At 72.5% G+C, this 57,671-nt stretch carries 36 protein-coding genes and 1 pseudogene (1 of these 37 running past the window's edge); 14 read left to right on the top strand and 23 right to left on the bottom strand.

Annotation, left to right across the window (positions count from 1 at the left end; translation table 11 throughout):
* Positions 1–814: the 3' portion of a sodium:solute symporter gene (locus tag ACFXKG_RS16640; protein ID WP_384838596.1), read on the top strand. Its footprint begins 677 nt before the window's first position; only the last 814 of its 1,491 coding nucleotides appear in the window; its start codon lies beyond the left edge, outside the window; it ends in the stop codon at positions 812–814.
* Positions 815–908: 94 nt separating this feature from the next.
* Positions 909–1,295: a hypothetical protein gene (locus ACFXKG_RS16635; RefSeq protein ID WP_384838593.1), complete on the top strand. Its 387-nt coding sequence runs from the start codon at positions 909–911 to the stop codon at positions 1,293–1,295.
* 126 nt (positions 1,296–1,421) lie between these two features.
* On the opposite strand, the gene ACFXKG_RS16630 is transcribed toward ACFXKG_RS16635, so the two are convergent.
* Complete coding sequence (locus tag ACFXKG_RS16630) at positions 1,422–2,132, bottom strand: 1,4-alpha-glucan branching protein (RefSeq protein ID WP_384838591.1); 711 nt, start codon at positions 2,130–2,132, stop codon at positions 1,422–1,424.
* Between the two features lie 190 nt (positions 2,133–2,322).
* Between ACFXKG_RS16630 and ACFXKG_RS16625 the strand changes: the two genes are divergently transcribed.
* The 4 genes from ACFXKG_RS16625 (at position 2,323) to ACFXKG_RS16610 (ending at position 8,507) form a co-directional block, all read left to right on the top strand.
* Positions 2,323–3,003, top strand: a complete 681-nt coding sequence (locus ACFXKG_RS16625) for a lytic polysaccharide monooxygenase (RefSeq protein WP_384838588.1) — start codon at positions 2,323–2,325, stop codon at positions 3,001–3,003.
* A gap of 550 nt (positions 3,004–3,553) precedes the next feature.
* On the top strand, positions 3,554–5,095 hold the full coding sequence (locus ACFXKG_RS16620; RefSeq protein WP_384838585.1) for a DUF4331 domain-containing protein: 1,542 nt from the start codon (positions 3,554–3,556) through the stop codon (positions 5,093–5,095).
* 125 nt (positions 5,096–5,220) lie between these two features.
* Positions 5,221–6,657: a tetratricopeptide repeat protein gene (locus ACFXKG_RS16615; protein WP_384838582.1), complete on the top strand. Its 1,437-nt coding sequence runs from the start codon at positions 5,221–5,223 to the stop codon at positions 6,655–6,657.
* On the top strand, positions 6,654–8,507 hold the full coding sequence (locus tag ACFXKG_RS16610; protein ID WP_384838579.1) for a nickel transporter: 1,854 nt from the start codon (positions 6,654–6,656) through the stop codon (positions 8,505–8,507). The genes ACFXKG_RS16615 and ACFXKG_RS16610 overlap by 4 nt, the downstream gene beginning before the upstream one ends.
* 18 nt (positions 8,508–8,525) lie before the next feature.
* Here ACFXKG_RS16610 and rbsD read toward each other — a convergent pair whose 3' ends face one another.
* The 6 genes from rbsD to ACFXKG_RS16580 form a co-directional block, all read right to left on the bottom strand.
* Positions 8,526–8,912: a D-ribose pyranase gene (gene rbsD / locus ACFXKG_RS16605; RefSeq protein WP_384838577.1), complete on the bottom strand. Its 387-nt coding sequence runs from the start codon at positions 8,910–8,912 to the stop codon at positions 8,526–8,528.
* Positions 8,909–9,874 (bottom strand): ribokinase, encoded by a 966-nt coding sequence (locus ACFXKG_RS16600; protein ID WP_384838574.1) that lies wholly within the window; start codon positions 9,872–9,874, stop codon positions 8,909–8,911. The genes rbsD and ACFXKG_RS16600 overlap by 4 nt, the downstream gene beginning before the upstream one ends.
* Positions 9,875–9,978: 104 nt before the next feature.
* Positions 9,979–11,943, bottom strand: coding sequence for a substrate-binding domain-containing protein (locus tag ACFXKG_RS16595; protein WP_384838569.1), 1,965 nt, complete (start codon positions 11,941–11,943; stop codon positions 9,979–9,981).
* Positions 11,933–13,567: a sugar ABC transporter ATP-binding protein gene (locus tag ACFXKG_RS16590; protein ID WP_384838567.1), complete on the bottom strand. Its 1,635-nt coding sequence runs from the start codon at positions 13,565–13,567 to the stop codon at positions 11,933–11,935. The genes ACFXKG_RS16595 and ACFXKG_RS16590 overlap by 11 nt, the downstream gene beginning before the upstream one ends.
* Positions 13,564–14,748 (bottom strand): substrate-binding domain-containing protein, encoded by a 1,185-nt coding sequence (locus tag ACFXKG_RS16585; RefSeq protein WP_384838564.1) that lies wholly within the window; start codon positions 14,746–14,748, stop codon positions 13,564–13,566. Before ACFXKG_RS16585 ends, ACFXKG_RS16590 begins: the two co-directional genes overlap by 4 nt.
* 190 nt (positions 14,749–14,938) lie before the next feature.
* On the bottom strand, positions 14,939–17,026 hold the full coding sequence (locus ACFXKG_RS16580; protein WP_384838561.1) for a beta-N-acetylglucosaminidase domain-containing protein: 2,088 nt from the start codon (positions 17,024–17,026) through the stop codon (positions 14,939–14,941).
* 142 nt (positions 17,027–17,168) lie between these two features.
* Here ACFXKG_RS16580 and ACFXKG_RS16575 point away from each other — a divergent pair, with 142 nt between their 5' ends.
* A complete protein-coding gene (locus tag ACFXKG_RS16575; protein ID WP_384838559.1) occupies positions 17,169–21,878 on the top strand; it encodes a HEAT repeat domain-containing protein in 4,710 nt (1,569 codons plus the stop codon).
* 51 nt (positions 21,879–21,929) lie between these two features.
* Here the strand turns inward: ACFXKG_RS16575 and ACFXKG_RS16570 are convergent, their stop codons facing one another.
* The 7 genes from ACFXKG_RS16570 to ACFXKG_RS16540 form a co-directional block, all read right to left on the bottom strand.
* Positions 21,930–23,318 carry a CoA transferase gene (locus ACFXKG_RS16570; protein WP_384838556.1) on the bottom strand — a complete coding sequence of 463 codons (1,389 nt, stop codon included), beginning with the start codon at positions 23,316–23,318 and terminating at the stop codon, positions 21,930–21,932.
* A gap of 128 nt (positions 23,319–23,446) precedes the next feature.
* Positions 23,447–24,676, bottom strand: coding sequence for a cytochrome P450 (locus ACFXKG_RS16565; protein ID WP_384838553.1), 1,230 nt, complete (start codon positions 24,674–24,676; stop codon positions 23,447–23,449).
* A gap of 82 nt (positions 24,677–24,758) precedes the next feature.
* Positions 24,759–26,396: a phytoene desaturase family protein gene (locus tag ACFXKG_RS16560; protein ID WP_384838863.1), complete on the bottom strand. Its 1,638-nt coding sequence runs from the start codon at positions 26,394–26,396 to the stop codon at positions 24,759–24,761.
* Positions 26,397–26,503: 107 nt separating this feature from the next.
* On the bottom strand, positions 26,504–28,171 hold the full coding sequence (locus ACFXKG_RS16555; protein ID WP_384838550.1) for a phytoene desaturase family protein: 1,668 nt from the start codon (positions 28,169–28,171) through the stop codon (positions 26,504–26,506).
* Positions 28,161–37,703: an amino acid adenylation domain-containing protein gene (locus tag ACFXKG_RS16550; RefSeq protein WP_384838547.1), complete on the bottom strand. Its 9,543-nt coding sequence runs from the start codon at positions 37,701–37,703 to the stop codon at positions 28,161–28,163. The genes ACFXKG_RS16555 and ACFXKG_RS16550 overlap by 11 nt, the downstream gene beginning before the upstream one ends.
* 268 nt (positions 37,704–37,971) lie before the next feature.
* Positions 37,972–38,892 (bottom strand): sterol desaturase family protein, encoded by a 921-nt coding sequence (locus ACFXKG_RS16545; RefSeq protein WP_384838545.1) that lies wholly within the window; start codon positions 38,890–38,892, stop codon positions 37,972–37,974.
* A 349-nt stretch (positions 38,893–39,241) separates the two neighbouring features.
* Positions 39,242–40,804: a hypothetical protein gene (locus ACFXKG_RS16540; protein ID WP_384838542.1), complete on the bottom strand. Its 1,563-nt coding sequence runs from the start codon at positions 40,802–40,804 to the stop codon at positions 39,242–39,244.
* Between the two features lie 207 nt (positions 40,805–41,011).
* Here ACFXKG_RS16540 and ACFXKG_RS16535 point away from each other — a divergent pair, with 207 nt between their 5' ends.
* From ACFXKG_RS16535 to ACFXKG_RS16525, 3 genes are all read left to right on the top strand, one after another.
* Positions 41,012–42,370 carry a PIG-L family deacetylase gene (locus ACFXKG_RS16535; protein ID WP_384838539.1) on the top strand — a complete coding sequence of 453 codons (1,359 nt, stop codon included), beginning with the start codon at positions 41,012–41,014 and terminating at the stop codon, positions 42,368–42,370.
* Positions 42,371–42,450: 80 nt separating this feature from the next.
* Positions 42,451–42,963, top strand: a complete 513-nt coding sequence (locus ACFXKG_RS16530; protein WP_384838536.1) for a hypothetical protein — start codon at positions 42,451–42,453, stop codon at positions 42,961–42,963.
* Positions 42,964–43,185: 222 nt separating this feature from the next.
* Positions 43,186–44,274 (top strand): lactonase family protein, encoded by a 1,089-nt coding sequence (locus tag ACFXKG_RS16525; protein WP_384838533.1) that lies wholly within the window; start codon positions 43,186–43,188, stop codon positions 44,272–44,274.
* 104 nt (positions 44,275–44,378) lie between these two features.
* On the opposite strand, the gene ACFXKG_RS16520 is transcribed toward ACFXKG_RS16525, so the two are convergent.
* Together ACFXKG_RS16520 and ACFXKG_RS16515 are read right to left on the bottom strand one after the other, a co-directional pair.
* Positions 44,379–45,299: a sirohydrochlorin chelatase gene (locus ACFXKG_RS16520; RefSeq protein ID WP_384838530.1), complete on the bottom strand. Its 921-nt coding sequence runs from the start codon at positions 45,297–45,299 to the stop codon at positions 44,379–44,381.
* A 95-nt stretch (positions 45,300–45,394) separates the two neighbouring features.
* Complete coding sequence (locus ACFXKG_RS16515) at positions 45,395–46,375, bottom strand: N-acetylglucosamine kinase (RefSeq protein WP_384838527.1); 981 nt, start codon at positions 46,373–46,375, stop codon at positions 45,395–45,397.
* A gap of 177 nt (positions 46,376–46,552) precedes the next feature.
* On the opposite strand from ACFXKG_RS16515, the gene ACFXKG_RS16510 reads away from it, so the two are divergent.
* On the top strand, positions 46,553–47,230 hold the full coding sequence (locus ACFXKG_RS16510; RefSeq protein WP_384838524.1) for a uracil-DNA glycosylase: 678 nt from the start codon (positions 46,553–46,555) through the stop codon (positions 47,228–47,230).
* Positions 47,231–47,280: 50 nt separating this feature from the next.
* On the opposite strand, the gene ACFXKG_RS16505 is transcribed toward ACFXKG_RS16510, so the two are convergent.
* The 4 genes and pseudogenes from ACFXKG_RS16505 to ACFXKG_RS16490 form a co-directional block, all read right to left on the bottom strand.
* A complete protein-coding gene (locus ACFXKG_RS16505) occupies positions 47,281–49,446 on the bottom strand; it encodes a non-reducing end alpha-L-arabinofuranosidase family hydrolase (protein ID WP_384838522.1) in 2,166 nt (721 codons plus the stop codon).
* A gap of 73 nt (positions 49,447–49,519) precedes the next feature.
* Positions 49,520–49,699 (bottom strand): annotated as a pseudogene (locus ACFXKG_RS16500) (xylosidase); the annotation flags it as partial.
* Between the two features lie 531 nt (positions 49,700–50,230).
* Complete coding sequence (locus ACFXKG_RS16495) at positions 50,231–50,755, bottom strand: GNAT family N-acetyltransferase (protein ID WP_384838519.1); 525 nt, start codon at positions 50,753–50,755, stop codon at positions 50,231–50,233.
* Positions 50,756–50,954: 199 nt separating this feature from the next.
* Entirely contained in the window at positions 50,955–52,034 is a 1,080-nt protein-coding gene (locus ACFXKG_RS16490) for an NADH:flavin oxidoreductase/NADH oxidase (RefSeq protein WP_384838517.1), read from the bottom strand.
* A gap of 133 nt (positions 52,035–52,167) precedes the next feature.
* On the opposite strand from ACFXKG_RS16490, the gene ACFXKG_RS16485 reads away from it, so the two are divergent.
* Positions 52,168–52,548: an ArsR/SmtB family transcription factor gene (locus tag ACFXKG_RS16485; protein ID WP_384838514.1), complete on the top strand. Its 381-nt coding sequence runs from the start codon at positions 52,168–52,170 to the stop codon at positions 52,546–52,548.
* 111 nt (positions 52,549–52,659) lie between these two features.
* On the top strand, positions 52,660–53,706 hold the full coding sequence (locus ACFXKG_RS16480) for a DUF6214 family protein (RefSeq protein ID WP_384838511.1): 1,047 nt from the start codon (positions 52,660–52,662) through the stop codon (positions 53,704–53,706).
* Between the two features lie 33 nt (positions 53,707–53,739).
* Here the strand turns inward: ACFXKG_RS16480 and ACFXKG_RS16475 are convergent, their stop codons facing one another.
* Complete coding sequence (locus ACFXKG_RS16475; RefSeq protein WP_384838508.1) at positions 53,740–54,399, bottom strand: DUF305 domain-containing protein; 660 nt, start codon at positions 54,397–54,399, stop codon at positions 53,740–53,742.
* A gap of 177 nt (positions 54,400–54,576) precedes the next feature.
* On the opposite strand from ACFXKG_RS16475, the gene ACFXKG_RS16470 reads away from it, so the two are divergent.
* Positions 54,577–56,073: an LVIVD repeat-containing protein gene (locus ACFXKG_RS16470; RefSeq protein ID WP_384838505.1), complete on the top strand. Its 1,497-nt coding sequence runs from the start codon at positions 54,577–54,579 to the stop codon at positions 56,071–56,073.
* A gap of 104 nt (positions 56,074–56,177) precedes the next feature.
* On the opposite strand, the gene ACFXKG_RS16465 is transcribed toward ACFXKG_RS16470, so the two are convergent.
* Positions 56,178–56,810, bottom strand: coding sequence for a TetR/AcrR family transcriptional regulator (locus ACFXKG_RS16465; RefSeq protein ID WP_384838503.1), 633 nt, complete (start codon positions 56,808–56,810; stop codon positions 56,178–56,180).
* Between the two features lie 391 nt (positions 56,811–57,201).
* Positions 57,202–57,671, bottom strand: a 470-nt coding sequence (locus tag ACFXKG_RS16460; protein WP_384838500.1) for a transposase family protein, incomplete at its 5' end; no start/stop codon positions are given.

The following is a 57,671-nucleotide window of genomic DNA, read 5'->3' as shown; positions in this document are numbered from 1 at the left end:
CTCCAGCGGGATGAGCCCGTCGTGGTTCGCCTCGACCGTGCTGCTCTCGGCGGTGGGCTTTTACATGTGGCCGCACACCTTCAGCGCCTCGTACACGGCCCGGAACGAACGGGTCTTCCGGCGCAACGCGATCTTCATGCCGCTCTACCAGCTCATCCTGCTCTTCGTCTTCTTCGTGGGCTTCACCGCGATCCTGGTGGTACCCGGCCTGCACGGGGCCGACGCCGACCTCGCCCTGCTGCGCATCACCACCGCCACGTTCCCGCCGTGGATCGTCGGGATCGTCGGCGGGGCGGGGCTGCTCACCGCGCTGGTCCCCGGCTCGCTGCTGCTCATGACCTCGGCCACCTGCCTGGCCAAGAACGTCTACCGCCTCGCCCGGCCGGACACCACCGACGCCCAGGTCGGCCGTCTGGCCCAGCTCCTGGTACCGGCGCTCGCGCTGATCGCCCTGTACTTCACCTTCAACGGCGGCAGTTCCCTGGTCTCCCTGCTGCTCATGGGGTACGCCCTGGTGACCCAGCTCTTCCCCGCCCTGGTGGCGAGCCTGGCGGGCCGGCGACTGGTGACCAAGCAGGGGGCCGCGGCGGGCATCGTCGTCGGTGTGACCACGGTCGCCGTCGTCACACTCTCCGGTGTCACCGTCGGCGACCTGCTGCCCGCCCTGCCGCAGGCGGTCAAGGACCTCAACGTCGGCATCGTGGCCCTGCTCCTCAACGTCGTGGTCATGATGGCCGTCTCCGCCGTCACCCGCGCACCGGACCCCACCGCCCACGTGGCGGCCCGGCCCGAGGCCACCGCCGGAACCGGCTGACCGGGGACCGGCGTACCCTCCTGTGGAATGGCCTTTCGATGGCCTCCAGTTGGAGATTTCGGGGATTGCCGACGGTCGGCATATGATCTTGGTCATGACTTCGCAAACCCCCGAGAAGAGCCCGTCCCGTAAGCAGAAGCTCCAGGAGAAGCAGCGTCGGCAGCTGGCGGTGGTCGACACCGTCGACAAGGCCGAGGCCAAGCTGCGCAAGGCCGAGGCGGAGCTGGCCGAGGCTGTGGCGGAAGCGGTCGAGGTCTTCGGGAGCGAGCTGGACGCCGCCGACGAACTCGAACTGTCGGTCGACGCGATCCGTCACTTCCTGGACATCGCCGAGGGCGGCGCGGACGGTGCCGAGGATGGAGACGGGTCGGAGGAGGCCGCGGGGAACGCCCCGGCCGGCGCCTCCGCGAAGGCCGGGTCGAAGCCCAAGGCCGAGGCCGAGACCGCGGCGGCTCCGGAGCCGGAGCCCGCGATCGCCTAGGGCGCGCGATCCTCAGCCGGCCGACTCACTCGTCGGCCGGCTTCGCGTGCGCGGATACGGGGCGGACGGGGCCGTGCCGGACAGGCCTTGCCCGTGTCGGTCCGCAGGGCCTGTCCGGATGGGGCCTCAGGCGGGCGCGGGGCCGTTCACGACGACGTACCGGCCGCGTGCCGTGCTCCCGTCCGGGAGGCTCCATCCCGCGGTGACATGGCCGAGGGGCCCGGGCGCGCCGGCGGGGGCGTCCGGGGTGGCCAGGAGGGTCCGGTTGACGCGGATGGCCAGCGGGGTCCCCGGCTCACCGGCGGTCGCGTCGGCCGCCGCGCCGCCGCCCGTCGTCCGGACCAGGAGATCGGTGCCGTCCGGCCCGTCCGTCACGGTCAGGGACGCGAACGTACCCGTGGGGCCCGCCCCCGCGAGGCCGCTGGCGACGGACGGGTCGGGGGTGTCGCTGAGGTTCTGGGCCTGCGGCTCGGCGGCGCCGGTGAGCAGGGCGAGGAGCTGTGCGGCGAGCACCGGGTCATGGGCCCCGTCGTAGATCCACCGGCGTCCCAGCACCCCGTGCTCGCTGGTCCCGACGAGCGCCTCGTCGGCCCCGGCGAGCGGCTCGCCCCGGTAGGTGAGCGGCACGTGGTACGTGAGGGGCCGGTCGCCCGACGCGTCGGTGACCGCGATGAACTCGATCCCGACCTCGCCCCGCGGATCGTCGAGCCGGAACCCGCCGGTCCGGCTCAGCTCCGGGGCGTTTCCCCCGCCGCGGTACCAGGGCCGCGCGGGGAGCCAGGAGGTGAGCAGCTCCAGCTTGGTGGGGGTCATCGTGGTGCGGTGGACAACTGCCATGTGCCGTAACACCTTTCGCGTCTGCCACGTGCCGGGGACCCGTGGCTCGGGCGTCCATCCTTCCACTCCGGCCGGCGCGGCGACCGGCGCCGGGAAACCCGTGTTACCGCTCTATGCCGCCGCGTAACGACGCGGTAAATTGGGAGCGCTCCCATTTCGGAACACCCCACAACCGGAAGATGGAGACTCCATGAAATGTCATGATCACGACAAGCGGCGCGGCTTATCGGCCCGCTGGGCGGCACGCGTTCTGGGCGTGCTCTCCGCGGTGCTGTTCTGCCTGATCCCCTCCGTCGGCACCGCGTCGGCGCACGGTTCCGTCATCGACCCCGCCTCCCGCAACTACGGCTGCTGGCAGCGCTGGGGCAGCGACTTCCAGAACCCGGCCATGGCACAGCTGGACCCGATGTGCTGGCAGGCGTGGCAGGACAACCCCAACGCCATGTGGAACTGGAACGGGCTGTACCGCGACGGTTCCGCGGGCAACTTCCAGGCCGTCATCCCCAACGGGCAGCTGTGCAGCGGCGGCCGGACCGAGGGCGGGCGGTACCGGTCCCTCGACACCCCCGGCGCGTGGAAGACGACGAACATCTCCGCCAACTTCAGGCTGAACCTGTACGACCAGGCCAGCCATGGCGCGGACTACTTCCTGGTGTACGTGACCAGGCAGGGCTTCGACCCCACCACGCAGCCGCTGACCTGGAACGACCTGCAACTGGTCAAGAGGACGGGCAGCTACGCCCAGAGCCAGAACTACGCCATCGACGTCAGCACTTCGGGATACACCGGGCGTCATGTGGTCTACACGATCTGGCAGGCCTCGCACATGGACCAGACGTACTTCCTGTGCAGCGACGTGAACTTCACCTGAACCGTCCGACGCGGCGAGGTCCGGGTGACAGCGCCTGTGCGGTGTGACCGGACCTGTGCGGTGTGACCGAACCTGTGCCGTGTGACGGGACCTGTCCGGTGTGATGGCACCCGTGCGGTGTGACCGGAGCTGTCCGAATAGGCGGGTCCGGTGCACGGGTCGATGCACGGGTCGACGCGCGGGTCCGAAGAAGCGAGGTCCGTCCGACGCGACGGGCACCCCCCACCGCCGGTCCCGGCGAGCGTGCCGCCCGCTCGCCGGGACCGGCGCGCGCATGCCCGGGAACACCCGGCACAGGCCGTTCTGACGTGCGGAAACACCCCCGGTCTTCTCTTCTTCGTTGCACAGCCCCGGATGGATTGGTCCGGCCGGAAATTTTTTTGAAGAGGTCAGATCGGGCTACGTCCCAGCCCTGCCATGCCTTCTTGCCTCCGCCGGCCCTTCCGCGCCCCAACTCGCCGCGAACGAGACCGAACAAGAACGGGGTCGCGCACGTAAGGACGTGTACAGCAAGCCGGAACGGCCCCGATGCGGACGAAGGACGGACTCGATGACCCCAATCACCAGAAGCGGGCGTACGTGGCGAGGACGCGGGAGCGTCGCGCTGCTCGCCTGTGGTGCGTTGGCCGCCGGGGGGCTCGCCGCCACCGGCGTTGCCGCGCTGGCGCCACAGGCCGCGCAGGCCTCCAGCCACCGCGAGGCTCCCCTGATCTCGGGACAGCCCCAGTTCGACAACACGGACCTCTACGCGTTCGTCAGCCCCGACCACCCCGACACCACGACCATCGTCGCGAACGTCCTTCCGTTCCAGGAGCCGGCGGGCGGACCGAACTTCTTCACGTTCGCCACCGACGCCCGTTACGAGATCCGCATCGACAACAACGGTGACGCCCAGGACGATCTCGTCTACCGGTTCACGTTCAAGGACCACCGCAAGAACGAGGACACCTTCCTCTACAACACCGGTGTGGTGAAGAGCCTGGACTCCCCGGAGCTCAACTTCACGCAGACCTACGACATCGAACTGCTGCGGCTGGAGCACAAGAAGGTCGTCTCCCAGCACAAGGTCGCCGAGAACCTGCCGGTCGCCCCGTCGAACGTCGGCAAGGCGTCGATGCCCGACTACCAGAAGCTCCGCGACCAGGCGGTGACGAAGGTCCCCGGCGGGATCAAGGCGTTCGCCGGTCAGGCCGACGACCCGTTCTTCGCCGATCTGCGGGTCTTCGACCTGCTGTACGGCGGTGATCTGTCGGAGGTCGGCAACGACACCCTCAAGGGCTACAACGTCAACTCCATCGCCCTCCAGGTGCCGAACTCGTACCTCCAGGAGTCGAAGGAACAGCCGATCATCGGCATCTACTCGACCACGGAGCGGCAGAACGCCGCCGGCGAGTACACCCGGGTGTCCCGGCTCGGCATGCCGCTCGTCAACGAGGTCGTCAACCCCGTCAAGGACAAGGACAAGTTCAACGCCTCCTCGCCGGAGGACGACGGCGACTTCCTGAAGAACGTCACGGAGCCGGAACTGCCGAAGCTCATCGAGGCGATCTACGACATCAAGGCCCCGGCGGAGCCGCGCGACGACCTCGTCTCGGTCTTCCTGACCGGTGTGAAGGACCTCAACCAGCCCCCGAAGGTCACACCGTCGGAGATGCTGCGCCTCAACACCTCCATCAAGCCGGCCGAGAAGCCGAAGCGGCTCGGCGTGCTGGACGGTGACAACGCGGGCTTCCCGAACGGACGCCGGCTGTCGGACGACGTGCTCGACATCGCGCTCCAGGTCGTCGAGGGCGAACTCGTCGGAGCCGAGAACGACCTGGGCGACGAGGTCGACGCCAACGACAAGGAGTTCGACAAGAACTTCCCGTACGTGGCCCTGCCCAAGGCCGGTTCCGACGTCGACGCCGCCGACGTGGAGACCAAGGCGTCCGGCACCGGGCTGACGGGCGGCATGAACTCGCTCACCGCCGGGTGGTCCAACACCACGGTGATGCTGGTCTCCGCGGGCGTGGGCGCCGTCGTCGCCCTGCTGATCGGCCTCGTCGCCACCTGGTTCCGGGCCCGCCGCTCGCGTCCGTCCTGGGTCGGCTGAGCTCCGGACCACCGGCAGTCCGGGGCCGTTTGACCGGCCCGGCGGCGTCATCCGTTCCCCCACGGGCGCCGCCGGGCCACCCCCGCCGCACCACCCGACCATGAGAACCGAGGAAGGCGAGACCGATGCTCGTACGGAAGCCACAGTTCGCGCGAGGGCGTGAGCGTGAGGGCGAGGATGAGTGCGAGGGTCGGGGGAGCGCCGCCGGTACGGGGCGCCGCCGCCGTGTCCTCACCGTCACGGCCGTCGCGCTGGTGCTCACCGCCACCTCGGTGGCGCTCGGCGCCGGCGGCGACGAGGACCGGGGCGTACGCGCCGCGCCCGCGCTCGCGGCGAGCGTCCCCGTCGAGCGGCTGGCCTCGGGGGATCTCGCACAGGGCATCGCGTCCCTCCAGAAACACCTCAAGGACCAGCCCAAGGACGCCACCGGGTGGGCGACCCTGGGCACGGCCTACGTCGAGCAGGCCAGGACGAGCGGCGACCCGACGCGCTATCCGCAGGCGGAGCAGGCGTTCGAGCGCTCGCTCGCACTGCGCCCCGCCGACGAGAACGACACCGCCCTCGCCGGGCGCTCGGCGCTGGCCGCCGCGCGGCACGACTTTCCGGCGGCGCTGAGCCAGGCCGACCGGGCGCTGCGGGTCAATCCGTACAGCGAGAGCGCCCTCGCCACGAGGGTCGACGCGCTGGTCGAACTCGGCCGCTACGACGAGGCGTCGAAGGCCGTCGAACTCGCCGACAAGCGCCGCCCCGGCCTCCCCGTCTTCACCCGGTACGCGTACGTACGGGAGTTGCGCGGCGACCCGAAAGGCGCGCGTGAGGTACTGCTGCGCGCGCTGAAATCGGCGTCAGGCACCGCCGATGTGGCGTACGTCGCCACCGCGCTCGGCCAACTCGCCTGGAGCCAGGGGCAGTACGACGAGGCGCTCGGCCACTACGCGACCGCGCTGCGGGCCGATCCGCGGTACGTCCCCGCGCTGGAGGGGCGTGGCCGTACCCATGCCGCGCAGGGCAGGACCAAGGAGGCGCTGAGCGATCTGGAGGAGGTCGTACGCCGCTTCCCCCTGCCGGGCCAGCTGGCCGCGCTCGGCGAGCTGCGCGAGACGGCCGGGCAGCGCGCGCGGGCCGAGGAACAGTACGAACTCGTCGGCGTCTGGACCCGGTTGGCCCGCGCCAACGGCGTCGCCACCGACCTGGAGTCCGCGCTCATCGAGGCCGACCACGGCGACGCCGGGCAGGCGCTGAAGGCCGCGCGCGCCGAGTGGTCCCGCCGCGAGAGCGTGCACACGGCGGACGCGCTCGCCTGGGCGCTGCACGCGAACGGCGAGGACCGCGAGGCGCTGACGTACGCGAAGAAGGCGACGGCCGCGTCGCCCGGCTACCGCAACGCGTCCTTCCTCTACCACCGCGGCATGATCGAACGGGCCCTCGGCGACGACCGGGCCGCGCGCCGTCACCTGACGGCCGCGCTCGACCTGAACCCCGGCTTCTCGCCCACGGGCGCGCGCGAGGCCAGGTCCGCGCTGGCCGGGCCGGCCGGATCCGGATCCCGGGAGGACTCATGACCGGGCCCTTCATGACCGGAGGCTCCATGAGCCGGCGCTTCTCGGCGGGGCGTCGCGCGGGGCGGTCCGTGCGGTCCGTTCCCCGACGGACCGCCGCCACCGCGCTCGCCACCCTCGTCACCGGAACGGCGCTCGCGCTGCTGCCCGCCTCGGCCGCGCAGGCGCACCCGCTGGGGAACTTCACCGTCAGTCAGTACGACGGCCTGGTCGTCGCCCCGGACACGCTGCGCGTGGACCACGTGGAGGACCTGGCGGAGATCCCGGCCGCGCAGGAGCGGGGCCGTATCGACACCGACGGGAACGACGAGCTGGAGGCCGCCGAACTGGCCGCGTGGGCCACGACGCGGTGCGACAGCGCCGCGGCCGGCGCGCGGCTGATGGTGGGGGAGGGCGTCGGGAAGGCCGTCGCCGTCACGGCCGGCGGCGCGAAGGCGCAGGAGCGCCCGGGGCAGGCCGGGCTGCGGACCCTGCGGGTGACGTGCGAACTGACCGCGCCACTGCCGGACGACGAGCCGCTGCGGCTCACCTACCACCCGGCGGGGGTCGCGACCGGCGCGGGCTGGCGCGAGATCACCGCACGGGGCGACCGGATGACCCTCAGCGAGTCGGGGGACCTGCCGCGCGACTCCCTCTCGCGGCGGCTGACCTCGTACCCCGGCGATCTGCTCTCCTCACCGCCCGACCAGGCGTCGGCCGCCTTCACCGTCCACGCCGGCGGCCCCGCGCTGACCGGGGGCGAGGACGAGAAGGGCGGTTCCCCGGTGGCCGGGGTGCTGCCGCGCGGGGCGGACCGCTGGGCACAGGCGCTCACCGGACTGGTGGCCCGGCACGAACTCACCCTCGGCTTCGCGGCGTTCGCGCTCGGTGTGTCCCTGCTGCTGGGCGCCATGCACGCGCTGGCCCCGGGGCACGGCAAGACCATGATGGCGGCCGCGGCGACGGCGGGCGGTCGCAGCTCCCTGCGCGATGTGCTGGCCCTCGGGCTCTCGGTGACCATGACGCACACCCTCGGCGTCTTCGCCCTGGGCGCGCTGATCGTGGCGGGCTCGGCCGCGGCACCCACCGTGGTGTTCGCGCTCTCCATCGCGAGCGGCGCGCTGGTCGCGATCGCGGGCGCGCTGCTGCTGCGCCGGGCGTGGCGGAACCGCGGCCGTCCCCACGGCCACGCCCACGGTCACAGCCACGGACACGGTCACAGCCACGGACACGGACACGGACACAGCCACGACCATAGCCACCGCCCTGGGCACGGGCACAGTCATGGTCATCCGCACGGACACACCCCTGGGGCGGCGGACGAGGACCGGCTGCCGGTGCTCGCCTCCGCGCACCGGCACGAACCCACCCACGAGCACGAGTTGGCCGAAGGCCCGGTGGCCACGCTCACGGCGGAGCGTGAGGACCCCGAGCACACGCGCGGCCACCGGCACAGTCACAGCCCCGGCCACGATCACGACCACCACCACGGCCAGGACGGCGACCACGCGCACGCGCACAGCCACCTTCCGCCCGCCCCGGGTCTGCGCGGGATCATTCTCCTCGGCTTCGCCGGCGGACTGGTCCCGAGCCCGTCCGCCGTCGTGGTGCTGGTCGGCGCGGCCGCCCTCGGTCAGGCGTGGTTCGGGTTCCTGCTGGTGATCGCGTACGGTGCCGGGCTCGCCGTCACCCTCGCCGGGGCCGGCTTCGCGGTGGTACGGCTCCGGGAGACCACCACCCGCAGGCTGGCCGCCCGGCCCCGGGGCCGGTTCCTCGCGCTGACCCACCGGATGGCCCCGTTCGCCTCGGCCGCCGTCGTGCTCGCCCTCGGCTGCGGACTGCTGCTGCGCGGGGTCGTGACCGGCCTGGGGTGAGCCGCCGCCGTACCACGGTCAGAAGAACACACCGCACCGCAGCAGCACATTGGCGTACGGCCGCGCCTCACCGGTGCGTACGATCAGCCGCGCGCCCGCCGAAAGCCTCTTCAGCTCCTCGTGCGGGACGAAGCCGAGGTCCGGGAGCGGTGCCAGCAGCCGCGCCGCTTCCGGGTTCGCCTCCCGCACCTCGTGGGCGGCGGTCGCGCCCTCCACGACCAGCTCCGCCAGCAGCCCCTCCAGCACCTGGGCGAAGGACGGCACACCGGCCACGAAGGCCAGGTCCACCAGGCGCGGGCCGGCCGGGACCGGCATACCGACGTCGCAGACCAGCACGCCGTCCCCGTGGCCCAACTCGGCCAGCGCGCCCGCGAGATGACGGTTCAGTATGCCCGATTTCTTCACCGGGACACTCCCTGCTCCGACGGGTCACCGCTCGACAGCGCCGCCACTTCCGACGCCGTCGGGAACGAGGCCTGGGCGCCCGCCCTGGTGACCGCCACGGCGCCGACCCGCGCCGCGTAGGCGGCCGCCGTGGCCAACTCCTCGCCGGTGCCGAGCCGCCAGGCCAGCGCGGCGGTGAACGCGTCACCGGCGCCCGTCGTGTCCACGGCCCGTACCGGTACGGACGGCACGAGCGCCGTGGTACGGGCGTCCGCCACCAGCGCCCCGCGCGAGCCCAGGGTGATGACCACCGAGCGCGGCCCCAGCGCGAGCAACGCCCGGGCCCAGTCGGCCGGTTCGTCCCCGGGAGGGTTCCCCGGGGAGTTCCCCGTCGCGTTCCCCGCCGACAGCAGGACACGTGCTTCGTGCTCGTTGACGATCAGCGGATCGCACGCCGCGAGGATCTCGGCGGGCAGTTCCACCGGGGGCGACGGGTTGAGGACGAAGCGGGTGCCGGGCGCCAGCCCCCGTACCACCTCGGCGACCGTCTCCAACGGGATCTCCAGCTGGGCGGAGACCACCCGCGAGCCTGCCAGCAGCTTCGCCGCGTCCCATACGTCCTCGGGGGAGAGCCGGGCGTTGGCGCCCGGGGACACCACGATGCTGTTGTCCCCGGACGGGTCCACGGTGATCAGCGCCACCCCGGTGGGCGCCCCGCCGGACCGTACCCCTGCCGTGTCGACACCGGCCGTACGCTGCGAGTCGAGCAGCAGCCGGCCGTGCGCGTCGTCACCGACCCGCGCGAGCAGCGCCGTACGGGCGCCGAGGCGGGCGGCGGCGGCGGCCTGGTTGGCGCCCTTGCCGCCCGGGTGGACCGACAGGTCCGAGCCGAGGACGGTCTCGCCGGGGCCGGGGCGCCGCTCGACGCCGATCACCAGGTCGGCGTTGGCCGACCCCACGACCAGCAGGTCGTAGTCGTACATCGCTGTCTCTCTCCGTTTCCTCGGGGGGCTTCGGTGGGTACGGGCCCGCGCGGTGGGTACGGCCGCGCTTGGAGCGTACGGGCGCGCGCGGTGTGCGGCGGCCGTCAGGAGAAGTCGGCCACGTTCTCCGCCGTGACCACCTTCACCGGCACCTTCACCGTAGCGTCGATCTTCTCGCCCGCGGCGGCCTCGATCGCGTTGCGTACGGCGAGCTTGCCCAGTTCCTTGGGCTGCTGGGCCACCGACGCGTACAAGGTGCCCGCCTCGACCGCCTTCAGCCCGTCGGGCGTGCCGTCGAAGCCGACCACCGGGATCGACGCGCCCGCCCGGGATCCGAGCGCCTTGATCGCGCCGAGCGCCATCTCGTCGTTCTCGGCGAAGACACCGTTCACGTCACCGTTGGCCTGGAGCATGTTCGTCATCACGTCGAGGCCCTTGGTGCGGTCGAAGTCAGCGGGCTGCTTCGCGACGACCTTGATACCGGGGAACGCCTTGAGGCCCTGGGCGAAGCCCGCGCCGCGCTCCCGGCTCGCGGAGGTGCCGGCCGTCCCCTGGAGGATCACGATCCGGCCCGTGCCGCCGACCTTCTCGGCCAGTGTGCGTGCCGCCTGTTCGCCGCCCGCGACGTTGTCGGAGGCGACGAGCGTCGCGACCTCCGCCTGGTTGACCCCGCGGTCGGCGGCGATCACCGGGATCTCCGCCTTGTTGGCGGCGCGTACGGAGGGTCCCGCCGCGTCCGAGTCGACCGGGTTGACGATCACCGACGACATGCCCTCGCTGGTGAAATTCTGTATCTGGTTGGCCTGTTGGGAGGCGTCGTTCTGCGCGTCGGTGACGGTGAGCTGCACGCCCTTCGCCGCCGCCTCGGCCTGGGCACCGGCCTTCAGCTGTACGAAGAAGGGGTTGTTGAGCGTGGAGACGGACATCCCCAGCTTGGTCGCGCCGCCGGACGAGCCGTTGTTCCAGAAGGAGGCACCGCCGATGACGGCGGCCACCAGCACCGCGGCGACCGTGTACTTCACCGCTTGCGCCTTTCCGCCCCCGGGCCCGCCCGTACCGGCGGCGCCGCCCGCGACGGGAGTTGATCCGGCGCGCCGGCGCACCGTGTCGAGGAGCACCGCGAGCGCGATGACGACACCGATGACGACCTGCTGCCAGAACGCCGACACCGACAGCAGGTTGAGGCCGTTGCGCAGCACCGCGAGGATCAGCGCGCCGATCAGGGTGCCGGACGCCTTGCCGACCCCGCCCGACAGGCTCGCGCCGCCGATGACGACCGCGGCGATCGCGTCGAGTTCGTACCCCTGCGCGGCCTGCGGCTGCGCCGAGGAGAGCCGGGAGGCGAGGACGATGCCGGCGACGGCGGCGAACAGCCCGGACAGCGCGTAGACGGCGACCTTCTGGCGCTTGACCCGCAGCCCGGAGAGGCGCGCCGCCTCCTCGTTGCCGCCGATCGCGTACATCGAACGGCCGAGGTAGGTACGGCCCAGGACCACCGCGGTGATCAGCCCCATCACGATCATCACCAGGACCGGCACGGGCAGCCACCCGCCGAGCGTGTCGCCCAGCCGCGAGACCGAGGAGGGGAAGGCGATCGGGCTGCCCTGCGAGATCACCAGGGAGAGGCCGCGGCCCACCGAGAGCATGGCCAGCGTGGCGATGAACGGCGGGAGTTTGCCGTACGAGACGAGCGCGCCGCTGACGAACCCGCACGCGATGCCGGTGGCGACGGCGAGGACGACGGCCAGCCACACCGGCACCCCCTCGGACGTGGCCGACCACGCCAGTACGGTCGCGGAGAGCGCCGCCACGGAGCCGACCGACAGGTCGATGCCCGCGGTGACGATGACGAAGGTGACACCGAACGCGAGGATCGCGGTCACGGCGGCCTGCACACCGACGTTCAGCAGGTTCTGCGTGGTGAGGAAGTCGCCGGACAGCAGCGACATCGCCACCACCAGGACGACCAGGGCGCTCAGGGCGCCGTTGTCGAGGAGGAGACGGCGGAGCCCCGGGGCGCCACCGCCGCCTGCTGTGCTCTTCTCGCTCTTGAGCGTGTCAGTGGCCACGGGAGCCCTCCACTCCTTCTTCGTCGGTGTTCGCGTTCGTCACGGTGTTCGTCACGGTGTTCGTTGTGGTGTTTGTCGCGGTGTTCGTTGTGGTGTTCGCTACGGGGGCGACGGCGGTGGTGCCGGCCGCGGACGGGCCGGTGCTCACGGCGAGTGCCATCACCGCGTCCTGGGTGGCCTCGGCGGCGTCGAGTTCACCGGCGATCCGGCCCTGGGCCATGACCAGCACCCGGTCGCTCATGCCGAGCACCTCGGGCAGATCGCTGGAGATCATCAGCACGGCGTGGCCCGCGGCGGTGAGTTCGTTGATGAGCTGGTAGATCTCGACCTTCGCGCCGACGTCGATACCGCGCGTCGGCTCGTCCAGGATCAGCACCCGGACATCGGCCAGCAGCCACTTGCCGATGACGACCTTCTGCTGGTTGCCGCCGGAGAGGGTGCCCACCCGCTGTTCGAGTCCCGCCATCCGCACGCCGAGCTGTCCGGCCATCCGGGCGGCGGCGGTGTGCTGGGCCTTGCGGTCCACCAGCCCGCCGCGGGTCGCGGAGCGCAGGGTCACCAGGCCGAGGTTCTCCGCGACGGAGGCGTCGAGCAGCAGTCCCTGCCCCTTGCGGTCCTCCGGCACGAGGCCGATCCCGGCGGCCATCGCCGCGCCGACGTCGTACCGCGGCAGGGGAGTTCCCGCCACGCGCACGGTGCCGGTGTCGTAGTGATCGGCGCCGAAGACGGCCCGTACCACCTCGGTGCGGCCCGCGCCCACCAGCCCCGCGAGGCCGACGACCTCACCGGCGCGCACCTCGAACCCCACGTCGTGGAAGACGCCCCGCCGGGTCAGCCCGCTCACACTGAGCAGGGCGGTGCCGGCCCCGGCGCGGCGGCGCGGGTACTGCTGCTCGATGCTGCGGCCCACCATGAGCCGTACGAGTTCGTCCTCCGGCGTCGACGCGGGCACCTGGCCGACACTGCGGCCGTCGCGCAGCACGGTGACCCGGTCGCCGAGCGCCGCGATCTCCTCCAGGTGGTGGGTGATGAAGACGATGCCCACCCCGTCCTCGCGCAGGGCGCGCACGATCCGGAAGAGCTTCTCGACCTCCTCGGAGGTCAGCACGGCGGTCGGCTCGTCCATCACCAGCACGCGCGCGTCCAGGTTGAGGGCCTTCGCGATCTCGACCATCTGGAGCCGGGCGATGCCCAGTTCGCGCACCTTGGTGTGGGGCGGCGTGGTGACGCCGACCCGCTCCAGCAGGGCGGCCGCGTCGGCCTCCATCCGCTTGCGGTCGACAAGGCCGAAGCGGCGCGGCTGGCGCCCCAGGAAGATGTTCTCGGCCACCGTCAGGTCGGGGACGAGGTTGAACTCCTGGTAGATGGTGGCGATGCCGAGCCGCTCCGCGTCCTGCGCGCCGTGGATCCGTACGTCCTCGCCGTCGACGAGCACCCGTCCGGAGTCGGGCCGGTAGGCACCCGAGAGCATCTTGATGAGCGTGCTCTTGCCGGCGCCGTTCTCACCGAGGAGGACGTGCACCTCGCCGCGGCGCAGGTCGAAGTCGACGCTGTCGAGCGCGACCACGCCGGGGAAGGTCTTGCGTATCCCTTCGACACGCAGCAACTCGTCCGGGTGACTCACGGGTCGCTCCTTCGCGATCGTGCTGATGGGTTTGGTTCCGACGACGGGACGGGATCCGGTGACCCCGGCTCCGGTGAACTCGGCTCCGGTGACCCCGGCTCCGGTGAATTCGGCTCCGGTGAATCCGGTTCGGTGCGGCCCGGTGGAAGGTCCACGCGGCCCCGCGGGGGGCCGACGCGGCCCGGCGTACGGCCCGCGCCGCACGAACTGCGGACGACCAGCCGGGCCGGCAGGGTCACGGACGGCGGCTCGCGGCCCGCGATGCGCTCCACCAGCGCCCGTACGGCGGCCCGCCCCAGCTCGTCCGTCGGCTGTGCGACGGCCGTGATCGGCGGGTCCGTGTGCACGAACCAGGGGATGTCGTCGAACGCGGCGAGCGCGATGTCCTCGGGGACCCGCAGACCTCGGGCGCGGAACGCGTCGAGCGCGCCGAGCGCCATCAGGTTGTCCGCGGCGAACACGGCGTCCGGCGGCCGCGGCAGATCGAGGAAGCGCTCGGCGGCCCGGCGTCCGCTCTCCGCCTGGAAGTCCCCCTGGCCGATGTACGCCTCCGGCAGCGCCACCCCGTGCTCACCGAGCGCCGCGCGGAACGCGTCCACGCGCTCGCTGCCGGTGGTGGTGGCCGCGGGACCCGCGATGATCGCCGGCCTGCGGTGGCCGAGGGCGAGCAGATGGGCGACCAGTTCCCGCACGGCGGCGCGCCCGTCCGCCCGGACGACCGGCACATCCACCCCCGGGATCCACCGGTCCACGAAGACGACGGGCGTCGCGGCGCGCACCGCGTCGATGATCAGCTTCGCCCCCCGGTCGGCGGGGGACAGGAGCAGCCCGTCGATCCGGCGGTCCAGCAGCGTACGGACGTGGTGGTCCTGGAGCTCCGGCCGCTCGTCGGCGTTCCCGATGATCACGCTGTAGCCGAGGGCCCGCGCCTCCTCCTCCACGGCGCGCGCCAGGGAGGTGAAGTACGGGTTGAGTACATCGCTGATGACCAGGCCGAGGGTGCGGGTCTCGTCGGTCCGCAGGGAGCGGGCCACCGCGTTGGGCCGGTACCCCAGCGCGGCGACCGCGGCGAGCACCCGGGCGCGGGACTCCGGGCTGACCGACGGATGGTCGTTGAGTACGCGGGACACCGTGGCGGCGGAGAGACCCGCCTCGGCCGCGACGTCCTTGATGGCCGCCATCGTCGGTCCACCTCCTCGTGGAATCGATTACATGATGGATTGGAATCGATTACACGTGCGGAAGGCAAGACTCCGGGGGTATCCCGAGACCTGATCGTGATGAAACCGGGGCGGTGACCCGGCCGGGTCACCGCCCCGCCGGGTCAACCGCGCCCGCCGTGCTCGCCGTGCTCAGTCGCGCAGGCCCTACTCAGCCGCGCAGGCCCGGCGCCTCCCGGATGAAGGTGTCCAGGACCCCGTCCGCGACCTTGATCGTGCCCTGCGGCCGGGTCGTGCCCGGGATCGTCCTGATCGCGGCGGCCCGGCGGGCCAGCTCGGCCGCCTCGGCGAAGCAGGCCTCCCCGCTGCCGCCGCCGAGCTGCTCCCGCAGCCCCTCCACGGTGGCGTCGAGCGAGTCACCCCACAGATCGAGCGCCGTCAGCCACGGCGCCGTCTCCCTGAGGAAGCCCTGGTCCGCCACTCCCTCCCGGATCCGCTCCGGCGCGTCGGCGAGCTCACGGGCCCGGGCGGCGAGTTCGCCCAGCGCGGCCCGCCGCTCCTGGGCGGAGCCCGTGGCCCATACGGCACGGAACTCGTCCAGCGCCGCGCGCAGCGCCGGTGCCTGCGGCTGCCAGTTCTCCGGGCCGAACGTCGGCGCGAGATGCTGCGTGTCGAAGAAGGCCAGCAGCGCCCGCGTGGTCGCGGGGTCGCCGCCCGACAGATGACCGGCCGCCGCGCGCCAGGTCCGCCCGGCGTCGTAATCCTGATCGTTCCAGGCGAAGGACGCCCCGCCGAAGAGCGCGACCTTGCTCGCGGCCGCCTGGTTCATGGGGTTGAGGACGATGCCGCTCAACTCCTCGTGCAGCCCCGCCTCGCGACGGTCGTACGGGGCCATCAGCAGCCGGCCCGTGGTCTGCCCGTAGTCGTTGACCGGATAGTTGTCCCAGAGGAACACCTTGCGTCCCCAGACCGTCGAGGCCGCACGGGCGTCGGCCACACTGATCGACGGCGGGACGACGTCGTTGCCCGTCCACTGCACGACCACCTGGGGGTCGAGCTGCTCGCGCAGCACCTTCTTGTAGGGCGAGTCGGCCATGTCGGAGTACTCGGTGGGCACCATCTGGAGCGGCTGGGCGCCGGCATGCGTCCCGATGAAGTCGCGCTGCACCGCGTTGAGAAGATCGGCCTGTGCCTGCCCCGCGGCCGCCCGGCCCGGAGCACCGTACTTCGCCCGGTCCGCGTCGCAGTTCCAGCTCGTGTAACTGATGTCGTCCAGCGCCACGTAGAAGCTGCGCCCGCCCTGCGCGTAGAGGGATGCGAGCTTGCTCTCCAGGGCTCGCACGTCGTCGGGATCGCTGTAACAGATGGAGAGGCCGGGGGAGATGGCATAGGTGAAGTCGACATGGTGGGTGGTGGCGCGCTCGATCAGCTCGCGCAGGGCGGCCAGCCGGTCGGCGGGGTAGGCGTCGCGCCAGCTCTCGCGCAAGTACTCGTCGTCCTTGGGTGCGTAGATGTACGTGTTGGCCTTGACCGCGCCGTAGAAGGCGAGTTGGTCGAGCCGGTCGGCGTGCGACCAGGGGGCGCCGTAGAAGCCCTCGATGCTGCCGCGCAGGGCCATCAGGGGATGGTCGGTGATCGACACGGCCGCGATGGTTCTGCGCGCGGGGGTCACCAACTGCCGGAAGGTCTGCGCCGCGTAGTAGACACCGTCCGCGTCGTTGCCCGCGAGGACGGCGGTGGAGCCGGTACGGCGGTCGCCCGCGGTGGTGGCGAGGGAGTACCCCTCGGCGGCGAGCGTATCGGGGACGCTTCCGCCCGCCGTACGCAGCGCGCGGGCCACCGGCCCGTCCCCGATCGAACCGACCACGACGGTGAGGCCGGGCCCCCGTCCGCCGCCGGCGCGAGCCGGGGTCCGGGCGGATTCCCCCGCGCCGATGGTGACTTCGCCGAGCGCCACCCCATCGAGCGCCACCTCGTCGATCGTGCGGGCCCCGGCCGAGGCCAGGGCCTTCCTGATCACATCGAGACCGGCGGCGTCGGCACCCTCGCCGACGACCAGCCGGACCCGGTCCGGTACGGACAGGGCGCGTCCCGCGGCCGTCATGCGCTGCGGGGTGGGGGTGACGACCGGGAGCCGGTCCGGCGTTGCGGACGTGCCCGCGGGCGCCGCGGTGAAAGAGGCGGGCGGGGTGAGGCCGGTGAGCGGGGTGAGGGCGGTGAACGTCAGTGCCAGGGCGCCGAGTAGGGGGAGGCCGAGAAGGGAACGTCCGGGGTGGTGCCTTCGGGACCAACGGGGCACGGCAACTCCAAGGGGAGCTGGACTCGGTCACCGGCCGGTGACCGATTGGTCTAAACCACCATTCGGGGCGACGGGTGTCAAGATGGCGCGGCCGGACGAATTCCACTGGTGGGGACGTGAATATCCCACTTAGTATCCGAACGTGAAAACGCCGACGGACACGCCGTTCCATGACATCCGTGACGTTCCGTCGGTCAGTATCGGACCACTGCTCCGGGACCCCGATCCCCGCGTGCGCCACCGCGGACTCGTACTCCTCGCCGAGTCCCTCGCCGCCTGCCCCGCCCCGGGACTCGCCCTGGGCCCCGCCCCGGACGGAGCGGCCGGGAGCGGGGCCGCCGACGTGCCCGGGAGGGCCGAACTCGCCGCGCTGCTCCCCCTGTCGGTGACCGGGCCGCCCGAGTCCGCGCTCCTGCTGGCGGAGCTGTACGAGCGCCTGGGGCCGTACGTTCCGCAGGGGCGCCGCCCGGCGTGGCGCACGGCCGGACTGCCGGAGCGCGTACGGATCGCCTGGCTCCGCGCCGAGCTGCACGACGAGCCCGAGGTGCTCCGTACCGAACCCCCGGGTGAACTGCTGTACCAGGCCGTCCGGGGGCTGGACGTGACCCGCTCCCACCGGCCCCAGCGCCTGCTGGCGGAGCTGGTGGGGTGCGGCGATCCCGGGGTACGGGCCCACGCGGTCCGGTTCGCCCGGCAGGGCCTGCGTGCCGGACTCCTCGCGCCCGCGCTCGTCCGGGCCCGGCTGCTCGACCTGGCGCGGGCGGACGATTCCGCAACCGCGACTGCGGCGCTCACCGAACTCGCCGAGCCCTGGGCGGCGTTGGAGCCGTTGCCGCCCGGAGAGCCGGGCGGACTCCTCGACACCGATACGGATGCCACGGATGCCGGAGGTCCCGCGTCGGAGGCCGACGCGACCGCGGTGGGCGGCGCGGGCGCGGCGGGCGGCGCGGGCGCGGCGGGTGTCGCCGAGGCCGCGCTCCTGGTCGCCGCCCGCCACGGGCACCGGGACCCGCTGTGGCGGGTCGTCGCCGATCAGGCCCGGTCGCCCGCCCTGCGGCGGCGGGCCATGGAACTGCTCGGCGGGCTCGCGGAACGCGCGGACATCGACGGGCTGACCGCCCTCGCCGCCCGCGACCCCCTGCTCCTCGGCGGAGCGGCGATGACCTGTCTGCGCGGGCTCCACCGGCGCGGACACTTCCCGGCGCCGCCGGCCGTCCCCGCGCTCGTCGGAGTGGTCCTCGCGGACCACACGATCGAGCCCCGCGCCTTCGCCACCGTCCTCTTCACCTGCCGACGGGAGGTGTTCGACGCGCTCGTCGACGCGCCGGCGGACGCCCCCGGCTGGCCACGACGGCTCGCCCTGCTCGTCGAGGTGGCCCGGCAGGGCGCGGGGGAGCTGCCGATCGGCGACGCGATCACCCGCGTCCTGCCGTCGGCCGCCGATCCCGAGCCGTTTCTCGACGCGCTCCGCGAACTGCGCCACACCGGAGCCGAGGAAGCCGTCATCGCCGCGCTGCCCGCCGCGCCGGCGGCGGCCCTGGACGCGCTGGAGGCGCTCGGGGGAGAGCGCACCGTACGGATGCTGGCCGAAGGGCTCGGCCTGACCCGGGAGGCGGGCGCGGAAACCATCGAACCGCCGCTGCGAGCCGTGCGCCACCGGGCCCTGGAACTGCTCTGGTCGCTGAACACCGACCCGGAACGGCGCCGGCGCCTCCTCGGGTGCCTCGATCCCACCCAGCTCCCGCCCGGGATCGCCGCCGACCTCGGCGGACCCGACGAGCGGGAACTCACCCTGCTCCGCTCCCATCTCGACCCGGCCGAACCGGTCGCCGCGCTGCTCAGGCTGGCCGCGCACGGCGGCTCCGGTACGGTGCCGGTCCTCACCGATCTGCTGCTGCGCGTCGTGGCCGAACGCGCCGCCGCCTGGGAGCCCGGCGCGGTGCCGGCAAACCCCGAGGCGGGGCGGTTCGCCGCGGCGCGGCCCACCGCGCCCGCCGCCGAACCCGCCGTGCCCCAGGAGGTCGTGGACGCCCTGTGCGCCCTCGCCGGCCGGCTCCACGCGCGGCGCCGGATCCGGCCGGTCTGTCTGCTCGGCGCGGCCGACGCCCGGGAGGCCGGTCACGCGCTCGTCGCGACCATGGCGCTCGACCTGCTGGACCGGCCGGGGCTGACCGACGGCGAACGCGCGATCCTGCTCGGACTGCTCCTCACCGTCCCCTCCGCGGCGACCCGCCCCCGGGTGCACCGCCTCCTGCGCCACCGCGACCGCCATGTACGCAAGCAGGTGATCGCGCTGCTCGCCGCGGACGACACGGGGGACGACGCCCGGGCGCTCTCGGCGAGCCTGATCACCCTGACCACCGCCCCGGACATCCAGACCGTACGCCAGGCGCTGCTGGCCCTCGGCCACGCGCGGGCCCACTGGGCGTCGCCCGCGATCGCCGCGTGTCTCGACCACCCGAACATGAACATCAGGAAGACCGCCGCCGGGGTGCTGGCCCGCGCGGGCGCACCCGCGGCGGTTCCGGCACTCCTGCGCCACCTGGGCCGGGAGACCAATCCAGGGCTGCGCACCGCACTCGTCGCGGCGCTGCGCGCCGTCCTCGGCGACGCGTACCTGGCGACCCTGCTCGCGGCGGCCGAGCACGACCCCGAAGAGCCCAGCCATATAAGGCTGTTGACGGCCGGACTCGACGGCGTGCTGACGGCGCGCACGGTCTCCGCCCTGACCGACCAGGCGTCACCGCTGGGCCCCGTGCTGCTCGCCCTGGTGAAGGACGGCCGTATCGGCCTCGCCTCCTACCTGCCCGCCGGCCTCGCGGCGGACCCGGACGCCGGATCGCTGCTCTCCCGGGGCTGGCAGGACGCGGTCGCCCTGCGGATCGCCGAACGGCACGAGCCGCTTGCCCCTCAACTCCTGTGCGGGCTACGGCCGATGCTGGGCGACTGGCTCCGGCTGGCCGGATCGGCGCCCGCCGCCCGCGAGCGCGTCCTGCGGCTCACGCTCCGTATCTGTCCCGCGCCCTGGACGGACCACGAACGCCACGCCTTCGGGCGCTCGGCCCGCACCCTGCTCGCCGGACTCGCCGACGTACACGTACAAGAAGACCTGGACCGGCCAGGCACGGACCGGCGGGACGCGGGCGGCGCGGATCGTTACGCGCGTGACCTGGTCGCCGTACTCGAAGCGGCCGTGCCGTCGCTGCCGGTCCTGGAGCGGTCGGCCGTCGCCGACGCGGTACGGGCGCTGCCCCCGGCAGGCCCCGGAACGCGCTCCGCGCTCTCCCTGCTGCGGGCCTGCGACGCCGTCCTGGTCCGTGCCGATCTCGACCGGGCGCTGGCCGCCGCCCGGCTCGCCGCCGACCCCAGGGGTGCCCAACAGGGCGTACTGCACGAGGCGTTCGGCGTTCGTCCCGCCGGGAGGGCCGAGACCCCCGCGCCACGCACCGCCCCGGACGGCGCCGAACGCGCCTGCGCCGCCCCGGACACCTTCCGCCGCCGCGCCGACGGCGTGCCCCGCTCCCGCGACCGGCTCGCCGCGCTGGCGGCGCGCTACCCGGACGGCGGGGCCGAGGAGCGCGCCGCCCTGCTCGACCTGATGACCGAACTCCAGCCCCTCGGCACCCCGCCCTGGACCCTCGCCGAGGAAGCCGCCGCGCCCCCGCCCGCACCGCGGACCGTACGCGGCGACGACCTCGACCAGCCGCGCTCCGCCGCCCTCCGCACCCGCCTGCTGGCCCTGCTGGAGGACGGTCCCGAGGAGCGCCGGAACGCCGCCGCCGCGACGCTGCTGACCTGGCCCGAGCCGGGCACCGCCCGGACCGTCCTCCGCGCCTTCCTCCGGGGCCGGGTCACCGTGCCCGGCGCCACGGGGCTCCACCACGCGCTGACCTCGCTGGCCCGTACCGCGCAGGGGCGGGCCGAGTTGGGCGGCGCCGGGATACGGGACGACCGGCTGCTCTCCGCGGCCCGCGCGGCCACCGGCCGGGAGCTGGAGCCGCTGCTCCCCGTGCTGCTCGACCGGTGGGAACACGGATCCCCCGACGCGCGCCGCACCGCCGCGGACCTGCTGCGCCGGGTGGACGACGATGTCCTGGCGGCCCATGTGGAGGACCGGCTCGACGCCGGCGCCCGGGGGTTCGCGGAGTTCCTGGCCGGCCGGGCGCCGCTCCGCACCCCCGCGCTGAGCCGGGTCCGCCGACAGCTACGGGCCGAAGGGCACGGCGAACGGGCCGACGCGCTCACCCTGGCGGCCGGTCCACTGCGGGGCCCCGACGCCGAGCGGCAGGACGCCGCCGCCCTCGCCGCGCTCCGCGAACACCCGTCGGCGGGGAACGACCCCCGGCCGTCCCCGCCGTCCCGGCGGGAGCTGCTGGCACTGGCCCGCACGGGCGCCCCGGAAACGGTCCGCCGGGCGCTCACCCGGCTCGCCGAGGAGCACACCGGCCCCCGGCCGGACCGGGATCCCGAACTCCACGCCGTCCTCACCGAGTTGCTGGCCCACCCCCGGGCCGGGATCCGGCTGCGCGCGCACCGGGTCTCCCGGGCGATGCTGGACCGTACGGCCCATCTGCGCCATACGGAACTCCTGTTGCACGACGCCCAGCCCGACATCCAGCGCATGGCGATCAGAACCCTCAGCCACGCCGCCTGGGAACCCGCGATCCCCACCGTGGTCGAACGGCTCGCGCATCCCCACCCCGCCGTGCGGGCGGCGGCGGCCGAAGGCCTCGCCACGCTCGGCACCCGCGCGATCCCCGCGCTGCGCCACGCCGCCGACCACGCCCGCCCCGACCGGCGCTCCCGCTACACGGACGTGCTCGACCGGATCACGTCCACCGGGACCGGGTAGAGAGTCGCGCGGGCAGGCGGGGCCGACTCCGTGCGGCGGTGGTGCGGCGCGTCAGCGCCAGCGCGGCAGATCCGTGCCCCAGCGCGTCGGCGGGGCCGGCCAGGTGACCGGCGCGCCCGCGTAGTGCACCGGGGAGAGCGCGTGGCGCAGCGGCCCGTAGGCGGACGGCGTCTCGGTGAGCCAGGGCGCCGGATCGTACGGGCCGCCCTCCACCGGCGCGTGCCGGACCCCGTGCAGCAGCCAGGACGCGGTCCCCGCGAGCGAGAACCGCAAGTGCCGTCCCTCGGCCGCCGTCTGACGTTCCGTCAGGGCACGCAGGATCCCGGCCGCGATCAGATACCCCGTACCGTGGTCGAGTGCCTGCGCCGGCAGGGCGCCCGGAGTGCCGTCGGCCGCCGCCTCGCTCGCGGCGATACCGCTCGCCGCCTGGACGAGGCTGTCGAAGCCCCGCCGCGCCGCCCACGGCCCCGACCAGCCCCAGGCGCAGAGCTGCGCGACGATCAGACCGGGCCGCCGGGCCAGCAGCGCGTCGGGGGCCAGCCCGTGCCGGTCGAGCGCGCCGGGGCGGTACCCGGTCACCACGACGTCCGCCGTGTCGAGCAGTTCCTCGAAGACCTGCCGGTCGCGGGAGGCGCCGAGGTCCAGCAGGGTCGAGCGCTTGCCCGGACCCGTGTCGGTGTGGGCGTCGGCCTGCTCCGGGAGGCGGGGCGAGTCCACCCGCAGGACATCGGCGCCCAGCAGCGCCAGGGTCCGGGTCGCGACCGGGCCCGAGATGACCCGGGTCAGGTCCAGCACCCGTACGCCCTCGGCCGGGAGGGCGGCCGAGGGCAGCACCCGGGGCGGGCCCTCCCCGGCCGTCCGGGTCTCGGCCAGCGGCAGCGCTTCGCCGCCGGGAGACAGCGGGACGGTGGGGTCCGACGGCGTGGGCGCCACGGCCACGGCGAGGCCGCCCGCCGCGTAGACGGCCTCCTGGATCTCCCGGGCCGGGCGTGTCGCCAGCTCCTCCGCGAGCCGCCGGGTCGTCGCCGGGGTGTCACCCGCGTCCCGGATGTCCAGGGCGCCCAGCAACCGGGCCCGGTGGTGCGGGTAGTTGGCGTGCGTACGGACCCACCCGTCGGCCGTGCGCCAGAACCCGGAGAGCGGCGCGAACGTCGTGGGCGCCCGCCCGTCGATCCGCAGATACCGCTCGCTGACGAACGCCGTGGCGACCGCCCCCTCCCGTACCCGTACCGCCGGTACGGACACCCCGCGGCGGAGCGCGAGCAGTTCCGCGGCGGCCAGCGAGCACACTCCCACGGTCGCCCGCGCCAGCTCCCGCACGGGGAGCCGGGCGGTCAGCACCTCGCCCGCGCCCTCGTACGTCACCGACCGCGCGAGCCCGTCCCGGCCGCCGAGCGCCGCCCACGCGTGGACGGTCGCCGCGTCGTTTCCTTGCGTCATGGGGCTATTGTCCCGTGCCGGACGCGCGGAACGAAGCGCTTCCGTCCCGGAGGGGCGTGAGCGGCGGGCCGACCGGTCACCGGGGCGGGCGCGGCGGCCCGGCCATCACCCGGTGACCGGCCGGCCGGTCACCAGGTGATGGGCAGCTCGTACAGACCGCTGAAGAACTCCTTCGACCGCCAGCGCAGCTCGTCCACCCCGACGGCGAGGCGCAGCCCCGGCCACCGGTTGATCACCTGCTCCAGCGTCACCTGGAGCTCCAGCCGGGCGAGGTGCGCGCCCAGGCAGTAGTGCGCTCCGTGCCCGAAACTGACATGGGTGTTGCCCGGACGGTCGAGCACCACCCGGTCCGGCTCCGGGAAGACCCCGGGATCCCGGTTGGCGGCGGTCGGCGACACGATGACGGGGTCTCCCGCCCGGATCAGTACACCGCCCAGCTCGATGTCCTCCATGGCGTACCGCGGCAGGACCACCCCGTTGAGCAGCGGCACGAAGCGCAGCAGCTCCTCGACGGCCTTCGGGATGAGGCCGGGGTCGGCCCGCAGCCGGCCCAGCATGTCGTCGCCGTTCTCCTGGTGGAGCAGCATGAGTGAGAAGAAGTTGCCGATCTGGTTGGTGGTGGTGACGAATCCGCCGATGAGGAGTTCGCCGAGGATGTCGATCAGCTCGCCCTCGTCGATGATCCCCTCCTCGTCGAGCCCGCGGACCAGGATGGTGAGCAGATCGTCGGCCGGCTCCCGGCGGCGCGCCTCCACCCAGCCCTTCATCCGGGCGTTGAAGAGGCCGGCCTCCTCCAGGATCGTCTCGGGCGGGGTGCTGCCCGAGCAGACGACGTCCGCCCAGTGCCGTACATGGACATGGTCGGGGTAGGGGATCCCCACCAGTTCGCAGATGATCGTCATGGGCAGCGGGAAGGCGTAGTCCTCGATCATCTCCGCGGGGGCGCCGGCCTCCTCCATACGGTCGAGCAGCCCGTCGGCGGTCTGCCTGATCCGGTCCCGCAGGCGCTCGATCCGGCGTGCGGTGAACTCCTTGCTCAGCAGGGAGCGCATCCGGCCGTGGTCCTGGTCCGCGCTGGTGAGGAGGCCGCCGCTGATCCTGGGCATCCGCTCGATACGGGGATGGTCGCGGTGGACCGCCTCGCCGATGCTGAAGCGGGGGTCGGAGAGGACGGCGCGGACGTCCTCGTGCCGGGTGGCCAGCCAGGAGTCCTCGCCGTAGGCCAGGCGCACCCGGGCGAGGGGCTGGTCCCACAACCGCTGGTATCCGGGGTGCGGATCCAGACCGCCGAGGTTCCAGAAGGGGTAGGAGAGTGGTTCGGGGCGCTGCGTGGACTGCTGTTGCGACTGGGGAGACATGGGGGTGTCCGCCTTTCCTTGCGCGGTCCTGGAAGGAACTGGTTACGGGGTGAAGGGCCTACTGGGTTACGGGCCCAGGGGGTTACGGGCCTACGGGCACGACGACATGGGTGGGCGGTGGCGCGGTGTCGTCGACCGAGGCGGTGAAGTCGACGCCGTCGTCCCGGCAGATGAACTGCATGACCTGCCGTCCGGCGCCGGCGGCCCTGATCAGACCGCCGGTGGTGGCCCAGACGCCGGAGAGGTAGAAGTTCTCCAGGCCGGGCAGGGCGGGACCGTGCTTCTTGACGAGTTCCTCCATCGTCTCGCCGCCCTCGACGAAGGGCTGCCAGCCGAGGACGGTCCCGTTGTAGCTGCCCGTGTAGCGGATCTGGGTGAGCGGGGTGGAGGTGTCACGTACCGCGATGGAGTTCCGCAGCCCCGGGTAACGCTCCTCCAGGAAGTCGACGACGGTGTCCCGCACCCGGCGTTTCGCCGCCGAGTAGGGCCGGCCCCGCCGCACCGGCAGAGTGTGCAGCTCCCCGCCGCGGCGGAGCCGGCTGAACTGCTCGGGCCCCTCGCTCAGTTCCCGCCAGGGCTCGACGTCGGAGAAGTACGTGGCGTAGATGACGGTCGTGTCGTCCGGCGACAGCTCGGGGTAGAACCGGCTGCGGAACTGGACGTTGATGCTCGGATGGCGGATGCCGGTGAGCTTGGCGACCGTCGCCTCGTCCAGGAGATGGGTCGTGGTGGGCTCCCCCTCGGGAAACCCCGCCCGCAGCCCCAGGAACACACTGACATAGCCGGGGAAGACCATCCCCGGCTCCTCGATGGTCTTGGTGAACAGCCGCCGGTACTCGTCGTCGAGGTACTGGCCGTCGAGGAACTTCATCAGGGTGGTGGGGCCGTCGCACGCCGAGACGACGATGTCCGCGCGGTACTCCCGCCCGTCCACCAGCCGCACGCCCACCGCGCGGTCGTTCTCCACGAGGATCCGCTCGACCTTCGCGTTGTACGTGACCTCGCCGCCCAGCCGCCGGTACCGGTCCGCGATGGAGCGGGCGAGCCCGAGCGAGCCGCCCTCCGGCACCCCGGCCGATCGGTTGGCCTGCGACGCCATCTGGAAGTAGAAGGGCAGCACGGGGAAGTTGGGGTGCTTCTCCAGCAGGATGTAGTTGAACGCCTCCCGCAGCAGCGGGTCCTGGAAGCGGGACGAGTACTCCGTCATCAGGACGGACATCGACGTGCGGAAGAGATTGAGGTACGGGACGAAGCCGGCCAGCATGCGCCACCGCTCCCACCGGCCCATCAGCCCCACCGGCTTGAGGAACGGGTAGGCGGGCAGGGCGGTACGGAACTTGCGCAGCCCGGCGCAGAACGACCTGATGAGACGGGCGTCGGCGGGGGAGAGGGAGAGCAGATGGGCTTCGAGCCGGTCCGGGTCGGAGTAGAAGTACACGGCCCGGCCGTCCTGGCCGCGCACGATGTTGAACACGTCGAAGTGGCGCATCTCCTTGCCCTGCAGGGCGCCGAGTTCGAGCCAGATCTGATGCATCTCGTTGCCGGGCCCGTTGCCCAGCAGCCAGCTGATGCAGCAGTCGAAGGTGAAGTCGCCGCGGCCCCAGCCGGTGCAGCAGCCGCCGGGGATCTCATGCATCTCGAAGACCTGGCTGCTGTAGCCGTTCATCTGCGCGTAGCACCCGGTGGACAGGCCACCCAGCCCCCCACCGATGACGATCATGGATTTTCTGCGGGGTCGGGCAGGCGCCATGCCGTGCTCTCCTCGATGTCCTCGGTGTCCTCGTCGGCTGTCGTGCAGGTGTTCCCGGCGGTCGGCCGCGGTGGCGCTCACCGGACTCCCCGCTGTTCGAGCTGCGGCAGCTTCCCCAGCTTTCCCGGGTGCCAGGGCTCGGTGCCGCCGCTCTCCCAGGCCCGGAACTCCAGGCCCAGCTCCGCGCAGAGGTACTGCGTCACGAACCGTCCGCTCGACGCCGCCTTGATCAGGCTCCCGCCGCCGAACCACTGCCCGGCCAGCGAGAAGCCGCGCAGCCCCGGCAGCCGCATCCGGTCCTTGTTGATCAGCGCGGTGATCACGTCGTCGGCGTCGGTGAACGACTTCCACGCGAGGATGGAGCCGCCCTGCACCCCCGTGTACCGCTCCGTGGTCACGGGCGACGCCACGTCGATGACCTCGATGGCCGGTCCGATGCCCGGATGGTGCCGCTCCAGGAAGGCCCGTACGAAGTCGGCCACCTCCTGCTTGCGCGCCCAGTACCCCTTGCGGTCCGTGCGCCGCAACTGCTTCCAGTACGCGTAGTCGCTGAAGTAGGTGCAGTGCACGACGGACTTCCCGGGCGGCGCGAAGCCGTCCGAGTACCGCGAACGGAGCTGCACGACCAGGCTCTTCTGACTCACGCTCGGCAGGGCCGCGCAGTCCTCGTCGGAGAGCAGATAGGTGGTGCTGTGCCGCTCCCGCTCGCCGAACTCGCCCTTGAGGCCGACGAAGGCGGAGACGACCCCCGGGTAGAGCATCTCCGGGCGGTCCATCATCTCGTTGAAGAGGGTGTCGACCTTCGGGCTGGAGTACGCGCCGCCCAGCAGCTTGTTGATCGTGGTGTAGCCGTCGCAGGTGGCGACCACATGGTCGGCGTAGTGCCGCTCCCCGCCGCGCAGCTCCACCCCGATCGCCCGGTCGTTCTCGACCAGGACGCGCTCCACCCGCGCCCGGTAGTCGACCCGTCCGCCCAGCGAGGTGTACCGCTCCTCGACCGAGCGCGCCAGCCCCAGCGAGCCGCCCTGCGGGAACCCGGCGTTGCTGTGGTGGGCGCTGGCCATGTTGAACAGGTAGGGCAGCAGCGGGAAGACCTCGTGGTCCTGGAAGAAGATGAACGGGAACGCCCGGCGCAGCAGCGGATCCTGGAACCGCTCCGTGAACCGCTCCATCCGGGTCGCCGCCGTCCGCCAGAACAGCAGGAAGTCCGGCAGGACGATCCGCAGCGTGGCGAGCTTCTCCCGGACCGACTGGAGGGGCGGCGGGGTGAGGAACGGATAGTGGTTGATGGCGATGAAGCGCCGCAGGTCGCGGCAGAAGGCACGGATCGGCTTGGCGTCGGCGGGCGAGATCTCCAGGAGATGCGCCTCCAGCCGGTCGGGGTCGTTGTAGAAGGTCACCGCCCGGCCGGACTCGTCGACGACGGTGTTGAACATCTCGAAGTTCGCGATGCTCTTGCCGTCGAGGGCGCCCAGCTCCCGCCACAACCGGTTGGCGTCGTTGTTCCGGCCGGTGCCGGTGAGCCACTCGATGCAGTAGTCGAAGACGTACCCCTGCCGGGACCAGGCCGTGCAGCACCCTCCCGGCAGGACGTGCCGCTCGAAGATCCGGGTCTCGGCGCCGCTCATCTCCGCGTAGCAGCCGGTGGACAGACCGCCGATGCCGGCGCCGATGACGATGACGCGGGGACGGTCGCCCGGCGCCCGCTCACGCGGCTGCCAGACGGGACGGTTCTCACGCGACATGGGGCTCATCTCCGGCGAGGTCGGTGGCTCCGGTCATGACGGCGAGGGTGAGTTCGGCGTTCCGCGCCAGGTACTTCTCGTCGAGCATCTCCGCGTGCGTGCCGTGGCCGCGCAGCAGCTCCGTACGGCTGGTCGAGGTGCCGTGCCAGGTGCCGCGCTGCCCCGCCGCGTAGAACGCCGTCTTCCGTTCGTCGGAGATCACACTGACCGTGCCCGAGACGGTGCCGGTGTTGGGCGTACGTCCGCAGAAGTCCAGGTACTCCCTGGCCTGGGCGAGGGTCGCGTCGGTGACCGCCGTGGAGCCGGTGTGGCGGCGCAGATGGCCGCGCAGTTCGTTCTCGAACGCCTCGATGTGCTCGTCCGCGAGCGCCTGGGCCTCCACGATCCGGTACGAGTCCATGATCACCACATGGGGGACCGCGCGCCCGCGCCGTTCGAGTTCCTTGGCGACCTCGAAGGCGAGATTGCCGCCGAGGGAGTATCCGAAGAGCGAGCAGGCGCCGTCCGGGCGGAGCGACTCGACGAGATCCGCGTAACGGATCACCTTGTCGTCGCCGTCGACATGGTTGAACGCGACGAGCTCATGATGGGGCAGGTGCTCGGCGAACCTCCGGTAGACGAGGCCGTGCCCGCCCGCCGGCGGGAAGCAGAACAGGGTCGGGCCCCGGCCGGCGTTGAAGGTCAGGTACGGGCTTCCGCCGGAGATCTCGCCGGTGATGATCGACTCGACCGTCTTCGCCATGCCGTGCAGCGTCGTGACCTTGAAGAGCAGACTGACCGGCACGGTGATGTTGAACTCGGCCTGGAGCCGGTGGATCAGCTCGATCAGCTTGATGGAGCTGCCGCCCGACGCGAAGAAGTCGCTGCGCAGCCCCACCTGTTCCTGGGAGAGCAGGGACTGCCAGTGCGCCGCCATCCGCTGCTCGTAGAGGGTGACCGGCGGCTCGTGGCTCTCCTCGCCGGACTCGGCCGGCGGCTCGGGCAGCGAGGCGACGTCGACCTTGCCGTTCGCGGTGAGCGGCAGGGCGTCCAGCGCCGTGAAGCGCGCCGGGATCAGATAGGTGGGCAGCCGGGTGGCGAGATGCCGGCGCAGCTCGCCCGCGTCCGGCGCGGCCCCCGCCACCGGGACGTAGTACGCGCACAGCACGGACTCGCCGTGGGCGTCGGCGCGGACGGTGACGACCGCCCGGCTCAGCCCCGGCAGGGAGACCAGCAGCGACTCGATCTCGCCCGGCTCGATCCGGTGGCCGCGCACCTTGAGCTGCGCGTCGGCGCGGCCGAGGAGGTGGACCAGCCCCCGGGCGTCCCGCCGGGCCAGGTCGCCCGTGCGGTAGAGCCGCTCGGGCGCCGCCCCGGGGCCACGCCCCAGCGTCAGCTCCACGAAGCGCTCCGCGGTCTGCTCCGGGTCGCCCGCGTAACCGAGGGCGAGCCCCGCGCCGCCGACCCAGAGTTCGCCGGTCACCCCGGGCGGCACGAGGTCGCGGTGCTCGTCGAGGATGTGCAGCGAGCAGTTCGGCAGGGGCCTGCCGATCGGCACGAGCTGGTTCGGAGCGAGCCCGTCCGCCGGGCCCTCGAAGTACGCGCTGTCGACGGCCGCCTCCGTCAGGCCGTACGAGTTGATGACCCGGGTCCCCGGACCGCACAGGGCACGCAGCCGCTCGTACTCCTCGACCTTCCAGGCGTCGGAGCCGACGATCATCAGCCGCATGAAGTCCAGCCGGTGCCCACCGTGGGCGCAGTGCTCCATCAGGGCTCGGGCCACCGCGGGGACGAACTCGGCGCAGTCGACCCCCTCGCCGGTCATCGTCCCGTACAGCCGGGCCGTGTTGAGCAGCAGGTCACGGCCGATCAGGACGAGCCGGCCGCCCGAGCACAGGGCCCGGACGAGATCCCCCGTGAACACGTCGAACGAGACACCCGCCATCTGGAGGTGGACCCCCGGCGCCGCGTCGAGCCCGTACTCCTCGTGCCACGCCGCGCGGACCGCCGCGAGCGCCCGGTGGCTGACCCGTACCGCCTTGGGCCGGCCCGTCGACCCCGACGTGTGGATGACATAGGCGGGCGCGTCCAGGTCGACGGGCGCGTCGTCCGCCTCCGGCCGCGCGCTCTCCGCCGCGCTCTCGGCCCCCGGCACGCCGGGGACCTCGGTGAGCAGCGCGGCCCCCAGCCCCGCGAACCGCTCCCGCTCCCCGGCGCCGGTGACGACGAGCGCCGCCCCCGCGTTCTCCGCCATGAGGGTGAGCCGGTCGGTGGGATGGGCCGGGTCGAGCGGCAGATACGCGGCGCCCGCCTTGAGGACTGCCAGCAGCGCGACGATCAGCTCCGGTGACTTGTCGAGGCAGACGGCGACGACGTCCCCGCGCCCGATACCCCGCTCACGCAGCCGGCCGGACAGCAGCCGGGCACCGTGCTCCAGCTCCCCGTAGGTCAGCCGCCGGGTCCCGCCCGACTCGGACGGTACGGTGACCGCGACGGCCTCCGGCGCCCGGGCCGCGGCCTCGGAGATCAGCCGGTGCACCGGCACGTCGTGCGGCAGCGCCCGGCCCCGCGAGGCGGGCGCGCCCAGGATACGGGCGCGCTCCCGGGCCCCGAGCAGATCCAGCCGCGCCACCGGTTCCTCGGCGGGAACGCTGGTGAGGGCGTCCAGCACATGGACGTAGTGGGCGGCCATCCGCTCCACCGTTTCCGCCAGGAAGATGTCGGTGTTGTACTTCAGCACGCAGTGGAAGCGCCGCTCCGCCTCGTCCTCGTACGCCGAGAGCGTCAGATCGAACTGCCCTTCCTCCTCGGGGAGTTCGATGTACTCCAGCCGGTATCCGTACTGCTCCGTCGCCACCTTGTGGGCGAGCAGGATGAACATCGCCTGGAAGACCGCCGAGCGGCTCGGGTCGTGCTGGAGGCCCAGCTCCTCGACGAGCAGCACGAACGGGTACTCCTGGTTGTCGAGACCGCCGAGGACGACCTGACGGACCTGGGCGAGGAGCGCCGCGACGGACGGGGTGCCCGACAGGTCCGCGTACAGCGGCAGCGGATTGACGAAGTAGCCGTAGACGGAGCCGAACTCCTCCTCCGTACGGCCGGTCACCGGGGAGCCAACGATGATCTGGTCCTGCCCCGAATACCGGTGCAGCAGTACGTAGTAGGCGCTCAGCAGCACCATGTACACGGTGACGTCGTGCTCGCGCGCCAGGGCGTGCACCCGGGCGCTGAGATCGGTGTCGAGGACGAAGAACTCGGACGCGCCGTTGTGGGTCTGCACGGCGGGCCGCGGCCTGTCCGTGGGCAGGTCCAGGGCCGGCACCTCGGCGGGCAGACTCGCCCGCCAGTGATCCAGCATCCGCCGCGCGTCCGGCGAGGCCAGGAACCGGTTCTGCCAGTTGAGGAAGTCGAGGTACCGGGCGGGCACCGGCGGCAGCTCGACCGGCCTGCCCGAGCACAGCCCGTCGTACAGCGACAGGAGTTCCTCGATGAAGGTGAACGTGGAGATCGCGTCGGAGATGATGTGGTGGACGGCCTTCATCACGATCCAGCGGTCCGGGCCGCGCTTGAACAGCCGGAACCGGACCAGCGGGTCGCACTCCAGATCGTACGGACGGCGGTACTCGCGGACGATCATGTCGTGGATGTCGTCCCAGACGCGCCCCTGCACATCGAAGAGGGCCACGTCCGGTTCGTTCGCCGTCGAGACGCGCTGGACGGGCTGACCGTCCTCCATGGTGAAGTTGGCCCGCAGCATCGGATGCCGCTCCACCAAGGTGCGGAACGCCGTGAACATCCGCTCCGGCTCGATCCTGGTCCTGATCTCGACGGCGCCGCCGATGTTGTACGCGAAGCCCTCGGGGTTGAGCTGCTTCAGGAACCACAGGGCTTTCTGGTTCTGCGTCAGGGGATGGCGGGACTCGTCCTCATGGATCTCCACCTCCGCCGCCGTGCCCGCTCCGTCCGCCGCCTCCGCGACGAGGGCTGCCGCCGCCTGGTGCAGCTGATCGCTCAGCTCGCCCGCCGGAGCGCCGCTGAGCAGCGCCACCAGCGGCAGGGCCACACCGGTCTCGGCGTGGACCCGGGCGCGCAGCTCCATGGCGAGGAGCGAGTCGAGACCGAGGGCGGCGAGGCTGCTCGTCCCGTCGATCCGGTCGGTGGGCACCCGCAGCACCGTCGAGGCCACCACCGAGAAGCGCTCGGCGACGAGTTCGGCGCGGCGCTCCTCGTCCGCCGTACGGAAGAGGTCGAGGAAGCTGCTGTGCTCGCCCGCGTCCGCGCCGCTCTCGGCCTCCGCGGCCAGCTCCGCGACGAGCGGCGGCGGCGACGCGTACCAGGCGAGGAAGACCTTCCAGTCGACCACCGTCGCCACCAGCAACTGGGCGCGGTCCTGGCCGAGTACGCGCTCCAGGACGGCCATGCCCGCGTCGGGGGAGAGCGAACTCATGCCCCGGCTGGTGCGGTAGTGCCGTACCAGGCCCAGCTCCTCGATCATGCCGGTCGCCCACGGGCCCCAGTCGACGGAGAGCGCGGGCAGCCCGCGGGCCCGGCGGTGGTGGGCCAGCGCGTCCAGGAAGGCGTTGCCCGCCGCGTAGTTGACCTGGCCCGCCGTGGTGAGCAGCGAGGCGATGGAGGAGAAGAGGACGAAGTGGTCCAGCGGCTCGTCGCTCAGCCGGCGGTGGAGCAGCCAGGCACCGGCGGCCTTCGGGGCGAGGACCGAGTCGAAGGCGGCCCGGTCCATGGCGGGGACCAGGGTGTCCTTGACATGCCCGGCGAGATGGAACACTCCGCGCACGGGCGGGGCGTCCTGACCCCGGTACGCGGTCAGCCACGCGTCCAGCGCCCGCTCGTCCGTGGTGTCCAGGCAGGCGTGGACGGGGTGGGCGCCCAGGGCCTCCAGCTCCTTGACGAACCGGGCGCCCCGGCCCGCCGCCGACTCCGGGTCGAGCCCCCGCCAGGTGGCGCGGTCGGGCAGGGGGGTGCGGCCCACCAGGATGAGATGGCGGGCGCCGCGCCGGACGAGGAAGCGGCACAGGAGCTGCCCCAGCGCGCCGAACGCGCCGGTGACGAGATAGGCGCCGTCGGGGCGCAGCCGTGGCGCGAGGGGACGGGTGAGATCCTGCGGGCGGGTGAGCCTGCACAGGAGACGCCGGTCGCCGCGCAGGGCGATCTCGTCCTCGGCGGGGCCCTGCCGCGCGGCGGCGGCCAGGACCTCGTCCAGCACCGCCCGCGCCTCCCGCGCCCGGTCGGGGCCGGCGCTTCCGGCTCCGTCGGTGTCGCCGGTGCCGTCCGTGTCGCACGGGGCCAGGTCGATCAGGGTGCCCCGGTGTGCGGTCAGCTCCTGATGGCGCAGCACCCGGCCGATGCCCCAGGCGGGCGCGCCCAGCGGCTCCACGGGAGCGTCCCGGCCGACGGCCTGCGTACCGCGCGTGACGATGTGCAGGGCGGCGGGGGAGGCGAGTTGGCGCGCGTCCTCCTGGAGCGCCTGCGCGAGGGCGACCAGGGAGTACGCCCCGAGCGTGCTGTGCTCCTCCAGACGCGAACGCTCGGTGTCGTCCAGCGCCGGCAGGTCGAGGTTCCATAAATGGACGATCGTGTCGACGCCCGTGGTGTGCGCGGCGCCTGCGGGCCGTTCCGCCCCGTCTCCGTCTCCGTCCCCGTCCCCGGCCAACTGGGCGAGGAGCGCGCGCAGATCGTCGGCGCTGCCCGGGACCACCGTGGAGGCGCCGCTTTCGAGCCGGGTGGCGTACGCGGCACCCGGCCGTACGAGATGGCAGTGGCCCCCGCGCGCGGTGACGAGTTCCGCCAGCGCGTCCGCGACCCCGCCGGGCGCGTCCGCGAAGAGCAGCCAGCGGCCCGGGGCCGTGGTGTCGGGCACGGTGGTGTCGAGGGGGCTCTCGGTCCAGGTCGGTTCCGCGAGCCAGTTGTCGATCGTGGCGAGCGCCACACTGGTCGACGCCTTCTCGACATCGGCGGCCCGGAACCCGCCGATGTGCCCGAGCGGGGCACCGTCGTCCCCGTAGAGGGTGATGTCGCCGACGAGTTCACCGGCGGGCCGCCGGGTGACGGTGGCGTGCACCCACAGCGGCCGGTCGCCGACCGGGCCGGTGCGCACCTCGTCGATGGAGAGCGGCAGCAGGATGCCCGTCGACCCGTCCGCGCCGTCCTCGGCGGGACCGCCGTCCGTGCCGTCCCCGAGCCCCGCGGTCAGCAGGGTCTGGAAGCAGGAGTCGAGCAGTACGGGGTGGAGGTGGTGGTTCGCGGCGTCGTCACCGATCGCCTCGGGCGGACGGATCCGCGCCAGCGCCTCGCCCGGCGCGGTCCACACCTCCTCGATGCCCTGGAACGCCGGCCCGTAGTGGTAACCGAGGCCGCTCAGCGTGGCGTAGCACTCCGGACCGTCGAGCCGGCGCTCGCCGCGCGCCCTGATCCCGTCGAGATCCAGCGGCGCCTGCTGCGCGGCGCGGTGACCGGACCGGACCACACCGCTCGCGTGGACGGCCCGCTCCTCGCCGGGACCCGAGCCCGTCGCGACCGTGAAGCCGGCGCTCTCCGGCGAGTACGCGAGCTGTACGGTGCGGGACGTGTCGTCCGGGAGGAAGAGGGCCTTGCGGAACTCCACGGCGCCGAACGCGGCCTCCGTCCCGCCCGTCAGCGCCCGCACCGCCTGGGCGGCCATTTCGAGATAGCCCGCGGCGGGGAACAGGGCCCGGCCCTGGATCCGGTGGTCGGCGAGGTAGGGGGCGCGCTCCACGTCGAGCTGCGCCTCCCACACGGGCTCCGTGGTGGCCAGCCGGCGGCCGAGCAGCGGATGGTCCTCCCGCCCGAGCCTGACCTGTGCCACGGGCTGCGGCTCGTGCCAGTACCGGTCGCGCTTCCACGGGTAGCGAGGCAGCGGTACGGTCCTGCCCCCGGGCTGGAGCACGTCCCAGGCGATCTCGGTGCCCAGGTTGTGCAGCGCGGCGAGCGAGGTGGTGAAGCGGAGCGGCTCGTCCTCCTCACGGCGGATCGACGGCAGCGTCACCACCTCCGCGCCCGGCTCGGCGGCCCGGCTCTCCAGGCACTCCTTGATCGAGTGGGAGAGAACGGGGTGCGGGCCGATCTCCAGGAAGACGCGGTGGCCGTCGTCGGCCAGGCGCTCGACGGCGGGCCGGAACCGGACGCTGTCGCGGACATTGCTCCACCAGTACTCCGCGTTGAGTTCCGTTCCGTGCGCCAGGCCCTCCCGCCCCGTCAGATAGAGGGGTACCCGGGCGGGGCGCGGCTCGATCCCGGCGAGGCAGTCGAGCAGCTCGTCCTTGATCCCCTCCATGAGGGCGCTGTGGTACGGCACCCGGACGGAGAGGAAGCGGGCGAAGACCTGGTCGGCGCGGAGCTCCTCGGCGAGCGCCGTCAGGGCCGCCTCGTCCCCGGCGAGGGTGAGAGAGGCCGGGCTGTTGACGGCGCCGACGGAGACCAGATCCCCGTACGGCAGGATCCGGCGCTCGGCCTCTTCCTCGTCGAGCCCCACGGCGAGCATCGTCCCCGTTCCCACCAGCCGCTGCTGGAGGCGGCTGCGGTGCACGATGATCCGTACCGCGTCGCTCAGGCTGTAGACCCCGGCCTCGTAGAACGCGGCGGCCTCGCCCGTGCTGTGGCCGACGATGGCGTCGGGTCGCACTCCATGGGCGCGCCACAGCGCGGCGAGACCGAGTTGGACGGCGAAGTTGGCCGGCTGGGCGAGCCAGGTCTCGGCCATCCGGGAGCTGGTGGCGTCCGCGCTCATCTCCTCGACGAGGGACCAGCCGGTGAGGGCGGCGATCTCACGGTCGCAGCGCTCGACCGCCTCGCGGTAGACGGGCTGCGTGGCGAACAGCTCGCGTCCCATGCCCCACCACTGGGGCCCCATACCGGTGAACACCCAGGCCAGTCGGCGCTGTTCGGGGTCACGCCGACGGCCGGTGAGCACCCGGGGGTGAGCCTCGCCCCGGGTCCCCGCACGGAGCGCCTCGGCCAGGTCCTCGCGGGAGGAGTAGACGACGGAGAGCCGGGCGTCGTGGTGCTGGCGGCGGTGGGTGAGGGTGTGCCCGAGGTCGGCGAGGGAGGACACCGGCCCGCCGCCCGGAGCGGCGGCCGTCAGCTCCCGGTGGATCTCCTCCGCCAGGACGGGCAGCGCGGACGCGTCCCGCGCGGTCAGCGGGAGGACGGTGCAGCGGGGGCGCTCCGCGAGGGTCGGCCCGTCCACAGGGGTGGACGGCGGCGCCTCCTCCAGCAGGACGTGCGCGTTCGTGCCGCCGAAGCCGAAGGAGTTGACGCCGGCGCGCGCCGGGCCCTCGTGCGCGGGCCACTCGGTGACCTGGGTCGGGATGGTGAACGGGGCGGCGGCGAGGTCGATTCCGGGGTTGATCCGCTCCAGGTTGATGTGCGGAGCGATCGTGCGGTGCTTGAGGCTGAGGGCGGTCTTGATGAGCCCGGCGATCCCGGCGGCCGACTCCGAGTGACCGATGTTGGTCTTGACCGAGCCGACGTAGCAGGCGGCGCCGGGCTCCCGGCCGACGGCCAGCGCCCGGGCGAGCGCGGCGGCCTCGATGGGGTCGCCGACCGGCGTGGAGGTGCCGTGGGCCTCGACGTACTGGAGGCTGCCCGGCGCGACCCGGGCCTCGGCGCAGACCCGCTCGATCAGGGTGACCTGGGCGTCCGCGCTGGGCACGGTGATGCCGTTGGTACGGCCGTCCTGGTTGACCCCGCTGGCCGTGACCACCGCGTGCACGGGGTCGCCGTCGCGGACGGCGTCCGCCAGGCGCTTCAGCGCGATGACACCGACCCCCTCGGCACGTACGTAGCCGTCGGCACCGGCGTCGAAGGTACGGGAGCGGCCCTCCGGGGAGAGGAAACCGCCCTTGGTCTCGGCGATGGTGTACTGCGGCGTGAGATGCAGCAGTGTGCCGCCGGCCAGCGCGAGGGTGGACTCGCCGCGGCGCAGGCTCTCGCAGGCGAGGTGCACGGCGACGAGGGACGAACTGCACGCGGTGTCGATGGAGAGGCTGGGGCCGCGGAAGTCGAAGCAGTGCGAGATCCGGTTGGACACCATCGTCATCATCGTGCCGGTCGCCGTGTGCGCGGCCAGGGTGTCGAACCGCAGGTCGGCGAATTGGACGATCTTGTAGTCCAGGGTGAACGCGCCGATGAACACACCGACATCGCTCCCCGCCAGCTCGGCCGGCTTCTGGCCGCCGTCCTCCAGGGCTTCCCAGGACACCTCCAGCAGCTTCCGCTGCTGCGGGTCCATGTGCTCCGCCTCACGGGGGCTGATGCCGAAGAAGGCGGGGTCGAACTCGTCGAAGCCGTCGATGTAACCGCCCCTGCCGCCCACCAGCCGGCCCGGCTTGGCCTTGTCCCTGCTGCCGAGCGTGGTCACGTCGTACCGGTCGCGCGGCGTCGGTCTGATGCAGTCCTTTCCGTCGAGCAGGTTCTGCCAGAAGGTGCGGTGGTCACTGGCGCCGCCGGGGAAGCGGCAGCCGATCCCGATGATCGCGATCTTCTCAGGAGGCGTGGTGCGGAGCGATTCAGCCATGTCGGCTCCTTGGGTGGTCAACACGCAACGTGCGCGAAGGACAGGCGCGGGCGTCCGTGCCGCCGCCGGTGCGACCGGCGGGGCCCGGATGCCGCGCGCGCGAACGCGAGAGCGGATTGCGGGTTTTATGGGGAGTGAGCAGTGAGGTGAGGGAGGGAGGGGCGCGGGGACGGACGCGCGGGGAGGAGAGGGGAGGGGAGAGCAGGGGTGGTGCGGGCGTGGGATGTTGGGCGCAGGGAGGGGAGAGGCGAGGGGGAGGGGGAGAGGATCAGCCGGTGGAGCCGCCGGCCTTGGGCGACCGGCGCACCGGGTGGACCAGGGTGGCGACGATCGCACCGGTCCCTGGGAAGGACCGCGGGTCCACGAGGCCGACCGTGGCCGGTTCGCGCCCCGGCCGCCAGGTGAAGCTGCCGAACGCCCGGTCCCAGATGGAGAAGTCCGAGCCGTAGTGCCCGGCTTCCGCCAGATCCGTGCTGTGGTGCAGCCGGTGCTGCTCGGGCCCCACGAACACATGGTTCAGCCGACCGAGGGCGACGGCGATGTTGGCGTGCACGAAGTATCCCTGGGCGATGACGAACAGGCCCGCTCCGAACACGGCCGTCTCCGAGAACCCGACAATCGCCAGGGACACTTGGACGAACGCCTGGGAGATGAAGACGTCAGCGATGTGATTGACACCGTTGTTGGCGACATTCACCTTGTCGGGGACGTGGTGCACGCCGTGCAGCCGCCACAGCCACCGGTTGGTGTGTCCGAGCCGGTGCACCGCGTAGCCCGCCAGCGAGCCGAGCAGCAGGGCGAGGGGTATCTCGGCCCAGAGGGGCAGCAGGGGATCGGCCGTCGCGAGCGCGCCCGCGCCGGCCACCACCAGCGACTGCGCCAGGGTGCCGCCCACCGTCGTGAGGACGAAGTACACCCCGTACCAGCGCCACTCCCGGCGGCTGGGGTGCCAGGCGCGCTCGTACGGGATCAGCCGCTCCAGCGCCGCGAGATAGCAGAGCAGCGAGAGCTGGAAGCCGAACGTCGCCAGGCCGGTGTCCCAGCCGTACCGCACGGCGGCGGCGAAGACCACCGCGACCGAGATCAGCAGAAGCGGGTGGCAGCTACGGGAGAGCAGCTCCTTCGCCATGGCGCGTGCGTCGGCTCCGGACCCGGGCCGCCCCGCGTCACGCAACGTTGAACCGGACATGTCGCAACCTTCGCTGATGGGGAAGTGGGCAGGAGCGGGCAGCACTTTCTCCCGGCATTTCACGCACCAGGAGTCAGGTAACAGCATGCGTTGGATCAACTACGGGCAGCAATATCGTCTGATCGGCGCACGGAGGCTCAACAGCCCAGTACGCCGTCGGCGCACGCCCCCGGCGCAACCCAGGCAGGGCGCTCCGCGCGGCATGAACGCAGCTCCGGCGGGCCAGGCGGGCGGTTGCGCGCGCATGCGGAGCGGGAAAGCCACCCTCAAGAGTGGCCTCCCGTACGGTTCGTGACCGGAGCCGTGGGTAGAGGGCGGCATCAGCGCGGGGGGTTGGACGCGGCGCCGCCTACGGATGAGCGGCCCGGCCACCCTCGTGCGCGTCACGGACCGGCCGCGCCGACGGCGACAGGTAAGCGCGGCAGTCCCGCAGCCCCGGCAGCTCCGGCAGCCGGTGGAGCCGCCAGTGACGGGCGTACGCGGGTGGCGCGTTCCCGTCCGTGACCACCACCGCCACCGGGCGCCCCCGGGCGAGCGCGGCGAGCCCGGCCGGCGTGACGCTCGCGTCGTGACCGCCGGTCTGCCGCGACGCGCAGCCGGTGCGGAAGGCGATCCTGACGGCCTCGGCGCCGCTGATCACACAGGGCGGCCCGACCCCCTGGCGGTGCAGTTCGGCCGCCGCCCGGCCGAACGCCGTCCGGCTGATCCGGCTGCGCGCGCTCGCACCGTCCAGGACCGTGTACTGGACGGCCAGATGCGCGGCCAGCACCGCGGCCAGCGCGGCCACGACCGGCCGCCGGGGCCGCGCCGCCCGGCCGATCCAGGTCAGGCAGAGCGCCGCGGGCAGCGCGAGCAGCGCGTACGCGGGAAGCAGGAAGCGCGCCGCCCCGTAGCCGATGAGCAGCAGGTACGGCACCGCCAGCGTGAGACCGGCCAGCGCCGGCAGCAGGACGACGGCCGTCCGGCGCAGCCGCACGGCGGCCAGCACCCCGCCCGCCGTCAAGGGCGGTACGAGGAACCACCACACCGCGGTCAGCGGCTGCCGCCACGGCACGTCACAGGGACGGCAGAGCAGCCGTCCGTCCAGCGAGCGGAGCTGATGGCCGAACGCCGGCTGCCAGCCCAGGTTTCCCTGGATCTCGTCGGCCCGCCGTAACCGGGCGAGGAGGCCGCCGTGGCTGACGTACGCCTCGACGACCCACTCGGCACAGCCGAGGGCCACGCCCCCGGCCACCACCAGCACCAGCGCCGGACGCCGCCAGGACCGGACGAGGAGCGCCGCCCCGGCGAGCGGGAGGGCGAGCCAGCACGCGTCGCCGGGCCGCATGAGCGCGACGAACGCCAGACCGGCGCCGACCCCGGCGAGCGCGGCGCGGTCGGAGCGCTCCCGCGCGGCCCGCAGGAAGCAGCCCACGGTGAAGAGGGCACCGAGGGCGACCCACAGGTTGGGCATGACCCGCGGACCGTAGAACACGGTGATCCACAGCCCCGCGAAGAGCGCCCCGGCGAGCGCCAGCACGGGAACCGGCAGCAGCCGCCGCCACACCCGCAGCGCGAGGAAGAGCCCGGCCCCCGACAGCAGCGCCAGAAAGACCCGCAGCGCCTCGACGGACGTGGTCAGCGCGGTGACCGGTGCGATGAGGAAGGTGATGCCCCGGGCGCGCGGCGCGCTGAAGAACGCCGCCTCCGCGTCCCGGCCGACCTGGCTGACGTACACCGTCTCGTCCCAGCCGAGCCCCGAACCGGGCAGCGCGAAGGCCAGTTGGATCAGGGTGTACGCGCCCGCGACCACCGCCAGCGGCCCGAGCGGCCCCAGCCGCCGGCCCGCTCCGGTCACGCCGCGGGCCCGGCCCGCGCCGGGCCCCGAGCTTCTGCCCCGCGGGCCCGAGGCCACGGCCGGCGTCTGTGCCATGCCCCCACGCTGCACCGGCGCCGCCCCCCGGGCCATCAGAACGCGGCACTCGGACGAACGGCCCGGTCGCCGCCCCGTCACGTGGCCGCCACCCCGTAAAGGGAACGCCCCCTGCGCGTCGCACCCGGCCGCCCTGTCCCTGTGATGAAAGATCTCGCCGTGAGGAAAACCGGTGTACGAGGCAATCCCCGGCGCCCGCTGTGGGCCGTGTCCCTCCTTTCCCTCTGCGCGGTCTTCGGCACGCTCGCCGCCCCGCCCCGGGAACGGCCGGCGGAGCCCTGCGAACGGCTCGTGGTGGGCGTCGCCCATCAGGACGACGACCTTCTCTTCGTCAACCCCGAGATCCAGCGGACCATCTCCGCGGGGTGTTCCGTCAGCACGGTCTATCTGACCGCCGGGGACGCCGGTCACCCCTTCGGGAAGAGCTACTACGTGAAAAGCCGGGAGGACGGTGTGCGGGCGGCGTATGCCGAAATGGCGGGCGCCGCAGACCGCTGGACGAGAAACGACGTCGTCGTGGGCGGCCGCAGACTCCGCTCGTACACCCTGGCCGAGGGAGCCGAGGGAGCCGAGAGAGCCGAGGGAGCCGAGAGAACCGAAGGTGCCGAAGGTGCAGCGGGTGAGGCCGGCGGAGCCGAGGTCCGGCTCACCTTCCTCCGGCTGCCCGACGGACTGCCCAGGGGCAGCGGCACCACCACCAACCACCACCAGAGCCTGCTGAGGCTCTTCCGCGGCGAGATCCGGCAGATCCGGCCGGTCGACGGCGGGCGCGCCTACACCGAGGGCGAACTGCTGCGCACCCTGACCGGGTTCGTCGACCGCGAAAAGGCACGGCGCGTCCGGACGCTGGACTACGACAACATCGCCTTCGGGCACCATGAGACGCGCTCCGTCGACCACAGCGACCACAGCGACCACGCGGTGGCGGGCAGATATGTCAGAAGGGCCGCCTACGACGCGGCGGACCGGCCCCCGGTGACGCCGTACCTCGGGTACACCATGTCGCTGCTGCCCGCCAATCTGAGCGCGGTGCAGAAGAAGCGGAAAGAAGCGGTGTTCGAGACGTACTACCGGCATACGGGGTGCGTGCCGAGGAAATGCCCCGCGGTCCTCCCGTACGGCCTCGGCTACCGGAACTGGGTCGGCAAGGAATACCGCAGAACGCACCGGGAGCCGCGCCCCGGCGAGATCATGTCCGCGATCGCCACGACGGACTCCGGCCGTACGGTGGAACTCTGTCTGGCCGGGGGAGGCGGCAAGGAGAGAACCGCCGAGGTCGCGACGCACGCGTGCGACGGCGCGCGGGCCCAGCGGTGGAGTTTCGTCGACGGCGCCGTCCGGACCGCGGTGGGCGGACGCTGCCTCACCGCGCCGTACGGGAACTCCTCGTCGCCCTTCCTCTCCGCCTGCGACGGCTCGCCCGGCCAGCACTGGTGGCGCGACGCCGGGGGACGGATCGGCTCCCAGGACGGCTGCCTGTCCCAGGACGACATGGTCAACCTGCGCCCCCGGCTCCGCCTGGCCCGGTGCGCCCCCTACCGCCCGGAGGTGCGCTGGTACGGCTGAGGCCGTGCGCGTTCGCCCGTATCGGCAGGAGTTCCGCGGAAGTCCCTCTTCCGCCGAAAACCGTCACTAGTGTCCGGCGCATGACAGATTCAGCACAGATGCGCACACGAAGAACGCTGGCCGCGGTCGTGGGCGCCGCCGTCGCGGTGATCCTCGGAGTCGGCGGAGCGATGGCGGCGGGGTCGGCGGACGGCGGAGCGGCGGACATCGGCGCGACCGCCGGTCCGACGGCCGACGAGACCACGGTCGGGGCAGGAACCGACGGCGGTACGGAGGGGAGCAGCACGGACGGGAGCAGCACGGACGGCGGCGGTGCCGACGCCGGCAGTACGGACGGCGGCAGCGTCAGCGGTTCCGGGGGCGCCGAACCCAGCCCGGGGGATTCGACGGGAGGCACCTCCGGCGATCCCTCGAACGACCCCACCGGCCACCCCACCGACGGCCCCACGGGCTCCCCCGGTACCCCCGCCGACCTCGAGGAACTCACCAGGCGCGTCGACGAGCTCGACAAGAAGGTCGACCAACTGCCCACGAAGAAGGAACTGGCCGACGCGCTACGCGCCTTCGCCGACCAGCTGGACCCCGAGGACTGACGGGCCGGTCCCAGGCCACCACCCCGGGGCCGAGGCCGCGCCGACCCGTCCGCACGGCCTGGAGCGGGCGCGCACGGAACTCTCCGCGCCCCTGCGCACCTCACCGCGCGCCCCGCTCGTGGCCGCCCGAACCCTAGGGCAGAGCGCCCCAGGGCCGTGATCTTCCCGGCGCGGCCTGCTACGGTCGGCCCGGCACCGGGGCGGGCCTGGAGGGGAGACACGGTGAGTGGCGACAGCGGTGGGCACGACGGCGGACGGGCCTTCATCGGGTCGTTCACCTCGTCAGGAGGGCTCGGCATCATCGCCGCGGCCGTGGACGCGCGCACCGGGGCGCTCACCGCGCGCGGGGTCACGGACGCCGTGGCCGATCCCTCGTACCTCGCGCTCTCGCCGGACGGCACGGTCCTCTACGCCGTCTCCGAGACCGACGAGGGCGCCGTGGCCGCCTTCCGCCCCCAGGACACCGCCGCCGGGTCCGCGGCGCCGAGCCCGCTCGGGGACCCCGTCCTCGTGTGCGGCTCGGGACCGACCCATCTCACGTTCGCCGCCGGGCGTCTCCTCACCGCCAACTACGGGTCCGGCAGCCTCTCCGTCCTGCCCGTCGCCGCCGACGGGCGCCCCCGGGCGGTCACCGGCGTGCTCCAGAACCAGGGGACCGGACCCCACCCGGACCGGCAGCGCGGCCCGCACGCCCACCAGGTGGTGGCCGCCCCCGGCGGGCGGTGGATCCTCAGCCCCGACCTGGGCACCGACACCGTACGGATCTGCTCCCTGGACACCATGGCCGGCGAACTGATCCCGCACGGCTCCACCGCGCTGCGCCCCGGCACCGGACCCCGCCATCTCGCCTTCCACCCGGCGGGCGGCCATGTCTACGTGCTGGGCGAGCTGGAACCGGTGCTCACCGTCTGCCGCTGGGACGAGGCGTACGGCGTGCTCGAACCGGTCGGCGAGAGCGCCGTCCTGCCCGGCGGCGAGGCGGGCGCGGAGGGCGCGGCGGGCGGGAGCTACCCCTCCGAGGTGGTCGTGGCGCCGGACGGACGGTTCCTCTGGGTGGCCAACCGGGGCCACGACAGCATCGCCGTCCTCGCCCTCGACCCGACGTACGAGAAGCCGGAACTCGTCACCACCGTGCCCTGCGGCGGGCACTGGCCGCGCGATCTCGTGCTGGACCCGACGGGCCGCAGACTGTACGCGGCCAACGAACGCTCCGGCAACGTGACCTGGTTCGACATCGACCCGGTCACCGGCGTTCCGGTCCTGGCCGGCGCCCTGGCCGCCCCCGCCGCGTCCTGCGTGATCTTCGGCTGAGGGGTCGCTCCGGCACGGGAAGGGCCCGCGCCGGGGCGATCCGGTGCGGGCCCTTTCCCATGCGTACGGGCGCGAGGGCGGAGCCCCGTCCGGACGCGGGCGCGTCAGTGCGCGGGTGTTCCCTGCGGCTGCGGGGTGATGCCCAGCGTGGTGGCGTAATGCGACAGCACCAGCTTGCCGATGGCCGGGTACGCGCCGAGCGGCTCCGCCGTGGCGCAGTCGGCCTCCTTGACGGCCGCGTCGAGCAGACCCGCGGGCAGCTCGGGACCGACCAGGTACGGCGCGAGCGCGAGCTGCGTCGAACCCGACTCGCGGAGCTGCTCGGCGATCGCGGCGACCGAGCCCTCCGTGTCGAGCGCGGCGGCCATCACCGGCACGGCCAGCCGCGCGGCCAGCAGCATTCCGGTGATCCCGGCGGTACGGACCGCCTCCTCGCCGCCCACCGTGGCCAGGATGATCCCATCGGCCGCCGTGGCGACCGTGAAGAGCCTGGCGCGGTCGGCGCGGGCCAGACCGGCCTCCGAGAGGCGGACGTGCAGGCCCTCGGCGAGCAGCGGGTGCGGACCGAGCACATCGGTCAGCTCCACGGAGGCGCCGCTCTCCGTCACGGCCGCGCCGATCCGCTCGATCAGCGTGCTCTCCGGGCCTGCCAGCAGCGGCACGACCACGGCGGCGGGACCCTCGGGCTCGGCCACCTCACGACCGGCGGCCTTGGCCAGCTCGTAGCGCTCCGTGCGCAGTGCGGCGGTCCCGGCCAGTACGGCCTGGAGGGTGGGGTACTCGGTGTCGTCGCCGTCCAGGTACCCGATGTAGGCGTTGAGCCCCGGGAGCTCGGAACGGGCGATGCTGACGACCTCTTCGGCCAGCCCGCGGACGGCGCTGGACGGGGTGCCGGGAACGGCGAGAACCAGCGCGGGCGCACCTTCGGGGGCCGCGACCGGCTCGGGACGGCGGTGGCGCCCCGACTGGCGGGGTCGCGGCATTCGTACGGGCAGGCCGGATGCGGGCCCAGTGGGGGTGCTCATGGCGTCGAATGCTACTGGTTTTGTGGGCGCGGCTGTTCGGGGAGGGGGCGGCTGCGAGCCATCTGTCCTTATATATCCGTTAGGTATTTTTCAGCTCATCTGTCCTGTTCTGTCGAGACGTTCAGCAGGCGCGGGTCGGATGGCAGCCGGAGCGAGCCGGTGGCGAGCCCCGCGGCGACGAACAGCGCCCCACCCAGCGGATCCGTGGCCGCGGCGACCGTCGTGGCATGCGGGAGCCGGGCGGACAGCTCGGCGCGCACCGGCCCGAGGAGGGGCTCGCCGAGCTTGAACAGTCCGCCTGTGAGGGCCACTTCACATTCACCCGATGGTGGGCAGACCGCTGCGGCCGCGTCCGCGATGTGCTCCGCGGCCTGCGCGAGAATCGAGCGCGCGACCGGGTCACCGGCCGCGCGGCGGGCCACTTCCGGCGCGAACGAGGCGAGTACGGCGGGCCGGTCGGAGCGGGGGTAGAGCAGTCCGGGAAGCTCGCCGGCGGGACCGAAAACCGTCTCCACGGCGGACAGGAGCGCGGCCGATCCGCCGCCTCGCCCGTCGTACGAGCGGAGGGCGGCCTCCAGCCCGGCGCGGCCGATCCAGGCGCCCGAACCGCAGTCGCCCAGCAGATGGCCCCAGCCGTCCGCGCGGCGCCAGCCCTCCGGTGTCATGCCCAGCGCGATCATGCCGGTACCCGCGGCGACGACGGCGCCGGGGCGCTGGCCGAGCGCGCCCGCGTACGCGGTGACCGCGTCGGCGGCGAGCGCGAGCCGCCGCACCCCGAGGGAGCGCTCCAGCGCGCCGGGCAGCGCCGCGCGGAGCCCGTCACCGAGCGTCGCCATTCCCGTGGCACCGACGGCGACCGCCGACAGGCCCTCCGCGCCCGCCTCCGCCAGCAGCGCCCGCGCGGCGGGCAGCAGCCGGGCGGCGAACTCCTCCGGATCGATGCCGGAAGGGCCCGTACGCACCGGCTCGGCGGACTCGGCGGACGAGACGACCGTGACCACCCCGCCCGGCCCCACGGCGCCGAGCGCGCAACGTACGCCCGAACCGCCCGAGTCGACGCCCAGGACCCAGCTCATACGGGGCCACCGGACGGGAGGGGCCTGATCACCGGACGCACTGAGGACAAGGGACACCGGACTTCTGGAAGGCGACAAGGACGAGAGGGTGACGAGGGCGCCAAGGACGGAGACGACGAGGACGACAAGGACGGACGCCACATGTGATGTCACAGATGGGGAGTAGGGTAACGCCCTGTGGCAGCTCTACCGTTGAACGAACTTGTCGAGCCCGGATGGGCGGACGCGCTGGGCCCCGTGGCGGAGCGTGTCGCCGCCATGGGGGACTTCCTGCGCGCGGAGATCGCGGCCGGCCGTACGTACGTGCCGGCCGGCGCCAACATCCTCCGCGCGTTCCAGCAGCCCTTCGACGAGGTGCGCGTCCTCATCATGGGGCAGGATCCGTACCCGACCCCCGGTATGGCCATCGGGCACAGCTTCGCGGTCGCGCCCGACGTGGCCAACCTGCCCGGCAGCCTGGAGAACATCTTCCGGGAGCTGCACGGCGACCTCGGACTGTCCCGGCCGTCCAACGGCGATCTGACCCCGTGGACCAAGCAGGGCGTACTCCTGCTGAACAGGGCCCTCACCACGGCGCCCCGCAAGCCCGCCGCGCACCGCGGCAAGGGCTGGGAAGAGGTGACCGAGCAGGCCATCCGCGCGCTGGTCGCGCGAGGCAAGCCGCTCGTCTCCATCCTGTGGGGGCGCGACGCCCGTAACCTGCGCCCGATCCTCGGCGACTACCCGGCGATCGAGTCCGCCCACCCCTCGCCGATGTCGGCGGACCGCGGGTTCTTCGGCTCACGGCCGTTCAGCCGCACCAACGACCTGCTGGTCCGCCAAGGGGCGCAGCCGGTGGACTGGCAGTTGCCCTAGGGACCGGGCCGGCCTCCGCCGGGAAGGCCCGGCGGAGGCCGGCCCCTCGGTCAGCAGGCCGAGTTGGTCTGGGTGAGCAGGCCGAGCCGCCACGGCAGTGTGTTGTAGTCGCCGCTCGCGGAGGGGTTCATGCCCTGGTACACGTACTGCAGCTTGCAGACGGGGATCGTCAACGTCTGGTCGTAGCCCGCGCGGATCATCTCGCCGTGGCTGACATCCCTGGTCCAGGACCCGGCCGGGAAGCCGACGTTGTTCGCCCGGGCGAAGGGGTTGCTCTCCGAGGCGGCCAGCGCCGTCCACGAGCCGGCCAGGCTGCTCGCGGTCCAGGACCGGAAGTAGCGCCGGCCGTCGGAGCCGATCGCCTCCACGACCAGCAGATACTGATTGGCGCCCTGCACCTTGTAGACGTTGGCGGCTTCGAACAGGGCGTACCTGTTGGCATCCTGGGCGGCGATGACGGTGTTGGTGAACCCGTTCGGGAACTGGGACACCGTCGTCTGCGAGCGGTAGAGGTGCCCGTTGTCGTCGGAGGAGAACAGGTAGCAGTTGGCGCTGTCGCAGATCACCCACATGTCGACCCAGTAGCCGTTGCCGATGTTCTGCCTGATGATGTCCGGCATCGCGGAGTAGAAGTTGCGGGGCGCGCTCCAGCCGTTGGGGTTGCTGATGTCCGGGTTGGTGGAGAACGACGCGTTGCCGGTCTGGTAGACGAGGTACCACAGCCCTTGCGGGGCGTAGTAGAAGACCTGCGGCGCGGCCCGGTAGCCGGTGCCGATCGCGCTGCGGTCCAGGTAGTGGTGGGTCGCCGAACCGGCCTGGGACCAGTCGCTGAAGCTCAGGTACACCAGGTTGTAGCCGGCGGCGCTCGCCGTGCTGGCGAACACGTGGTACTTGCCGTTGTAGTGGACGACCGACGGGTCCTTGATCCCGGCGATGTTGTGGGTCGAGTCCGGCTTCGGGGCGATCAGCGCGCCGCTGGAGCTCCAGGAGAAGCTGCCGGGCAGGGCCGACGGGGCGGAGGCCGAGCGGGCGCCCGCCGGTGTGGCCGGGCGGTCGTCCGCCGGTGGGACGGACCGGGCGCCCGCCGGTGCCGCCCCGCGGGTGCTCGTGGTTCCCGCCGTTGTGACCGCCGTCGTGAGCGCGCTGCCGCCGAGGGCGGTCAGCGTCGCCTGATAGGCCGCCTTCTTGTTGCCGCCGCGGTCGAACAGCAGCGGGTTCTCCCCACTGCGCCAGGAGTCGCTGTCGCGGATGCCCCACACGGTGATCCCGTTGCACCGTGGGACGTTCATACACGCCCGGGCGGTGTTCGCGTACGCGGTCGTCGGCGCCTGGGCGATGTCGAGTTCGGTGATCTGCACGTCCACGCCGAGCGCCGCGAAGTTCGACAGCGTCGTCTGGAAGGCGGACGGCGGGCCGCCGGTGCCGAAGTGGGCCTGGAAGCCGACGCAGTCGATGGGCACGCCGCGCGCCTTGAAGTCGCGCACCATGCGGTACACGCCCTGGGTCTTGGTGTCGCTCCAGTTCTCGATGTTGTAGTCGTTGTAGCAGAGCTTGGCCGCCGGATCGGCGGCCCGCGCGGTGCGGAAGGCCTGCTCGATGAAGCCGTCACCGAGCAGGTTCTGGAACACCGAGGGGCGGTGCTGACCGCTGCCGCCGTCGGCGAACGCCTCGTTGACCACGTCCCAGGCCTGGACCTTGCCCTTGTAGTGGTTCATCACGGTGGTGATGTGGTTGTTCATCACGCCGCGCAGTGTGTTCGCGTCCGTGAGGGAGCTGACCCAGCTGGGCAGTTGGGAGTGCCAGACCAGTGTGTGGCCCCGGACGCGCTGGCCGCGCGCCGAGGCACGGTTGACGATCTGGTCGGCGGGGGCGAAGTTGAACGAGCCGCGGGACCGCTCGACGGTGTCCCACTTCATCTCGTTCTCGGGCGTGACCGAGTTGAACTCGCGGTCCAGGATCGTCGCGTACGTTCCGTCGCCCAGCTTGCCGGCGGCCACGGCGGTTCCGAAGTACCGCCCGGACTGGGCCGCCTGGGCGCCCAGGGTACTCGCCCGGACGGATGCGGCCCCGGTCCCGGCCTCAATCCCGGTCCCGGTTCCCGCTTCGGTTCTGTCGACGGGCGCGGCGGCGGCGACCCCGGTGGCCAGCAGCGCGGAGGCGGTCAGCAGGCCTAACACCGAGGCACGGCGCCGGCCACGTCGTATAAGTGGATTCACGGTTCTCCTCGTACGGTCGGTTGGGACAGGAATGCGGATGCGGATGCGGGTGCGGTGTGAGTGAGAGGGCGGCTCAGGGCGTCGAGAGTTCGAACCGCGCCACGCCGACCGCGCCGCCGAGCACTTGCGTGGCGTAGTTGAAGAGGGCGAACCGGTACCCCATGAAGAACTGCCAGCTGTTGCCCATGGTGAAAGCGGGTCCCAGGCGTGTGAAGTCGGTGCCGTCGGTGCTGTAGGAGAAGGTGCCGGGGCGGATGATGTCGATGTCCGCGAAGTCCTGCCACACCACCGGATTCGTGTACGGCCCGGCGACCGGTGCCGCCGGTACCGCCGGTTCCGACGGTGCGACGGCGGCACCGGCCGCGGGCGCGGACGCCGCAGCCTGCGCGGTCGCCGTACCCGGCAGCGCGGCACCGGCGATCAGTCCGGTGGCCGTCACCAGCGCTCCGCGTCGGCTGTGTGCTTGTTCGAGCCATGACATGTCGACCGTTCCTCCTCGCGTACGGTGCGAAAGGTTTCGACGGAGTCGCCCGAACTGCCGACGGCTGCTGGAAGAACGACATACGGAACTGCCTGGTCTGCGCGGTGCGGTGAGGTGCGCGGACCGCGTCGGATCGGTCATGGTTCGAGAACCGCGGGTTCGAAGTGTCGAACGCAGACCGGAGCTTCGGACGTCTTGGATGATAGAAGCCCCAGCGCGCGCGTCAATACCCTCTGCATCATTCGGAATTGACAGCGAAATGTTTCGAAGTGTGCGGCCCGGCGCGCCGGTTCGCGGGGGAGGTCAGGGCTCCCGTGAGAGGGCCCGCTCCATCAGTACGGTGTCGACCCACCGCCCGTGCTTGTACCCGACCTCGGTCAGCCGCCCGGCGTGGCTGAAGCCGAACCGCCGGTGCAGCGCGGCCGACGCGTCCTGGCCGGTGTCCGCGATGACCGCGACCATCCGCCGTCGGCCCGCCCGCGCACACCGCTCCACGAGGGGCCCCAGCAGGGCGCCGCCCAGGCCCGTGCCGGTATGGCGGGGGGAGAGGTAGATCGTGTCCTCCACCGTGTTCCGGTAGGCGGGCCGGGGACGCCACGGTCCCGCGTACGCGTACCCGGCCACTTCCCCGGCCACCTCGGCGACCAGGAACGGATCGTCCCGGGAAGTGAGGTCCTGGAAGCGCCGCAGCCAGTCGTCGGCCGTCGGCGGCACCTCCTCGAACGTCGCCACGCTGTGCAGGACGTAGTGGGCGTAGATTCCGGCCACGGCGTGGAGATCCGCGGGCGCGGCGGGACGGACGACGGTCTGCTGAGCCGGCGTTCCCATGGCTCGTTCCCTTGTTCACTGGCCGCCCGGCCGGACGACCGGGCCACGACCGCGTCATCGTACGTCGCCCGGCAGGGCGGGACGGCGCCGGGGAGCCCGGCCGGGCGACCGCCGGCCAGGGCTCCCCGCGTCGCCGGCCAGGGCTCCCGCAGTTGCCGACTTGGGCTTCCCGCGGCCGACGGCCCGGCTCTCCCGCCGCTCAGACCGCCCGGTCGTACTGCGGCGGGGTGTGCACCGTGCCGCCCAGCTCACCGGCGGCGCGGCGGGCCCAGGACGGGTCGCGCAGCAGCTCCCGGCCGAGCAGGACGGCATCGGCCTCGCCGTTCGAGAGGATCTTCTCGGCCTGCTCGGGCCGGGTGATCAGACCGACCGCCGCCACGGGCAGCCGGGTCTCCGCCCTGACGCGGGCCGCGAACGGCACCTGGTAGCCGGGGGTGACCGGAATGCGCACTCCGGAGGCGTTGCCGCCGCTGGACACGTCGAGCAGGTCCACGCCGTGCGCCAGCAGCTCGTCCGCGAGGCGCACCGTGTCGTCGACGGTCCAGCCGCCCTCGTCGAGCCAGTCCGTGGCGGAGATCCGGAAGAGGACCGGCAGCTCGTCGGGCCACTCGGCGCGGACGGCGTCCACGACCTGGAGGGCGAAGCGCGCGCGGTTCTCGAAGGAGCCGCCGTAGGCGTCCGTACGCCGGTTGCTGTGCGGCGACAGGAACTCGCCGATCAGATAACCGTGCGCCCCGTGCGCCTCGACGACCTCGAACCCGGCCTCCCGGGCGCGCCGGGCCGCCGCGGCGAACTGGCCGACGATCTCCTCGATCTGCTCCACCGTCAGCTCGGCGGGAAGGAGGTGGCCGTCCGCGAAGGGCACCGGGCTCGGCGCCAGCGGCTCCCACCCGTTCGCCTCGGGGCCGACCGGGCCGCCGCCCTTCCACGGCCGGTCCGTGCTCGCCTTGCGCCCGGCATGTGCGAGCTGGATACCGCTGACGGTGCCCTGCTCGGCGAGGAAGCGCGTGATCCGGCGGAACCCGGCCACCTGGGCGTCGTTCCAGATGCCGAGGTCGGCGGGGCTGATCCGGCCCTCCGGGCTGACCGCCGTGGCCTCGGTGAGGATCAGGCCCGTACCGCCGACGGCGCGCGCCGCGAGATGGGCGAAGTGCCAGTCGCCCGGCACACCGGCGTCCGGGCCCGACTCCTCCGCGCTGTACTGGCACATCGGTGCCATCCAGATCCGGTTCGGGATGGTCAGGGACCGCAGGGTGTACGGCTCGAACAGTGAGCTCACGGCAGGCTCCATTCACAACGTGTCTGAGGGGCGGAGGGGCCGGTACCGGAGGGGAGGGCCGGCCCATGCTTCGTACGGTACCCACCGTAGTACGGGAAATGTCAAACTACGAAGATCCTCGTACAATGGATGCATGCCTCGATCGAGTGGAGCCGCCGTGACCGCCACGACCAGCACCCGTGAGCTTGCCCACCCCTCCTGTACGGAGATCCGCCTGGAGGGTGTTCTGCACGCGCTCGCCGACCCCCTGCGGCTGCGGATCGTCCGGGAGTTGGACGCCGACGGCGGGGAGCTGTCCTGTTCGTACTTCGACCTGCCCGTCACCAAATCGACCACCACCCACCACTTCAGGGTGTTGCGGGAGAACGGGGTGATCCGGCAGGTCTACCGGGGCACGGCCAAGATGAGCGGCCTCCGCCGGGAGGACCTGGACGCGCTCTTCCCCGGGGTGCTCGACAGCGTCCTCGACGCCGCCGCCGCGCAGGAGGCCAGGCTCGCCACTCCGGCCCTCTGATCAGGCATGATCTGCCGTGGCGGGCCGGGGCTATGAGCCGACAGGGTGCCGTACGGGCCGACGTGTGCGCGGCAAAACCATAGGGGCGGATTGCCTGATTAAGTTGTGAATGTGTCGGAACACAGACTGACGTCCGCCCAGGAACCCCATGACCGCGACGCGTGCGAGTGGCCCGTGTGGGAAGTGCAGGGGCACGGCACGGTGACCGTCGCCGGAGACCCCCGGGACGGCGCCGGGCGATGCGAGCTTCTGCCGCCGTGGGTCGATGTCCGGCTGACGTTCCAGGACGGTGCCCGGATCGATGTGCTCGCGGTGGTACGGGAGGGCCGGATCGCCATCGAGGACGCGCAGGCGGATCCGCCGCTGGCGCTCGAAGGGTTCGCGGCGCTGGCCGAGGCGATCGAGGCACCCCTCCAGAACGCCTGCCAGGTGGTCGCCGGGCCGCACAGGCCGCCCGTACCCCAGCCGGGCCCCGTGCCGCCCCCCGAGGGCCGGAGCGGCCCGGCGGAGGCGGCGGACGCCGTGGACGCGTCGAGCGCGTCGGGTGCGTCCGGTGCCGCGGGTATGGCGGGTCCGCCGGAGAGGCCGACGCCGCCCGCAGGGCTTCGCGCCGGCCCCGTATCCGGCACGGATCCCTGGCCCGGGTACGTGACCCGGCCCGCACCGGAAGCCGGGACGGACCCCGTGCCCACACCCGACACGCCGGGAGCCCCGGAGGCGGCGCCCCCGGCGGGGCCGACGATCTCCGAGCCCCCCACCACCGCCGGGACACCGGCGATCTCCGGGACCTCAGCTCTCTCCGAGCCGCTCACCACCGCCGAGACACCGGCCCTGAGCCGGACGCCGGTCACCGCCGAGCCCCAAGCCACCGTCCCCGGGACGCCGGCCCCCTCCGAGGCGCCGACCGCGCCCGCAGACCCTTCGGGTGGCGACCGGGGGCCCGTGGAATCCGGCCGCCACCGGGCCCGTACGTCCGCCCCGCGCGGCGGCGCGGCCCGGCGCGGCGTCGCCGAGATCTACCGCACCGCCCAGAGCGCCGGCCAGGACCCCGTGCTCGCCGTCATGTCCGCCACCGGGTTCAGCCGCCGCAAGGCGCTCCGGCTGATCGCGGGGGCGCGCGACGACGGTCATCTGAGCCCCCGCCACCACCGCCGCTGAGCTCACGCGGCGTCAGCGGGCGCCGTCCCGGGCTCACATCGAGCGCATCCGGTTCATCTCGACGGTCTGCTGGGCGATGACCTCGTTGGCCATCTCCCCGATCAGGATGTTGTTCCCTTCCGAGACCGCCTCGGTCGCCATCGTGACCGCGCCCTGATGGTGAGTGATCATCAGCTTCAGGAACAGCTCGTCGAACGCCGCGCCCTTCGCCGCGCGCAACTGCGTGAGCTGAGCCTCGGTGGCCATGCCGGGCATCGTCGCGTGGTCATGGCTGTTCTGCTCCTTGGCCCCGCCGTTGTTCTTCAGCCACCCCTCCATGGCGCCGATCTCCGGCTCCTGCGCGGCGGAGATCCGTGACGCGAGCCGCTTCACCTGCGTCGAGGAGGCCCGTTCCGGGACGAGCGCGGTCATGTCCAGCGCCTGGCGGTGGTGGACGATCATCATCTGCGCGTAGTTGAAATCGGCCGCGTTGGGGGTGTCGTCGGGCACGGCCTTCTTCGCCTCCTCGGGGGAGAGCGTCCTGGCCGGTTCGCCCGGTTTCCCGGGCGCCACCACGCCAGGACCCTGCGCCGCCTTCGTCTCCGTGGCCTGGTCGTCCCCCGAGTCGCAGGCTCCCAGGGCGAGTACGGCGACGGCCACCGCCGCCGCGACGGCGGACCGGCGGGTACGCGGATTCCGGTGGCGGATCAACACAGTGACCTCCTACAACGCAGGGGCGGGACTGAACATGTTCCTAACACGCTTCCGCGTGCGAGTGATCAAAAACTTTCATTACGTCTCTGTTGCCATCTGTTGAGATGTACATGAGAAGGACGATACTGCCGAGGTCCGAGACCCGTTCCACTCTGGACGGATACAAGGGAGGACGCAGTGACCTCGTTGCACACCACTCGCGTGCGGCGCAGACGTCTGGGCGTGGCGGCAGCCGCGGCCGGGCTCTTCGCGACGCTGCTGACCGCAGGGCCGGCGCTCGCCACACCCGACCCCGGTGACGCCCCGGCCAAGGAGAAGGTCTCCAAGAGCCAGGCCGCCGAGGTGAAGGAGGCCATCGCGCAAGGAGACATACCCGGCGTGGACGAAGTCGTCCACAGCTCCAACATCACGCATGTGGCCAATGTCCCGAAGGACTTGATCACGGGGACCAACTCGGATCTCGCCTTCCAGGGCAAGTACGCCTTCGCGGGGAACTACGACGGTTTCCGGATCTTCGACATCAGCAACCCGAAGTCCCCCAAGACCGTCGCGCAGGTGCTCTGCCCCGGATCGCAGAACGACATCTCGGTCTCCGGCAACCTGCTCTTCCTCTCGACCGACTCCTCCCGCAGCGACAACTCCTGCAACAGCGTCGCGCAGTCCGCGACGGTCAAGGAGTCGTGGGAGGGCATGAAGATCTTCGACATCAGCGACAAGCGGAACCCCAAGTACGTCGCCGCGGTCGAGACGGCGTGCGGCTCGCACACCCACACGCTGGTGCCGAAGAAGAAGGACGTCTACGTCTACGTCTCGTCGTACTCGCCGAGCACGTCCTTCCCGGACTGCCAGCCGCCGCACGACGGCATCTCCATCATCAAGGTGCCCCGCAAGGCACCCCAGAAGGCCGAACTCGTCGATTTCGAGGTGCTGTTCCCGGAGGGCGGCAACCCCGGAGCGCCCACCAACCCGGGCGTCTCGGCGACCACCGGCTGCCACGACATCACCGTGCTGCCGTCGAAGGACCTGGCCGCCGGTGCCTGCATGGGCGACGGCATCCTGATGGACATCAAGAACCCGGAACGCCCCAGGGTGATCGACCAGGTCCAGGACAACGTGAACTTCGCGTTCTGGCACTCGGCCACGTTCAACCAGAAGGCGGACAAGGTCATCTTCACCGATGAGCTGGGCGGCGGTGGCGCCGCCACCTGCAACGAGGCGATCGGTCCGAACCGGGGTGCCGACGGCATCTACGACATCGTCGGCAAGGGCGACCAGCGCAAGCTGGTCTTCCGCAGCTACTTCAAGATCCCCCGGAACCAGGCCGACACCGAGAACTGCGTCGCCCACAACGGCTCGCTGATCCCGGTCAAGGGCCGCGACATCATGGTCCAGTCCTGGTACCAGGGCGGCGTCTCCGTCTGGGACTTCACCAACTCCTCGAAGCCGAAGGAGATCGCGTACTTCGAGCGCGGTCCGATCTCGGCCGAGACGCTGGTGGGCGGCGGCACCTGGTCCTCGTACTACTACAACGGCTACATCTACTCGAACGACATGGTCAAGGGCTTCGACGTGCTGAAGCTCGACGACCGCCTGACCGATCCCGCGAAGCGGGTGCGGATGGACGAGCTGAACGTCCAGACGCAGCCCGACTACTTCGCCGACTTCGACCACTGAGGGACGAGGTCCTGAGACGTTCCGCCGGGCGGCCTCACGCCCGGCGGGACCTGACCTGAGGTCTGTCGTTCGGGTCCGGCCGGGCTCGCGTGCCCGCGGTGACATCAGCCGCCGGGCGCGGCGGACGCTCCCTGATCCGGCCGGACCCACACGGCGGACCCCGACTCCCGGTCGAGGCCGTAGCGGTCGAACAGCTCGGCCCGCAGCCGGGGGAGCGGCATCGGTGCCCCTGGCATCAGTGCCGCGAAGACCGCGCCCATCAGCAGGGCCCGCAGCATCGGATAGTCGGTGTCCGGATCCGCCGACCCGTACCGCTCCACCGTCTCGCGCAGCAGCCCCGCCAGCCGCTGCTGCTCGGAGCACTGCACGAACCCCTCCGCCTGCAGGATGCCGGCCATGTGAGCGCGCATCAGGACAGGACTCTCCACCGTGAGCCCGAGAATCGCGTCGATCGCCCGCGCCATCAGCTCCCGGCCGTCCTCCGTGGCCGGCTCGCGCTCCAGCGCGGCGGCGAGCGTGCGGTGCATCAGCCGGTGCACGGCGGACTGGAACAGCTGGCGCTTGCCCGGGAAGTAGTACGAGATGAGCCCGCGCGCGGAACCGGCCCGGTCGGCGATGTCCGCCAGCTTCGTCGCCTCGTAACCGCGCTCGGCCACCAGCTCCACCGTGGCCTGCAACAGCCGCTCCCGGGAGCGCCGGCGCAGTTCCTCATTGACCGACGCGCTCCGCGGGGACATGCTTGACTCCTGCGTTGACTGGCTCTAAGCCAGTATACTCGGGGGGTCCCGTCGAGGGCCCTTCCGGGTCGGCGCACAGGGCTGCCGCAGGGCTTGGGCGACGCGGGGGATCGCCCAAGCCCTGCGGTGCAAACCCAGAGAGGGTGGAAGTGTTGGTTCCGCCGTCTTCGATCACTTCTGATCGTACTCATGCTGAGTCGATGCTGACTTTCCTGATGCCCAGTCAGGTGACCGTCAACCGTCGAGGGTGGCGCTGCGTGACTGGTTAGGCACTGTACGGCTGACACGTGGCTCGTCGGCGCGCACACCCCGCGCGGCCTTGGAGGGGCTTTGCATCCGACGGCCCTTCTGTCCGGCGACGGGTGGTAGCCGCCATTGTCAGTGAGCTTCTTCAGCGTTGCCGCTCCAGGGTGAGGACGGCTTTGGCGATTGACGTCATGCGGTTCGGGCTGCATCGGGATCTGCGGAAGATCCGCCAGGACTTCAGGCGCGCGACGCCGCGTTCGACCGGTGCCCGTGCTGCGGCCAGGGCCCGGTTGAGGGTCTTCTCGGTGGGGGTGAGTTCCTGCAAGGGCCTGCGTTTGATGCCCGTGGTCACCCAGGGACCACCGCCCTGGTAGGCAAGATCGGCCAGCACGGGGACGCCCTGACGCTCGCAGATCCGGATGATCCGGTGAGTGCGGGCCGCGGTCAGGTCGTGAGTCCGGCCCGGCAACGCGGGTGAGAGCCACAGCAGCCGGCCGTCCGGATCGGTGACCGCCTGCACGTTCACGCCGTGCCGGCGGTGCTTGTGGGAGTAGTCGGCCCGGCCGTCGCCGACCCGGTCGCATTCGGCGAGCGTGCCGTCCAGCAGGACGAAGT

This window comes from Streptomyces sp. NPDC059255 (genome assembly GCF_042752355.1).
In the GTDB taxonomy this organism is placed as follows: Bacteria; Actinomycetota; Actinomycetes; order Streptomycetales; family Streptomycetaceae; genus Streptomyces.
The sequence above is the reverse complement of the archived record's forward strand: the minus strand, read 5'-3'. Positions and strand labels throughout refer to the sequence as shown.

Excerpts from the sequence above, each read along its gene's own strand:
- ACFXKG_RS16555 (WP_384838550.1), bottom strand. The coding sequence starts at position 28,171 with ATGTCGCGTGAGAACCGTCCCGTCTGGCAGCCGCGTGAGCGGGCGCCG.
- ACFXKG_RS16600 (WP_384838574.1), bottom strand. The coding sequence starts at position 9,874 with ATGTACGACTACGACCTGCTGGTCGTGGGGTCGGCCAACGCCGACCTG.
- ACFXKG_RS16615 (WP_384838582.1), top strand. The coding sequence starts at position 5,221 with ATGCTCGTACGGAAGCCACAGTTCGCGCGAGGGCGTGAGCGTGAGGGC.
- ACFXKG_RS16495 (WP_384838519.1), bottom strand. The coding sequence starts at position 50,755 with ATGGGAACGCCGGCTCAGCAGACCGTCGTCCGTCCCGCCGCGCCCGCG.
- ACFXKG_RS16620 (WP_384838585.1), top strand. The coding sequence starts at position 3,554 with ATGACCCCAATCACCAGAAGCGGGCGTACGTGGCGAGGACGCGGGAGC.
- ACFXKG_RS16545 (WP_384838545.1), bottom strand. The coding sequence starts at position 38,892 with ATGTCCGGTTCAACGTTGCGTGACGCGGGGCGGCCCGGGTCCGGAGCC.
- ACFXKG_RS16485 (WP_384838514.1), top strand. The coding sequence starts at position 52,168 with ATGCCTCGATCGAGTGGAGCCGCCGTGACCGCCACGACCAGCACCCGT.
- ACFXKG_RS16560 (WP_384838863.1), bottom strand. The coding sequence starts at position 26,396 with ATGATCGTCATCGGTGGGGGGCTGGGTGGCCTGTCCACCGGGTGCTAC.
- ACFXKG_RS16540 (WP_384838542.1), bottom strand. The coding sequence starts at position 40,804 with ATGGCACAGACGCCGGCCGTGGCCTCGGGCCCGCGGGGCAGAAGCTCG.
- ACFXKG_RS16585 (WP_384838564.1), bottom strand. The coding sequence starts at position 14,748 with ATGGCGGCCATCAAGGACGTCGCGGCCGAGGCGGGTCTCTCCGCCGCC.
- ACFXKG_RS16630 (WP_384838591.1), bottom strand. The coding sequence starts at position 2,132 with ATGGCAGTTGTCCACCGCACCACGATGACCCCCACCAAGCTGGAGCTG.
- ACFXKG_RS16550 (WP_384838547.1), bottom strand. The coding sequence starts at position 37,703 with ATGGCTGAATCGCTCCGCACCACGCCTCCTGAGAAGATCGCGATCATC.
- ACFXKG_RS16570 (WP_384838556.1), bottom strand. The coding sequence starts at position 23,318 with ATGACGCAAGGAAACGACGCGGCGACCGTCCACGCGTGGGCGGCGCTC.
- ACFXKG_RS16530 (WP_384838536.1), top strand. The coding sequence starts at position 42,451 with ATGACAGATTCAGCACAGATGCGCACACGAAGAACGCTGGCCGCGGTC.
- ACFXKG_RS16515 (WP_384838527.1), bottom strand. The coding sequence starts at position 46,375 with ATGAGCTGGGTCCTGGGCGTCGACTCGGGCGGTTCGGGCGTACGTTGC.
- ACFXKG_RS16635 (WP_384838593.1), top strand. The coding sequence starts at position 909 with ATGACTTCGCAAACCCCCGAGAAGAGCCCGTCCCGTAAGCAGAAGCTC.
- ACFXKG_RS16520 (WP_384838530.1), bottom strand. The coding sequence starts at position 45,299 with ATGAGCACCCCCACTGGGCCCGCATCCGGCCTGCCCGTACGAATGCCG.
- ACFXKG_RS16565 (WP_384838553.1), bottom strand. The coding sequence starts at position 24,676 with ATGTCTCCCCAGTCGCAACAGCAGTCCACGCAGCGCCCCGAACCACTC.
- ACFXKG_RS16465 (WP_384838503.1), bottom strand. The coding sequence starts at position 56,810 with ATGTCCCCGCGGAGCGCGTCGGTCAATGAGGAACTGCGCCGGCGCTCC.
- ACFXKG_RS16625 (WP_384838588.1), top strand. The coding sequence starts at position 2,323 with ATGAAATGTCATGATCACGACAAGCGGCGCGGCTTATCGGCCCGCTGG.
- ACFXKG_RS16610 (WP_384838579.1), top strand. The coding sequence starts at position 6,654 with ATGACCGGGCCCTTCATGACCGGAGGCTCCATGAGCCGGCGCTTCTCG.